Genomic DNA, 57671 nt, shown 5'->3' with positions numbered 1-57671 from the left:
AACGATATCATCTTTATGCGGTTTTCTGTCAGCACAAAAACTGCGGTTAGCCTCTTGATAACGCTTACCAGCTCGATACTTAAGTGCACGAGACTCATATCCATCATCAGCTTCTAAACGACTACCTGACGCATCAGTGTGATACATCAAAGCACCATCAACAACGCCATCTAAATAGCTTTTACATTCGTTTGATTCAACGCTTGTTTGACATACGTTAAACGAAGTAGCTTGGGCTGGCATGGTAACCACGCCCATTGCTAGAGCTAACATCAACAGTTTTATTTTCATTATTTGCACCAGCCCTATTTTGCTTTAGCTTTAGGAAGCACTTTATCAAGCCATACATAACCAATAACAGCAGCTAGCATAGATCCCATTAGAATACCTAAACGGGCAAAGTCACCTAAATGCTCAGGGGCTGATTCGAATGCAAGTGAAGAAATAAACACTGACATTGTGAAACCAATACCACACATGATAGAGACTGGAATAATTTGATTCCAAGTAATACCAGGTGGTAGTTCAGCCCACTTTAGTTTTACAGCAGTATAACTGAACAATAATACACCTACTGGCTTACCAAGCAGCAGACCTAGGATAATACCGATAGTTACAGGCTCAGCCAATGAAGTGATGCTCATTCCTGATAGCGATAATCCAGCATTAGCAAATGCGAACACAGGTAAAATGAAGAATGTGCTCCATGGGTGTAAGCTATGCTCTAAGTGTTCAGATGGTGAAGACCCATCTTTAGCACGTAAAGGAATACAGAAAGCAATAATCACACCTGCTAATGTCGCATGCACACCAGATTTAAGAACAGCAACCCATAGAATCACACCTAATAAACCGTATGGGATTAATGAACTAACGCCCTTACGATTCAATGCAACCATCAATGAAATTGAAATTGCTGCAACGATTAAGCTCGTCATTGATAAATCAGCACTGTAGAACAGAGCGATAATCACGATCACACCTAAATCATCCATAATAGCTAACGCTAATAAGAACACTTTCAGTGCAACAGGAACACGGCTGCCTAATAAAGCCATAATACCTAGAGCAAATGCAATATCAGGCGCAGCAGGAATTGCCCAACCAACTTGCGTCACAGGATCTGAATAGTTGAATGCCAGATAGAATAAAGCAGGGAATACCATGCCGCCGATAGCAGCAAAAGTAGGTAAAGATGCTTTGGCAACACTTGAAAGTGCACCTTCTAATAGTTCACGCTTTACTTCTAAACCAATAAGTAAGAAGAATAGAGCCATTAGTCCGTCGTTAATCCATAATAATAATGGCTTATCAATATCTAATGAACCCACACGCACTTGGACTTCTGTATCAAGGAAACCACTGTATAAACCCGCTAATGGCGAATTTGCCATTATCATAGCCAGTGCTACAGAGATCATTAAAATGATACCCCCTGCAGATTCTTGACTTAAGAAATTCTTAATTGCACGTTCCATATATAACTCCATAAAAAACAATTATTATCAGTCTATCGGATTTTTTCAAACAATCATAATCGTTAGTTTCGCTCTTATAGCTCGGCTTTTCCGATGTGTTAATCAACTTTTACAGCACCAAGTCACAACATGAAAGCCAATTGAGACTCAGATCTACGTTTGAGCGGAAGTTTGCACACAAAACAGAAATAAGCGCATATTTATTTAACTGAGCAATAATCGTGCGCTTGACGAAATTAAATACAATTAACTGAATTAGTAACTAATAAAATAACAATACGCTAGTTTAGTTTTTACACAAGAATATTAGACTAGTGCAATATAGCTTGTGGTTTTAGCCACATTTAATACTAACTAAAACTGATTGCATAACTATTAAAATATTTTAAGAAAACGATCATCTTTTAGCTGAGAGCTAAGGCTTGTTATTTTTCACTTAGGTTACTTTGTTGGGAAAAGCCATCTTTCACGCGATACATTTAAGCATCAAATGTAGATGACTTATTTTTTGTTGACATAGAAGCACAAGTTAAGTGCTACTTGGTCAGTATTAGCACTAATGATTTTAAATGAATGAACCCATTTAAAATGAGTTCATCAGTCTTAGATATTTAATTTTTGGCTATGGAAGCATTTCGCAAACTATACTGAGAAGGGATATTTTATCGCTTCATGGTGTTGATAGCCCACCACTTCAAAATCATCCATTGTTACCCAAGTTTCAAGATCTTTCAGGGTTTTAATCTTAGGATTAATCTTAAGTTGTGGTGACGGGAAAGGTTCACGCGTCAATTGCTCATTTTTCATTAAGTCTAATTGGTCTTCATAGATATGAGCATTGATAATTTTGTGATAAGCCATTCCAGGCTTATTGCCAGTAATCTGCGCCATCAACGCAAGGAAGGTATAAACTTGAATTTGATTAAAGTTGAGTCCAAGCGGCACATCACAAGAACGCTGGTAGCTGGTTAAATAAAGCGTGTCGCCTAATAATGAAAAGGTGTGAGTGTGCATGCATGGACGCAAACAGCCCATATCAAATTCACCAGGGTTATAGAATGTGATAATTTCACCACGGTCATCCACACCTTTAGATAAGTTATCAACGATTTTAGCTAGTTGATCAATAGTACCACCAGAGGTTTTCTGCCAGCGACGGCCTTGAACGCCATACACACGACCCATATCGTCTTCCCCTTTACGATGTGGGTTAGCTAGCCAACTCTGATTATCATTCGAATTCATGTCCCAAGTTTTGGTTCCTAAAGCACGAAAATCAGCGGCACTATCATAACCTCTGATATAGCCAATTAGCTCTGCAATTGCAGACTTCCAATAACTTTTTCGAGTTGTAATAATAGGAAATTGGTTATTCTTGACGTCATATTGCAAATCAGCATTAATCACGGTTAAACAGCGCTTTCCTGTTCGTTCGTTTTCAATCCAATGACCGTTATCGACGATGTTCTGACAAAGATCTAAATACTGACGCATTCTTCATTCCTATTATTATAAGGTTCAACCCACCAACAAATGTCAAAAGTGAAGTTCACATAGGGACTGTCGGCAAAAAACAATGATACCAATAAATCTACACCGATAAAGCCATTTTTATTCCAACAATCATCAAAAGCCCGGCAAAAACTCGCTTTAAAATTGGTGTAGGCCAAGTACTTGCAGCTTTAACACCCAATGGCGCGATTAACATTGAACTGATGATAATCCCTGCCAATGCGGGAAGATAAATAAAGCCAAATGTCCCTTCAGGCAAATCAGTAACCTTCATACCGGCGATGATATAGCCTGTTGTACCTGATATTGCAATCAAACAACCTGTCACAGATGAAAATCCAACCGCTTGCCGCATTTGCAAACCACAAAAAGTTAAAAAAGGTACCAGTAAAACACCGCCACCAATCCCCATTAATCCAGCAATAATGGCTATTAATGTGGAAACTAAAAATAGCACCACAAACTTCGGTGTTTGTTTATTCGCTTTAGGTTTAAAGGGAAATGCCATTTGTATTGCCATTAACACTACAAACACGGCAAAAGCACGTTGCAGATCATCAGAAGCAATTTGTTCAGAGATAAAACCTGAAGCTAGTGCGCCAATTAATATACCTGGCAACATAGGTTTAAACAGCGTCCAAGGCACATTGCCTCTTTTATTATGCGCAACAGCAGAAGAAAGCGAGGTTAAAATGATCGAAGCGAGTGAAGTCGCAATAGCTACATGGGTGAGTTGGCTTGATTCAACACCGACCCATGGCAAGAGATATATAAGTGCAGGGACAATAATTAAGCCGCCACCGATCCCCAGTAATCCAGCCATAAAACCTACGAAGCCGCCAAGTACTAGGCATATAGAAAAAACCAATAAAATATTGTCCACAGTAAAACCTTATCCGTGTAAAAGCAGAACTTAATGCAAGATTGATATTAAATCGTGTTCATTAAGGTATTCGTTGAGTAAGAGGCGTACCTGCTCTCCATTAGATAAAGTCAGTGCTTTATCTAATAAAAGTTCAAGAGACTGCTTATCAATTCGTCTTAGTAAGTAGTTGATCCTTGCGATACTGCCTTGGTTCATACTCAACTTTTGGTATCCCATTGCAACTAAAAGCAAAGCGCCCATAGGCTCTCCAGCTAACTCGCCACAAATACTGGCATCTAATTGATAGCGATTACAATCGGTAATCGTCCATTTTAACGCTCTTAATACCCCAGGATGAAAACTATCAAACAAAGGGCTAACACTGGGATTATTTCTATCTACTGCAAGTAAATATTGGGTTAAATCATTACTGCCCACAGACACAAAATCAACACGCTTGGCTACATCTTCTAATTGGAATAATAACGAAGGGACTTCTAACATGACGCCGATTTTAGGCTTAGGAATACTTCTATCTAATTCTTCAGTAATCTCACTAAAAGCCTGCTCTAGATACAGTAAAGTACGATCAATTTCATCTAGATTACTGACCATTGGCAGTAAGATTTGCAACTGTGCAGAATCTGCATTAGCCGTTAGCATTGCGCGTAATTGCATTAAAAACAATTCTGGGTGATCTAAAGATAATCGAATGCCGCGCCAACCCAAAAATGGATTATCTTCGTTAATCGGGAAATAAGGTAACGGTTTATCGCCGCCAACATCAAGAGTACGCATGACGACAGGTCTATCGCGAGCAGCTGACAAAACCTGTTTATAGACATGCACCTGTTCTACTTCACTTGGAAAGCGCTGATGCAACATAAAAGGGATTTCAGTACGGTACAGCCCAATGCCATCAGCCCCTTCTGCCATATCAGTACTCAAGCCACTTAATAAACCTGCATTGAGATACAAATGTATACGATGACCATCGAGTGTTTGTGCTGGTAAAGATAACTCAGCAGAGAACTGACGTTGCTGCGCCTGGTTTTCTGAAATGAGCGTGTAATACTCGTGAAGCACTGCATCTGAAGGATCAACTAACAGCTGGCCACTGTTGGCATTTAAAACGAGTTTTTTATCATCAATGTTAGCAGCTAGTACTTGATCAGCACCCACAATTGCGGGAACACCCAAAGCGCGAGCAAGAATTGCTGCATGGGCGTTCACGCCGCCAAGTTCGGTCACAATACCTGCGAGTTTTCCACGCGGAAACTCAGCCAATAACGTGGCATCGACTTCTTTAGCGACTAAAATAACGGGTTTTGCAGGGGCTAGGTCTAATTTATCAGGCTCAATAAGTTGGCGAAGTACCTTTTGACCTAATTCACGGATATCACTGGCTCTTTCCTTCAGGTAAGGATCTTCCATTGCCATGAATTGCTCAATATAACGCATTGATACACGGCTTACTGCAGACTCTGCTTGCCAGCCTTGTTCTACTTCACGTAAGTACTCGCCACCTAAACTTGCTTCATTGAGTAGTAGTTGCAAAGCAGAAAATATCGAAGCGATATCGTCTACTTTTTCGCGATCAAAACGTTGAGACAATGTGCTAATAATGTCACTACAGCGCTGCATCGCGGTCTTTAATCTTTGTAACTCTTTTTCAGTATCAGAAGATTTACGCTCATCTTGAACTAGTGAGATTTCGCCACCTAAAACAAACGCATCTGCGATTGCAATGCCCTTAGATGCGCTTGTGCCTTTAAACACAACTTGCTGCTGAACGTTACTGATAGCCGCTTTATTTTTTAAGCTGCGCACCACAACGGCGAGTTGCGCGGCAAGTGTCATTAAAAAAGCTTCTTCATTTTCACTAAATTGTCTTGGCTGTGGCTGTTGCACCACGATAACCCCGACGACTTGCTTTTGAAAAATGATCGGCACAGCAAGAAAAGCACGATACTCTTCTTCTTCAACTTCTGGGAAAAATTTAAAACGATGATGAGACTTTGCATCGGCAAGATTAACCGCTTCTTCCTTTTCAGCAGCTAAGCCAACTAATCCTTCAGATAAAGGCATTTTTACACTATTGATGGCTGCACTAGCAAGTCCGTCGGTTGCAGAAAGCACAAGATGTTGTTGCTCAAGAATATAGATTGAGCAGCATTGTGTTTGCATCGCTAACTTAGTTTGCGACACTAACACATTTAATGCTGATTCAAGGCTGCTGGCTCCTGCAACAGCTTGAGTGATATCCCTGAGCGTGTTTAACACTTTCCTTGCCCTCTTTAAACGCTAATTAGCTGCGATGTCGACCTCTTTTTCGGCTAGGCTCACGCCCTTGAAATGCCAATGTGGTGAAAGCAAACTCTTTCATTACTTTACGATAAACATCACGTTTGAAAGAAACTACTTGCCTTACAGGGTACCAATAACTCACCCAACGCCAGTCATCAAACTCAGGATGACCACATGAGTTGAGATTAATACTGTCATCGCTATCTTTGAGCTGTAATAAATACCACTTTTGTTTTTGGCCAATACACACAGGTTTGCTTTCCTGTCTGATCAATCTTTTTGGTAAACGATATCTTAACCATGAACGTGTTGACGTTAAAATTTGCACATTTTCAGGTTTGAGACCCACTTCTTCATACAACTCTCGATACATAGCTTCTTCTGGGCTTTCACCATCATCTACGCCACCTTGAGGAAATTGCCATGAATGTTGTCCAAACCGTCTGGCCCACATAACTTGACCATATTTGTTACAGATAATAATGCCCACATTTGCGCGAAAGCCGTCGCTATCAATCACATGGACTCCAATTACACTACAAATTAATGACTAGATTGTTTCACAAAGCTTGCCTACGGGCAAACAAGGATTTACACCTCGTCTTTGGATAAATCGCTCAGTTTTATTCTTTTATCAACAGATGAAGGCATGCTAACCCGACATTATCCACAAAATCTGTGGATATCTCTGTTCGAAACTCTGAAACAAGTGTAATTGAAGTAAATTAAGCGAGGAAAACAAATTAAAAAACCAAAGATAAACGCACAACTTAAACCTTTAATATCAGAAGCTTAAACAAGAAGGCATTAGTGAACTATAACTCTACAAAGCAAAGAGAACAATATTTAACCAGTTGACGTGTTTGCCATTTATAGTTTCCATAGCGTTTTAAGTTATACACAAAAAACAAGAACAATATTTTAAAAATAATAAAATAAAGCGATTTTCTGCCATTGACGAACAATTTTATATCCGCTAAGCATGCTTTTTATAAAGTTATTCATCAAATCTGTGGATAACTATGTGTGAAAGGTTAGTGCAAAACGAGAGTAACTTTAGCTTATGGTTAAAAAAACTAACCAATCTCAAAAAAAACTGTTAATTTTCATATTATTATTAAAATCGTTCTTAGTGAATAACTCTCACTAAACAGTGTGGGCGTTTTTTAACCACATACAAATGCTGCGAATAAATAGATAAACAAGTACACTTCATCATCCATTTTTTTCAATCTAAAAGACGCTTTATGATGAATAGCCAGCCCAATACCATTGAAGAGTTAATGCAAAGAGCAAACGATATGGCAGGGGTAACGTTAGGCGATGTTGCCATGGAGCATAACACCCCAGTACCCGCCAACCTTAAACGTGATAAGGGTTGGATTGGACAATTAATAGAAATGGAATTAGGCGCAACAGCGGGCTCTAAACCCCAGCAAGACTTTTTACACTTGGGTGTAGAGCTAAAAACCATTCCTATCGATCATAATGGACGCCCCATTGAAACAACTTACGTGACCGTAGCCCCACTAACGAATATCCAGGGTCTGACTTGGGAACAAAGTGTTGTTTGTCATAAGTTAAGCCAAGTATTGTGGATCCCTGTAGAAGGTGACAGAAGCATTCCTGTAGGGGAAAGAAGAATTGGTTCACCAGTATTATGGCGACCTAATGCGAATGAAGCACATGCGCTACAGCAAGACTGGGAAGAAATAATGGAATTGATTACCATGGGTAAAGTTGACAAGGTAACGGCTCGCCATGGAGAGGTATTACAATTACGCCCAAAAGCTGCCAATAGCAAAGCATTAACAGAATCAATTGCCGAAGATGGCACAGTAAAGCTCTCAAATCCTCGTGGCTTCTATTTAAAGATCAACTTCACCCACCAAATACTAACAAACGCCTTCAACTAAGATCACATAAAGCCAACATAAAAAAAGAAATCAAAACTAATTTAAATACCACTATGACAAGTATGGGAATTTTCTATAAACTAGCCTGTCTTCAAATATCAACGGATTAGATATAAACCAGTGAAAGCACGTCGACAGACGAGAAAACTACTATTTGCAATAGTTGCATGGTGTGCAGCCATGGGCGCATTTGTATTTTTTCGATATTCACAAGCTCCCGAACTGCCACAATGGGCCATAGGAAAATCAGATCTCGCGACTCTGGCTATTTTCATGGGCTTTGTTTTTGGTTGTTTACATTGGATGTCTAATCTCATTGCTGATTTCAGTGCAATCAGTCGCCTCCCCTATATTTTCTCTGTGATATTCAAAGGGTTATTTTTGTTGCTTGGTGCAATGACATTAGCTTATGTGACACAGTTTTTGAATATGTGGGCTATTGAGAACCATCTTGTCACTTTACGGCAAATGCTCACTGCGCACATTTTATACAGTCCCTCTTTTCAAGCCTTAGTCATCTACTTAGTGGCTGTTAGAGTAGGCCTAGCATTTGTTGAACAAATGGCGCTGTTAGTCGGCCCTCGCGTATTACTGAATATTGGTTTAGGTAAGTATCACCAACCCCGATACGAACATCGATTATTTCTCTTTGTCGATATGGTTTCATCTACGTCCCATGCAGAAACATTAGGCGATTATCGATTCAGTCGATTAATCCAAGATAGCTTTAGCATGTTAGCGGATACCGTAACCAATAATGATGCTGAGATATATCGCTATATGGGCGATGCAGTATTAATCCATTGGCCACTTGAAGAAGGCATTAAAGAAGATCGCTGTATGAACATTTATTATGAGTTCAGCCAGCAACTTAATTGGCACCGACCTTATTTTGAAGAGCATTACGGCTTTGTCCCTAAGTTCAAAGCTGCGGCCCATTGTGGACAAGTTGTTGCTGCCGTTGTGGGTGTACAAAAACAAGAAATTAGCTTCTTTAGTGACGTGCTTAACACACTTGCTAGACTGCAAGATCAGTGTAATCCGCTCGGTCAACGCATGTTGATTTCAGGTGAAGTTGCTCACCGACTTGCAAGGCATGATAGTCAATTTGATTTAGCCGATCTTGGTGCAATGAAACTCAAAGGCAAACAACACGAGATTGAAGTGTACGGTGTCACACCTAAAAAAGTCCCACCTCCAGCTTAATTCTATGTAAAGAGTTACTTAGCCTATGTAACTCCTCGAACTACCAACCATTTTTCATTTTCCACATAAAAAAAGCCTTGAAGCAATGCTTCAAGGCTTAATAATTTCTAGTCACAGAGATTTCAATTAATCATTCTTTTTATCACTTAACAGTGATTCTAGCATTAAGCCTAATGTTCTAAATGTACTGATGCGACTGGTTGTTTGACGCCATACCAAGCCAATATCACGGTAAGGTGCCTCACCCGGTGGGTTCATGATATTCAGTTCAGTATCATTCAAAATACCGGCATCAATCGCCATTTGCGGTAAAAATGTGGTGCCTAGTTTACTGTCGACCATCTGCACTAACGTGTGCAAGCTAGTTGCTGCAAATGGGTTGATTTTAGCACTATTACCTAACTGACAAGCCGTGATGGCATGGCCCGTAATGCAATGCTCACTTTGCAATAAGAAAATACTTTCGTCTGGCATTTTCTGGTAATCAATGGGAGTCATAATGCCATCAGAAAGCTCTTCATGTACCACCATTTTAAAGGGGTCTATCCCTACTTTCATGCTATGAAAACCAGTTGTATCAACAGGTAAAGCTAAAATAAGTAAGTCCAGCTCACCTTTACCCAATGAATCCAATAAGCTTTCAGTGGTGTCTTCTTTTAACAATAAGCTCAGTTGGGGGTAATCTTGCTGGCATTGCTTGACCACTCGACTCAGAAGAAATGGCGCAATCGTCGGAATACAACCTAGTCGGATCTCTCCCGTCATTGGCTCACCTTGATTTTTAACTAACTCAACAAGGTCATCGACATCAGTAAGTAGCTTACGTGCTCTTTCTACCACTTCCTCACCAATGGCAGTGAACATAAATGATTTATGATCCCGCTCTATCAGTTGATAACCCAATTGCTCTTCAAGATTTTGAATGCCACTTGATAAAGTCGATTGACTTACAAAACAAGACTTAGCAGCACGATTGAAGTTTTGTTCTTGATGCAAGTTAACCAGATAAAATAAGTTTTTAAGACTTGGCAGGTTTTTCATTTAATCGATTACCCTATTAAGATTTCATTTAAATAATGAATTAACTCACCTGAAATAACAATCTTCAGTACACGATCAACGACTCATAATGAACATTTACTAAAAAATGTCCAAAAAAAAGTCCCTTACGGGACTTTTAACTCAACAAAAACGATTAAGCTTTTGCTTCAAGAAATTCTTTTAATTGCTGTAGATCAGCACTTGCATGCTTAACAATCTCAGCTAACCAAGCGTTATGCTCAGTTTCCCAGCTTGATTCTTCACCGTGCTGTAAAAGTTGTGCAAATTGTTGAATACGCTTTAAACCTACTGAACCAGCAGCACCTTTAAATTTATGCGCTTCTGCGCACAAAGTATCTTTATCATTTACTTCATTGGCTTTTACTAAGCTGCCCACATACTCAGGCATTAATTGCTCAAATAATACGACGCTTTTTAATAAAGTACCTGCACCAATAGCACTACAATATTGCTCTAAAGTATTGAGATCCAAGATAGACTCTAGCTGAACTGTGGCCATTGTGGCACCTCTTTCAAATTCATAACTGTAAAATTGGAATTTATAATACTCGCAATAATTGCCTATGCAACAATTCCACGCTTTTCAAGTCTATTTTTAGATAAAAAACTACAAAAAATTAACAAATATTTAAAATCACCCCATATAAAACACTAAGAAATATGCAATACGGTTACTTTTTAAACTGTTACAGAGGGAACATAATGGCCTTGACCACCATTTTCAGCTAAATTTCTTACAATTGATACCAGGCCATCCCATCTAAATGCGCACCAATCAGGTGCCAGTAACATCGGTTTCTTAGCATAGGCGGTAACACGATGAAATATTATCTCTTTAGGGGTATTTCTTATCAGTTCACTGGCATAATGGGCGTAATCCTCTTGAGACAGTAACGCCATTCCTTTATGGCGCCACGTTTTGGCCATTACACTGCCTTCGACTATATGCAAGGGATGTAATTTGATGCCATCAACACCGGTACTGATAACCTGCTGTAAACTATTTAAATAATCTTGATAATCTTCGCTCGGTAACCCCAAAATTAAATGAGCGCATACTTTTATTCCTCTTTCTCGAGCCCGTTTCACAGTATCTTGATAAGCAGAAAAATCATGGCCACGATTTATCTTTTTCAATGTTTCATCATTAGCAGTCTGTAAACCTAACTCTAACCAAACCTCGATGCCTTTATTTTGATAACTCACGAGTAAATCAAGAATATCATCAGGTACGCAGTCAGGGCGTGTCCCAATATGAAGCCCCACGATGTCTGCATCTTTTATTGCTTCATCATATTTCTGCTTTAAAACCTGATATTCATCATAGGTACTTGTGTAAGCCTGAAAGTAAGCTATATATTTAGAGGTAGAAGCTGGGGCATTAGCAAGCACCGAACGTTGCTTACCTTGAGAAAGCTGATCTGAGATACTGGCTTCTGTTCCCTGCTCATAACTAAAAGATGAAACATTACAAAAAGTACAGCCACCTTTACCTAATGTACCATCCCGATTTGGACAGGTGAATTTAGCATCAATTGTAAGTTTTCTGATCCTGCCACCGTATTGCTTTTTGCACACAGCGCCGAATGTATTTACGTAATCATCTAAACCCACAATGTGTCCTCGAACTCAAAAAAGTGGCAGATAGTAATCGGCTTAGGAGATTAAAACTTGGTGCTATATCAATAAATGGTTAGATAAATTGATTAATTTATCCACAGGTAAAATTCTGGGTTACAAATTTAGATATCCCTGTGTCAATTTTATTATTCTCAAGTGAATTTATATTCAAATTGACCAAATAGTTAATTAACACTGTACTTGAAAATAAATTCACTATTTATAAAACTAAATCAATTAGACCTAAGTGTTAACGAAAAGTAACAAAACTTTTTAGTGATTTTTAAAATTCTTTTTATTCATAAGGTTATACGAACAAAACCACAGTTTACGTTAACGTCAACAAGCTTTTTTTTAACATTTGCAATTGCAATAACAATTCATTTTGTTGAGTAATTTAAGTTTGACCTTTATTCATTATCGGGCTAATTTGGGTGGTTCGGGTGCATATCTATGAGAACTTCTCCGCATTATCCGAGTCGTATTAAGTTAGGTTTAGGGAGTTTTTGTATGAGCTTATATCATCCCAGCTTTGAGCGGGACAATTGTGGTTTCGGTTTAATAGCCCAAATGGATGGCGATGCTAGCCATCGTATTGTCCGTACCGCTATCCACGGATTAGACAGAATGAAACACCGTGGCGGTATTGCATCGGATGGCCGCACAGGTGATGGCTGTGGACTATTAATGTCGATGCCTAAAGATTTTTTTGCAGCCGTTGCAACAGAAAACGATTGGCATTTAAGCCGCAAGTTTGCAGTGGGTATGTTGTTTCTAAGTCAAGATCCAGTAAAAGCAGAAACATCAAAAGCAATTTTAGAAAAAGAACTCCAACGTGAAACGCTGAGTGTCGCAGGCTGGCGAAAGGTCCCAGTTAATCCAGACGTACTTGGTGAAATAGGCCGTAAAAGTTTACCGCAAATTTATCAGGTACTGATTAATGCGCCAGTAGGCTGGCGAGAAAAAGATTTAGAACGCCGTCTATATATGGCGAGACGTCGTCTTGAGCAACAAATTGTTGATGACAACGATTTTTACGTTGCCAGCTTATCGGGTCAGGTCATTGTCTATAAAGGCTTAATGATGCCTGCGGACTTGCCTTCGTTTTATACTGACCTTGCTGATATTCGTTTAAAAAGTACTATTTGCTTATTCCATCAACGCTTTTCGACTAACACATCGCCTAAATGGCCTTTAGCACAACCGTTTAGATTTTTAGCTCATAACGGTGAAATTAATACCATTACAGGTAATCGTCAGTGGGCACGCGCTCGTGCATACAAGTTTAATTCACCACTTTTACCTGACTTACAACAGGCAGCCCCTTTTGTAAATGAAACAGGTTCAGATTCATCGTCATTAGATAACATGCTAGAAATGCTGTTATCTGGCGGGATGGACCTCTATCGTGCTATGCGCTTGTTGATCCCACCAGCATGGCAAAGTAATCCAGAAATGGATGACGAGTTGAAAGCATTCTACGACTTTAACTCAATGCATATGGAGCCGTGGGACGGCCCTGCCGGCATTGTAATGAGTAATGGCCGTCATGCTGCCTGTGCTGTCGACCGTAACGGTCTACGCCCTTCTCGTTACGTTATAACCAAGGACAGAATCCTAACACTGGCTTCAGAAGTCGGCATTTGGGATTACTCTGCAGATGAAGTGGTTGAGAAAGGTCGTGTTGGCCCTGGCGAGTTATTAGTTTTAGATACCATGAATGGTCGTCTATATTCGTCATTCGAAATCGATAACGATTTAAAGCGCCGTCATCCTTACAAAGAATGGATGGCTAAGAATAGCCGTACATTAGTTCCAGCCAATCAAATTGAATCTGCTCAGCAAGGTGCAAGTAATTTCTCTGCTGATGTATTACTTCAATACCAAAAACAATTTGGTTACAGCCGTGAAGAACTTGAACAAGTTATTTGGGTACTCGCTAGTAAAGGTGAAGAAGCAACAGGCTCTATGGGTGACGATACCCCAATGGCTGTATTGTCTAAAAAATCCCGTTCACTTTATGACTACTTCCGTCAAAAGTTTGCTCAGGTCACTAACCCGCCGATTGATCCGTTACGTGAAAAACACGTAATGTCATTGACCACTTGTGTTGGTCGAGAGCAAAACCTATTTTGTGAAACTACCGGTGTTGCTTATCGCGTGATGTTCGAGTCCCCAGTGCTTTTATTCAGTGACTTCAACCAATTGCTTGGCTTAGATAGCACTTATTATCGTGCTAACACGGTTGATCTTAACTATGACGCCCATGAAGACTTACAACAAGCGATTGAGCGCATCACTGATGATGCAGAACGCTTAGCAAGAAGTGGCACAACCCTACTGATTTTATCAGACCGCGCAACCGCTAAAAATGTTCAGGTTATTCCTGCTGCTATGGCTGTAGGTGCGGTGCAGCAACGTCTTGTTGATAAAAGTTTGCGTTGTGATACTAACATTATCGTTGAAACCGCTTCAGCACGTGATCCTCATCATTTTGCTGTTTTACTCGGCTTTGGCGCGACGGCTATTTATCCTTACTTAGCTTACGAGTCAATTTCGGCAATGGCGAAGAAAAACCAAGTAGAAGATGACAGCATCTTGATGCTTAACTTCCGTCAAGGCATTGAAAAAGGCCTGCGTAAGATCATGTCTAAGATGGGCATCAGCACCGTTGGTTCTTACCGTTGTAGCCAACAATTTGAAGCAGTGGGTCTATCATCAGATGTGATTGAACTTTGCTTTAAAGGTGTTATTAGCCGTATCGAAGGTGCGAGCTTTGAACATCTAGCTGCCGATCAAAAGAAACTTCATACCGCCGCATATCGTGCCCATATACCATTACCGCAAGGTGGTTTATTGAAGTATGTTGAAGGTGGTGAATATCACAGCTTCAACCCTGATGTAGTCAATACACTACAACAGAGCCTTAAAGATCAAGACTATCCAAAATACAAGAAATTTGCCGCGTTAGTCGATGACCGACCTATTGCGACATTACGTGATTTAATTGGCGTTAAAGGGACTAACCAAGCCATTGAAGAGTCACAAGTCGAAGTAGCAGAAAACCTATTCCCGCGTTTCGATAGTGCAGCAATGAGTATCGGTGCATTAAGCCCAGAAGCTCATGAAGCACTTGCTGTTGCGATGAACCGTATTGGTGGTCGTTCAAACTCTGGTGAAGGTGGTGAAGATGCCAGTCGCTTTAATAGCGAGCGCAATTCAGCCATCAAACAGATTGCATCAGGCCGCTTTGGTGTTACCGCTCATTACTTAGTTAATGCTGACGTATTGCAAATTAAAGTAGCCCAAGGTGCTAAGCCGGGTGAAGGTGGTCAATTACCAGGTCATAAAGTCAGTGTTGAAATTGCAGGTTTACGTCATGCACGTCCTGGCGTGACCTTGATTTCGCCACCGCCACACCACGATATTTATTCAATTGAAGATTTAGCTCAGCTGATTTTCGATTTGAAACAAATCAACCCTAAAGCGCTCGTGTCGGTGAAACTCGTTTCAGAGCCTGGTGTCGGGACTATTGCTACAGGTGTCGCAAAAGCCTATGCCGATATGATCACCATTTCTGGTTATGACGGTGGTACTGGCGCAAGTCCAGTCACTTCAGTTAAGTATGCTGGTTCTCCATGGGAATTAGGTCTTGCAGAAGTGCATCAATCATTGGTTGAAAATGGCTTGCGTCATAAAATTCGCTTACAGGTTGATGGCGGTTTAAAAACAGGCTTAGACATTGTTAAAGCTGCTTTGTTAGGTGCTGAAAGCTTTGGTTTTGGTACCGTGCCTATGATTGCGTTAGGGTGTAAATATTTACGTATTTGTCACTTAAACAACTGTGCAACCGGTGTAGCCACTCAAGATAAAAACTTACGTGATAAGCATTACCATGGTTTACCTGAGCGAGTGATTACTTACTTTGAGTTTGTAGCACAAGAAGTCCGTGAATGGATGGCAAGCCTTGGTGTGGCTAAATTTGAAGACTTAGTCGGTCGCACTGATTGGCTCTATGCCCTTGAAGGCCAAACAGCCAAACAACTTGGGTTAGATTTAGCGCCTATTTTATATCAGCCTAAAGTAGCGGAAGGCAGCGCAATTACCTGGAAAGAGTTGAATCCACCATCAGATAAAGGTGAACTTAACTTACAAATTGTCACTGACGCTGCTCAATCAATACTTGAAGGCAAAGCGTTCAGCAAGCAATACGCAATTAATAACACTAACCGCTCAATCGGTGCTGCGCTTTCTGGTTACATTGCTACCAATATCGGTGTCAAAGGTGCTAAAGAGCCAATTTCACTACAGTTCAACGGTAGTGCAGGTCAAAGCTTTGGTGTGTGGAACAGCCCAGGTCTTGAGATGAATCTGGTTGGCGATGCGAACGATTACGTCGGTAAAGGCATGTCTGGCGGTAAGATTGTTATCAATCCACCTGTCGGTAGTCCTTTCCAAAGTGAGCAAAGTGCCATTATGGGTAATACCTGTTTATACGGTGCAACGGGTGGACGCGTATATGCTGCAGGTCAAGCCGGTGAACGTTTTGGTGTACGTAACTCTGGTGCTATCGCTGTTGTTGAAGGTGTGGGTGATAACGGTTGTGAATACATGACCGGCGGTATTGTTGTTGTACTTGGCCAAACAGGTGTGAACTTTGGCGCAGGTATGACTGGTGGCTTTGCTTACATTTTTGACAGATTTAATCACTTTAGTCGCCGCGTAAATACGGAACTTGTTGATACGCAAAAATTAGAATCAAAAATTCAGCAACAGCATCTTAAAGAGCTGATTGAAGCACATGTTGAAGCCACAGGCAGTGAACATGCCAAGATGATCCTAAGTGATTTTGAAAACTGGTTAGACTGTTTTGTATTAGTTAAGCCTAAGAATATTGCCGTTGCCGACTTGCTTAAAATTGAGCAAAAAAGCCCGGAATTAGCTGTGAAGGCGGGGTAATTTAAATGAGTAATGATTTTCAATTTATCGAGGTGGATCGTAAAGATCCGACTAAGCACTCGGCCAAAGAGCGTTCGACACAGTTTATCGAAATTTATCAGCCTTTCTCTCAGCCACAAGTGGCAGAGCAAGCAGACCGCTGTTTAGATTGTGGTAACCCTTATTGTGAGTGGAAATGCCCACTGCACAATTATATTCCAAATTGGCTAAAGCTTGCAGAGCAGGGTCGTATTCTTGAAGCTGCTGATTTAGTTCATGAGACAAATACGCTACCAGAAATTTGTGGCCGTGTTTGTCCACAAGACCGTCTTTGTGAAGGTGCTTGTACCCTCAATGACGACTTTGGCGCAGTTACTATTGGTAATGTTGAAAAATACATTACTGATACCGCTATTAGCCAAGGATGGCGACCAGACATGAGCAAGGTAACGCCTCGTAAAGAGCGCGTTGCAATTATTGGTGCGGGTCCAGCTGGTTTAGGTTGTGCGGATATTCTTAGCCGAAATGGTGTTAAAGCCGTGGTTTATGATAAGTACCCACAGATTGGTGGTTTACTGACATACGGTATTCCTTCATTCAAGCTTGATAAAGACGTTATGCAAACCAGACGTAATGTCCTCGAAGGAATGGGAATTGAATTTAAAATGGGTGTCACTGTTGGTAAAGACATCCCATTTAAAACCCTGCTTGATGAATACGATGCCGTGTTCTTAGGTATGGGAACATACACAGCAATGAAAGCGCGTCTGCCCGGTGAAGACAGTCAAGGTGTGATTCAAGCATTACCATATTTGATTGGTAATACCCATGAATTGATGGGCACACAATGTCCAGACAACCCATATTTAAGCCTTGAAGGCAAAAATGTAGTGGTATTGGGTGGTGGTGATACTGCGATGGATTGTGTGCGTACAGCAGTTAGACAAGGCGCTAAAAGTGTCACTTGTGCATACCGTCGTGATGAAGCCAACATGCCAGGTTCTCGCCGTGAAGTGCAAAATGCACGCGAAGAAGGGGTTAACTTCTTATTTAATCGCCAACCTGTAGCGATTAAAGAACAAGATGGTGTTGTAACTGGGATTGAATGCGTTGAAACCCAAATGGGTGAAGCGGATGAGTCTGGCCGTAAAAAAGCTGAAGTGATTCCAGGAAGTGAGCAAATTCTTGAAGCTGATGCCATCATCATTGCGTTTGGTTTCCAAGCAAGCCCAGCAGCTTGGTTCAATGACTTTGGCATTGAAACCAACGAATGGGGTTTAGTAAAAGCCAGTAAGTTTGATGACAATCCATTTCAAACGACAAACCCGAAAGTGTTTGCTGGTGGTGATATGGTGCGCGGTTCAGACCTTGTTGTTACCGCTATTGCTGAAGGCCGTGATGCAGCACAAGGGATTTTAAACTCTTTTGAAGATGCCTAACTTCAGCTGAATAGGTTTAGGCTATTAAATAAGTCATAAAAGCGCATTGAAAAATGCGCTTTTTTTATCGATAAAATTTATATCGCTCCCAGTTCTACTTTCCCCATCTATGCTATATTAGCCGCCATATTTACCGCTAAGTGTCTGTTTGCCAGCTAGGCGTTATTCAAACAGCTCTACTTCGCTATATTAATGCCAATAATTAACTAATTGGCTTACAAAAATGAGAATCAGTTTATGAAAATCGCTATCATCGGTGCAATGGAACCTGAAGTTGCTCACTTAATTGAAACAATGACTAACCCTGTACATTCAACCGTTGCAGGTATTGAATTTGTTGAAGGTCAATTATCAGGTCAAGATGTTGTAGTGACACGTTCTGGCATTGGTAAAGTCGCTGCAAGTATTGCAACAACGCTAGTTATCAATAACTTCAATGTTAACGCTGTTATCAATACTGGCTCAGCTGGCGGATTTGTTGATAGCTTAAGTATCGGTGACATTGTGATTTCATCAGAAGTACGTCACCACGATGTCGACGTTACCGCTTTTGGTTACGAAATCGGTCAAATGGCTTCTCAGCCAGCTGCTTTCATCCCTGATGCAAAACTAGTTGAAGCTGCAAAAGCTGCGATTTCATCTTTAGGTGAAGCACAGGTGATTGAAGGGTTAATTGCTACTGGTGATAGCTTCATTTGCGATCCTGAGCGTACAAAAATCATGTTGAACAACTTCCCTACAATGGCGGCCTGTGAAATGGAAGCTGCTGCAATTGCGCAAGTATGTCACCAGTTTGAAGTTCCTTTTGTGGTTATCCGATCGCTTTCAGATAATGCCAACAATGACTCTGCAGTCGACTTTGATACTTACATTGTTAAAGCAGGTCACTATTCTGCACTTATGGTCATTGCGTTATTAAAACAGCTATAATCCGGTTATCGGCTGATTAAACGCATTATTTTGCTCAAAACAAAATGCACAGTGCAGTAAAAACAATGGGATGGTCACACTAAATTGATTGATAGCACCTTTTACGAAGAGTTAATTCGAATAGATGGCAACTTACTACAAAGTTGCTTGGTGCTATTTATGGCGTTATTTATTTCACGAGTTGCGCCTATTTCTAGGAAGTATCATCCGGTTGTTTTGTTTCATCAGTTGGCTAATTTACTTAGCCAAAAAGTCATTCACCCACAACGTAGCCCTAAGCAGCAAGTAACAGCAGGTCTGCTGGCAAGTATGTTGTTAGTGGTACCAATCTGGTTTACGATTTACTTTATTCTTTCCTTAGCTGCTTACCCTTGGTTTTTCGATTGTATTCTGTTGTATTTCTGCATCAGCGACGCTGGATTTAAACCCGTGGCGAAAGATGTCATTAGCGCACTTGAACATGGTCAAAAGGCCACAGCTAAAGCAGACTTAGCGCCTTGGTTTGCGCAACAAACCCGTTCGTTATCAGAAATCGGTATTGCAAAAGCCACCATAGAAAGACTACTTATTTCGCCAATCTATGGCACCGTCGCCACTATATTATTTTATGCCATTGGTGGCACACCACTAGTATTGTTACTGCACCTCATTAAACAACTTGAGCATTGCTGGCCAAACTATGTCCCCCAGTACCGATTTTTTAGCGCAGCAATATATCTTTTCAACCGAATTATTTATGCTGTGCCAACGATGTTATGGAACCTCACTTTAGTGCTTCAAGGCGGTTTTAAAAATATCTCGTCACTAATAAACCAGCCTAGTCATACTGGTGGTATATACGGTTATTCAAGTTTATATATCGGCAGTAGAATTTTAGAAGTGGAACTAGGCGGCCCGCAAAAGTTTGTCTTCAACCAACAAGAGCAGCGGGTTGATGTAAGTAAAATCAACCCTTCAAGAATGCCAGAGGTCAGTGATATCAAAAATGCCATTAGCTTAACCTCATGGGCGGTCACTTTTTGGATTTCCTTTACCATCGCCATTCCTATGTTATGGACTGGATTAAGATGGGTACAAGCAATGTGATTTTATTTATAAAAGCGTTATTATATTTAGCTAAATGATTTATCCCGTTCCATTTGAGGCAAAACGTCTTGTTAGATAACATCCAAATATCGTTAACAACCCCCGGTTTATTATTCCCTGCCATTTCATTATTGTTACTGGCCTACACCAACCGTTTTTTTTCGTTAGCGGCGTTAATTAGAAACTTAAGTGCTTCAGGAAAACCTGTCGATAACGAACAAATTAAAAATCTCAGACAACGAATTAGCATCATTAGAAGGATGCAAGAAGCGGGTGTTGTCAGCTTCGCTATCTGTGTCGTAAGCATGATATTTATCTATTTAGGCTTTTTCCATACAGGCTCGATTGTTTTCGGTCTCAGCTTACTCTTTTTACTGTATTCACTTATTTTATCGGTTATAGAAATTAGAATATCTGTCGATGCGCTCAACATTCATATCAAAGAATTAAGCTGCCAACAGCATTGTAAAAATACACTTAACGAAAGCAAGTCACATACCCAAGAGCCATCTGATGATTAATTTTGAATGGATTTACTTTTTTGACCTTTGCGGTACTGCTGTATTTGCGCTTTCGGGCGCCATCGCTGCAGGGAAACACCGCATGGACCCATTTGGCGTCATCGTGCTTGCTTCGGTTACCGCTATTGGCGGCGGCAGTATTCGTGATGCCCTTACTGGCGCGACACCGGTATTTTGGATAAGTGATCCTAATTACGTTATCGTAATTCTAGCGACCGTGTTGGCTTGTTTTATATTGGTCAGAAAACCGCACAAATTACCCCAATTAACTCTCCCCATTGCGGATGCTTTTGGTCTAGCATTATTCACAGTCATCGGAGCAGAAAAAGCGTTAATGATGGGGTTATCTGGTATGTCAGCTGTTATTATGGGACTGATTACGGGTGTTGGAGGCGGTATTATTCGTGATTTACTCTGCCGCCAAGTTCCTATGGTGTTGCGTACAGAAATTTATGCAACAGCCTCAATCGTTGGTGGTATTTGTTATACCTTAAGTATTGAAGTAGGAATGGATAAGACCAGTGCCTTATTCTTTGCTATGTTCAGTACCTTAATTATTCGCCTAAGTGCAATACGTTGGCATTTGTCGTTGCCTGCATTTGATTTAAAAAGTAAGAGGCCCTAAGTGCGAATTGTTGGTTTGTTATGTGGTATTTTTTGTGGTTTATATAGCTTAACCAGTCATGCTGTTGTGGGTGAAATGCCTAAAGAGCAACAAATGGCAGTCCGGTATATGCAAGCGCTAACCGATCATGATTATCGTGCGCTTAGAAGCTTTTACAACCGTGATAGTGTTTTTTATGATAAAACCGCCAATGTCACCTATAAAGGTGGCAGGCATATTATTGATTTTTTCGAGCGGGCCCATGAAGGTGTACTCGAATACAAGTTCAATATTGAGCACATGTTTAACACAGGTTCATTAGTGGTGATGATTGGTAACTATCATCTTCGCGGGCCTGGTGAGCAATTTGGTAAACCGGGTAAAATTATTGAAATCGCCATACCGGGTGTAACCACTCTAAAATTTGATATGAATACCGACAGAATGACTGAACAAGTCGATTTAATGGATTACCAAACCATGTCGGATCAACTGCAAACTCAATAAATAGACCTAAGACTTATCAGCACTATTCGACAAGCCTCCCAAAAGTAGCATAAGTAATAAGCAGTACCCAAACAAAAAAACGACTCAAATGAGTCGTTTTTATTTAACCGCAATCAATGTTTAATGATGCGATTTAAACCAAAGTGATTTAGACCAAAGTGATTTAAACCAAAGTGATCTTAGCAAACTTACGTTTACCCACTTGGAAAATAGCCGTTAAACCCGCTTCAAACACTTGACGCGTATCAGCTAGTTTTTCACCATCCATCTTCACAGCGCCTTGCTTAACCATACGCATGCCATCTGAAGTTGAGCCCACTAAACCTGCACTTTTAAGCAAGTTAGCAATCGCTATACCTTCTTCACCAGCTGCAATGTCCATTTCTTCAATATCATCAGGCATCGCCCCTTTCTGGAAACGATTAATGAATTCTTGATGAGCTGCTTCAGCTTGTTCTTGGTCATGGAATCTTGCGATGATTTCTTTAGCCAGGGCAATTTTCACATCACGCGGGTTTTGGCCGTTAGCAATGTCTTCTTTAAATTGGGCAATTTCAGCTAATGGACGGAATGAAAGCAACTCGAAGTAGCTCCACATTAGGTCATCTGAAATAGACATGATTTTACCGAACATTTCGTTAGCAGGCTCACTCACACCAATATAGTTATGAGCTGACTTAGACATCTTCTTAACGCCATCTAAGCCAACTAATAATGGCATCATGATCACTGTTTGCGGCTTTTGACCTTCAGCTTTTTGTAACTCACGGCCCATTAGCAAGTTGAACTTTTGATCCGTTCCACCTAACTCTACATCGGCTTTCAATGCTACAGAATCATAACCTTGTAACAGTGGGTACATGAATTCGTGAATGGCAATCGCCTGCCCTGATGCATAACGCTTTTTAAAATCATCACGCTCCATCATACGAGCAACAGTTTGCTTTGAACCTAAACGGATCATCCCAGCTGCGCCTAATGGCTCTAACCAACTTGAGTTAAATTCGATGCGCGTTTTAGCGGGGTCTAGAATTTTAAAAACCTGCTCTTTATAGGTTTCAGCGTTAGCAAGTACATCTTCGCGTGTTAACGGTGGACGAGTGCTATTTTTACCACTTGGATCGCCGACCATACCGGTGAAGTCGCCAATCAAGAAAATCACTTCGTGACCGAGCTCTTGAAACGCACGCAGCTTATTTAAAATGACCGTATGGCCTAAATGAATATCTGGAGCGGTTGGATCTGCACCTAGTTTGATTCTTAAAGGACGTCCCTCTTTAAGTTTTTCTAGCAGATCTGACTCGAGTAATATCTCGTCGGTACCACGTTTAATTTCTGCTAACACTTGGTCTAAATCAGCCATTTCGGCACCTACTCCTGCAGCTTTGATAAAAAAATAAGAGGCCTATATTACTTGTTAGCCACGCTAATTGAAAGTGTGTACACTAAGGGGATTACAACGAAAAAGAGAAACTGGTACATAGGTCGATGGCAAAGCTAATCACTTTATTCAAATTACTGCCAAAAGTGCATCAAATAGCACTGAGTTTATTAGTTATTTTCACGGTAATTATCGTGTTATTTCCCTCTGATGACGCTAAAGCATCCAAGCAAACTACCGGTGGTACTGTCGATATTTCTGACCGTCTTGGCTTACAGCAAGATAACGATGATGAAAACGCTGAAACCAGCTCAAGAAACAAGCAATCCGAGTACTCGGTGCCTTTAGCTTTTAGAACACCAACGCCCCCGAACGAAAATAGTCTTCCGTCGAGTCAATCGACGCAAAAACAACAATCTCTCGCACCGTCAAAAGATAGCAGCCCTATTGCTAACTTAGATCCATTATCGACTTCTGATAATAACTTATTATCCCATAATGACGATGTTGAAAATGCTGTGCCTTACCGCGAAGCCGACCTACTGTCACACAAGTCATTTAAAGTGTCTAAAGGTGATACTTTTGGTGGCTTAGCCAATCGTGCAGGCTTAAGCCCACGAGATGTTTATCAAATAACGCGTCTGCCAAAATCGAAAAAGAACTTACTTAAGATCATGCCAGGCGAAGAAATCATAGTCACAAAAGATGCCCAGGATGAAATAACGCAAATCAGTTATCAAATGGACAAGATTTCAACCCTGTTAATCAGTAAAAATGAAGATAAATTTGAAGAAAAAGTGAATGTAAAAACCATCACCTTAGAGAACAAATTTATCACCGCCAATATCAGTAGTAATTTTTGGAATGCTGCAGCGACAGCGGGTTTATCTGCTAACCACATTATGCAACTGGCTAATATCTTTGGCTGGGACATCGATTTTGCATTAGACATTCGCAAGGATGACCATTTCTCATTAATGTTTGAGGAAGAGTTTGTTGATGGTCAATTCATTGGCACGGGCAACATCTTAGCTGCTGAATTTTATAATCAAGGCGAGCGCTATACCGCAGTGCGCTATACCGACGGTGAATATTATTCAGAATCTGGTAATAGTATGCGTAAAGCTTTTTTACGCTCGCCAGTTGATTTTAAATATGTCAGCTCAAGCTTTAACCCTAGACGTTTACACCCTGTAACAGGACAAGTCAGAGCCCATAGAGGCGTGGATTATGTTGCCGCAATAGGTACACCCATTAAAGCGGCAGGCCGGGGTAAAGTCGTTGAAGCCAGCTACAATAAATACAATGGTAACTATGTCTTCATTAAGCATAATGACACTTACACCACTAAGTACTTACATTTAAACAAACGCAAAGTTAAACGCGGTGACACGGTTAAACAAGGCGAGATTATCGGAACGTTGGGCAAAACAGGCCGAGTCACTGGCGCTCATTTGCATTACGAGTTCATTGTGAATGGCGTACACCGTAATCCAAGAACGATTAAATTACCCAAATCTCAACCGATTGATAAAAAAGAGAAGAGCCAATTTGCGGTTTTGAGTAAACAACTTATGGCAAAAATCGAGCAAAATAAACAGCGCCATTACGCCAATACAAACAACTCATTTGAATAGCTGATTTTGGGCGCTGATTTTGGGCGCTGATTTAGGGCATTGAGTGGGAGTCACTTATATTTATTACAACTAAGACTCACCAGCGTTAGCGGCTACTGTTAACCGCAATGAGCATGTCAGTTTACCTGTTATAATTAGACAGTCCTGCCGTACAGTTCAATTTAGGTTTACGGCAGTTAAGTACACTGTAATACGGAACTAGACAAAATCAATAAAACTCAATAAAACTCAATAAAACTCAATACTGAGCTTATTAGACTCTTGAGCAAAAAAACATTTACTATCCACTTTCCCTTAATTTGAGCTATTCACTATGACAATATCCCATCATCAACCTCACTATTTCATCGGTTTAATGTCAGGGACCAGTATGGATGGTGTCGATGCTGTGTTAGTGGACTTCTCAGATAACAAAAGCCACCTTATTGCCAGTCATAGTATTGAAATACCTGAACACCTTTTAATACAACTACACCGTTTATGTACTCCTAATACTGATGAAATTAATATTATGGGGCGCATGGATAGAGCGATGGGACTTTTGTTTGCCCAGGCTGTTAATGAGCTATTAGCCAAAACAGCACTTGATAAAACAGACATTATTGCAATCGGTAGCCATGGGCAAACCATCAGGCACATGCCAAATCTTGAACATGGCTTTACCCTCCAAATTGGTGACCCTGAAACCATCGCTGTTGAAACAGGGATTAATGTGATTGCGGATTTTCGCAGAAAAGATCTCGCTTTAGGTGGACAAGGTGCCCCATTAGTCCCAGCATTTCATCAAGCTATGTTTGCTAGAAATAACTATCCAAGAGTCATCCTAAATATTGGTGGTATTGCTAATATCACTTACCTGCCTGGCGACAGTGACCAAGTTATTGGTTTTGACACAGGTCCAGGAAACACCTTGATGGATGCATTCATTCTACAAGAGCAACTACTTCCATTTGATGAATCTGGCCAATGGGCCGCATCAGGCACCACTGATAATGATTTCCTACAACATTTGTTGTCACACCCATACTTTGCTATGGCTTATCCTAAAAGCACAGGTAGAGAACTATTTAACCAAGCATGGTTAGAACAACAAAAAGCCAATTTTTCTCACTTAAGTCTTGCTGATATTCAATCGACGTTATTGGACTTAACTTGCCATAGCATTGCTAACGATATAAATCGTTTAACTGACTCAGGCAGTGTATTTGTTTGCGGTGGTGGAGCGTTAAATAAAACCTTAATGCAACGTTTAAACTTACTATTACCCAATCTTGCACTTTCAACCACATCTGCAATCGGCATGGATCCAAAGTGGGTAGAAGGTATTGCATTTGCTTGGTTAGCGATGCGCAATCACCATGGTTTAAGTGGTAACCTACCTGTAGTGACGGGTGCAAGTCGATTTGCGGTGCTAGGTAGTTTTTATCAAGCCAACTAGCTCTTCTTTAAGCACCACATTTATTTTATTAACAATGCCCATAGGAGCGAAAACTCTTTCGCTCCATATCAAAGGTTCAACCCAATATTCTCTCGATGAGCCCCCTCTTTAAATGTCTGTTAGCGCTTGATATCTCATATTCTGTTTCAAACTATATAAAATTCATATAAGCATCATTGAATTTATAGGCTTTTACTGCTTAACTTTTGCTAGATGAATCACTAGTAAAGAAAAACTGGCAGAGAAAAACTGATAAGGAAACGAATAGGCTCCTTAACAAAGGGACTTATCAGCTAACAGCATCATTTCTCGCGTCAGTTGCAATCAACACAGTTATTAATAAATGGACTTAATCATCTTCAATTTAATAAGGACAGTTAAATGACCATCCAGCAAAAAATGTTAGCAGAATTTATCGGCACTATGTGGCTTGTACTTGGCGGGTGTGGCAGCGCTGTGTTAGCCGCTGCTTTCCCTGAAGTGGGCATTGGTTTACTTGGTGTTTCACTCGCATTCGGTTTAACCGTACTCACAATGGCATTTGCCATCGGCCATATCTCAGGTTGCCACTTGAATCCTGCGGTATCGTTTGGTCTATGGGCTGGCGGACGCTTTCCAACAGCGGAATTAGCCCCTTACATTGCTGCCCAAGTTACAGGTGGTGTGGCTGGAGCCGCTGTGCTATTTCTCATAGCTAACGGCCAAGACGGATTCAGTTTAGCTGGCGGGTTTGCATCAAATGGCTTTGCAGAGCACTCTCCTGGTGGCTACAGCATGATGTCAGTGTTAATTACGGAAATCGTGATGACAATGTTCTTTTTACTGATCATTCTTGGCGCAACAGACTCACGTGCACCAGCAGGCTTTGCCCCAATTGCCATAGGTTTAGGCTTAACTTTAATTCATTTAATCAGTATTCCAGTTTCTAACACCTCAGTTAACCCCGCTAGAAGTACTGGACCTGCACTATTTGTCGGTGATTGGGCTTTATCGCAATTATGGCTATTTTGGGTTGCTCCCATTGCTGGCGCAATATTGGCAGGCATGATTTACCGTTTTTTTGACAAACCAGCTGAGAACTAATCAAAGCAGAATGATTCAATTAGCCTGCTACAAGAGCACCCAATGTGCTCTTTTCTTTTTTAAAACTAACAGTCGATGTTATCATGCCCTATTCGCGCGAATAAGCGCCAAATTAGTCCCACTTTGCAATGAGAGTCCACCATGAGCAGCAAACCAAAATCAATTGAAGATCAACTCAACATGACACCAGAAGCACGCTACGATTACCTTGTTGAACAAGTTAAGCAAGAGCAACAAATTTGGAGCCTGCAAGACCAAGATGGTTGCGTTATGCTAACCACTGAAGACGAAGATTGCATTCCAATGTGGCCTTCAGAAGAAGCTGCAAAACTATGGGCTGTTGATGAATGGCGCGATTGTGAACCACTATCTATTCCGCTTAATGAATTTCAAGAGCGTTGGGTCGGTGGTATGTCTGAGGATGATTTATTCGTTGCTGTATTCCCAGTACAAGAAGACTTAGGTGTGGTTATCCCACCATATGAACTTGATTCACGTTTGACGCCGAAAAAGCAATCTAAGCATTAATGATATCTTCAGCTGATACCAACACTGCACTTACACTCAAGCGATAAGTTAAGGCCTTATGACGGATAAAAATTTACAACAGCAAGATGCTGAAGAGATAAATATTGTCGAAGCAAACACTGACAGTAGCACCGAAAAAAAAGCCTCCGGACAAAATGCTACCGAATCAGAAGTCACTGAACTAGAAGTCACTGAACTAGAAGTCACTGAACTAGAATCCACTGAACCAGAAGCCACTAGCACAGATGTCATCAACCAAAGCGCTACTGAAAAAGCTGTTTTTCCCAAACGGCTTATCGCATTAATGGCGGTATATGTGATGACTTCTGTTAGCGGCTTAATGGCGCAGCAAGGTGTTTTACTGTGTGTATTAACCTTACTCATGGTATTAGGTGTAGCAGGCAGACAAAAAGCGGCGCTTTATATGCTTCGTGCCTACGGAATTTTACAACTTGCCTTGTACAGCGTATTACCCATTATCATGTATGATCCTGACAATCTTGTCGCTGGGCCTACAACAGTAGACTTTGGCTTTATGCAAATGGTGCTGCCAGATTGGATTATTTTTAGCGTACTAATTCTATTGGCTATACTGCAAGTCTGGATAAGCTTCAACAAAGCGGTATTCAAGTGGTTTAAGCCGAGAATGAACTTTAATATCATCAGCTGATAAAATTAAAAAACAAAAAAGCCGTCATCAGACGGCTTTTTTTATCTTCCACTATCTACATTTAATCGCGATATACGAAATCTTAAATTAGACAGAGAAGCTTGCACCACAACCACAAGTAGTCGTTGCATTTGGGTTCTTAACAAAGAAGCGAGACCCTTCAAGTCCTGAAGTATAATCAACTTCACCACCAACAAGGTATTGAAGGCTCATAGGATCAACAACCAGTTGAACCCCTTGCTTTTCAATCGTGAAATCACCTTCGTTAACTTTTTCATCGAAAGTAAAACCATACTGGAAACCTGAACAACCACCACCTGTGACATACACACGCAGTTTTAATTCTGGGTTCTGCTCTTCTTCTAACAGTCCCTTCACTTTAGTTGCCGCAGCATCGGTAAATTGAATTGGCATTGCTGCATCTGTTTGTTCAGTCATTACTACCTCTTACTTCAGTTTCAGGTCGGAATTATCTATTACCTGACTAATTTGTTCAAGTATTACTCTTAGTTCTTTTTTAGCTTTCTAGTAACTCTGCGATCTCGAATGTTTGTTCAATGCTTCCACCTTTCACACCACGATTGGCCTGCACCTGAACTACAGCTTTAATTCTTTGCAAATCAAAATCTTGTGGCAAACTTATTTCCGCGTCAAACATTTGAAAATATCGAAAGCCAAATTTAAATGTCTCAATATCTAAATCACTTAACGAGATTTCAACTTGCTTTTCGCCTTGCACGCCCACCAAAACAATGTCGGCAACGCCTTTAACGCTATTCTTACGCTTTTGTAATTGAGTTAAAATTAAGCGCATTTGATAACTGTTTGGCAATAAGCCTTTAGAAAGTTCAAGCCCATGTATTGCCACACCATCAACTTCTTTCTCTGGTGAGACTAGGCTGCGATAAAAAGCTAATTCTTGTTCAAGTGTTTTTTGTTGCTGTATTTGCTTAGAAAACATTTGTTTCATATTCGCATTAGCTTCCTTTTCAATCGAAAGGGCAATATCAAGACGAGAAACGACATGAGACTGCTGCCTAAGCTCGGTTTTTAGCGCTGTAATTTCTACTGCTTCATGCTGCGGCTCAACAACTTCAGATATAAAAATAGTATGACTAAGAACGCCAACAATAAAACTGATAATGATTAACGCAGATAAATATAAACCTGATGAACGAAATTTGCGTTCTTGAACTTGCAAGCGGTCAAGCAAGCGATGATAATTTAGCATTAGGTAACAAGCCTTTAATAAAATACAATGACAACAAATCGCCCATAAAGGATCTTAGGCAATACAGTGCAAATCAAAAGAAATAAAGCCGCTATTATTCACGCCAAAGCTGCAACACGCAAATATCTTCGTAATGAATTGAGAGATAAGCTTTCTCAGTCGAAGATAAGTGTGCAACTTTGTGGATTAGCCCTACTATTTGCCATTATTGCCTCTAGTGTCATCATCTTATTTCGTTTGTTGCTCAGTTGGGCGCAAGTCTACACAGTGCCTGAAGCCACCGACTTTTCTAGCACCGTTACCGATTGGCGTACATATTTACCTATTGTAGGTGCATTGCTTATTTGGCTGGTGGCAGGTCTCGGCTCTAAGCGATATCGCCGTATGGGTATCGCCTACGTCATGCACCGTTTCAAACTCCATTACGGAAAAATCCCACTGCAATCAGCCCCTGGACAGTTTTTTCAGGCGCTGATCGCGTTAATCGCAAATTTCTCAGTTGGTAAAGAAGGACCGGCCATTCACTTAGGAGCGGTTAGCGCGAGCTATTTCGCTGAAAAATTTAAGTTACCTGATAATAGTGTGCGTATTATGTGTGCGAGCGGTATCGCTGCTGGTATTGCAGCGGTCTTTAATGCGCCACTTGCCGCTGTACTGTTTGTATTTGAAGTGATTGTTCGTGAGTACAAAATTCATTACTTTTTCCCGATAATGCTATCGGCCATTTGCGGTGCACTCTCTAGCCAATTAGTGTTCGGCAATATCCATGAATATGACTTAATTACTGTCACCCGAATTCCATTGGATCATTATCCCATTCTGGCCATTGGTGGCATTGTCTTAGGTTGTGCAGCTGCTGGTTTCAATCATTCATTATTAAAAATGACCGCTATTGGCCAGCATTGGCCTTTGATTTATCGACTCATGATAGCGGCAAGCGTTACCACCTTAATCGGTTTATTTTTACCTCAAGCGTTAGGTGCCGGTGATTTAGCGATTCAAGCAACCATCATAGACAACCCAAGCTTAATGTTTCTTTTCGCGCTATTAATTGCAAAAATCATCGCCACTATTGCAGCCATTGGTTTTGGTATTCCTGGTGGGCTAATCGGTCCACTTTATGGCATTGGTGCATTGATTGGCGCAATTTTAGCCCTTGTCAGTGCGATGTTTTTCCCCTCTATCGCGCCATATGTGGGTTTATATACTGTCATCGGTATGACTGCGATGATGGGTGTGTGCCTAAGTGCGCCTTTAGCCGCATTGGTTGCGCTTCTTGAACTCACCAATGACGCCGCTATTATCTTACCTGCTATGTTTGTCACCATTCCTGCATTTCTCATCGCCTACCAAGGTTTTAATACCAGTTCGGTATTTTTAAAACAGTTAGACATTATGGGTTTAGGCTACAAAGTACCGCCTGTAAATCAAGGTCTACAAAAGAAAGGTGTACGAGCAATCATGGATAAACGCTTTGTTATCGTAAATGATAACGATGCTTTACTCCTTGAAGTAATGAAGCGTGCAGAAGGTAGGCCCGTGCTCGTTCGTAATGCTGAGGCACAAATAGAAATGCTCAGTATCGAAATGCAATCATTTGAAGATTCTACGACACTTTCCCGACATAAAATGGAAGGCTTTTCTGACACTGCCACTTTAAATGAAGTCTACGAACTATTAGCCATCAAACGGCGTGGTGAAGTGTATATTTATCGCGGAAATACCAATAATATTGTCGGTGTTATTAGCTGGGCTAATTTATGGCAAGAGATCCGTTCAGGACAAGTGTAATTTAAACAAAGAACACCCACTGAATTCCACCAGTTTCAGAGAGTGAACTATTGTTCTTATTTCGCTAATCAGTGTTATGTCTAAAAAGTGATAAATAATCATTAGCGAGATTTAATATTCGTTCACTCTCTGTTAAAATCTCGCCTCAGCCACCCTACATAACCACAGGGTAAATAGCCCTTATTTACTCTCCTAATAATTGGAAATCAGGCTGATGACACAGTTTAGCGGTTCTCACATCCTTTCAGTTAATCAACTGGATCTTGATGCTATTAACACCATTTTTAATGTTGCCGAAGATATGACGCCTTATGCGCTGCGCGAAAAACGCACCAAGGTGCTTGACGGTGCCATTTTAGGTAATCTCTTTTTTGAACCCAGTACTCGTACTCGAGTCAGCTTCGGTTGTGCTTTTAACCTACTCGGCGGCAATGTCAGAGAAACAGTCGGCATGGGTTCATCATCACTATCAAAGGGCGAGTCTTTATACGACACCGCTCGCGTGTTATCGACATACTCGGATGTTATTGCCATGCGCCACCCAGAGGCTTATTCGGTAAAAGAGTTTGCTGAAGGCAGCCGCGTCCCAGTCATTAATGGTGGTGATGGTTCTAACGAGCACCCGACACAAGCTTTATTGGATTTATTTACTATTCAAAAAGAGTTAAGTCACCACGGACAAGACATTAGCGGCATGCATATCGCGATGGTAGGCGACTTAAAACATGGGCGCACTGTCCATTCGTTGTCACGTTTATTGTGTATGTATAAAGGTATTCAATTTACACTAATTTCACCATCTGACTTAGCAATGCCTGACTATGTGATCAATGACATTGAAAATGCTGGTCATAAGATCACAATAACAGATCAGTTAGAAGGTAATTTACATCAAGCTGATATACTCTATCTGACTCGCATTCAGGAAGAACGATTCGCATCACAAGATGAAGCGGACAAATATCGTGGCAAGTTTAGGTTAAACCACAGTATTTATACCAAACACTGTAAATCTAATACTGTGATTATGCATCCATTGCCACGAGATTCACGTGCGGCAGCAAATGAATTAGATAATGATTTAAATAGTCATCCTAGCCTTGCGATTTTCAGACAGGCAGATAATGGCTTACTTATTCGAATGGCTCTTTTTGCGTTAACGCTTGGTGTTGAAAACCAGCTACAACAGCATGAGTGCCCTGTTAATTGGTATTCACGAAAGGCTGATAGATAGTCAGCTAACGATTTTTAGAAGGATTTCACATGACCCGCTCAGAAGCGCTTTTTGAACAAGCAAAACAAACCATCCCTGGTGGCGTTAACTCACCAGTTCGTGCCTTTAACGGTGTTGGTGGTTCACCACTATTCATCGAAAAAGCCGATGGTGCTTATATTTACGATGCTGATGGCAAAAAATATATCGATTATGTTGGTTCTTGGGGCCCGATGATTTTAGGTCACAACAATCCGCAAATTCGTCAAGCAGTATTAGAAGCGGTTGAGAACGGTTTATCATTTGGTGCGCCAACTGAACTTGAAGTGACAATGGCTGAAAAAGTCATCGAAATGGTGCCATCAATCGAACAAGTTCGTATGGTGAGTTCAGGTACTGAAGCGACAATGAGCGCAATCCGTTTGGCTCGTGGTTTCACTAACCGTGACAAAATCTTAAAGTTTGAAGGTTGTTACCACGGCCATGCTGACTGTTTATTGGTTAAAGCAGGTTCAGGTGCATTAACACTGGGTCAACCTAGCTCTCCTGGTATCCCTGAAGATTTCGCAAAACACACCCTGACTGCGGTTTATAACGACCTTGATTCAGTACGTGCTATCTTCGCAGAGCATCCAGAAGCTATCTCTTGTATCATTCTTGAGCCTGTTGCAGGCAACATGAACTGTATCCCACCAGTTGAAGGTTTCCTTGAAGGCCTGCGTACTATCTGTGATGAGTTCGGTGCGTTAATGATCATTGATGAAGTGATGACAGGTTTCCGTGTATCTAAAAGCGGTGCGCAAGGTCATTACAACGTTAAGCCAGACCTAACAACCTTAGGTAAAGTGATCGGTGGCGGCATGCCAGTGGGCGCTTTCGGTGGTCGTAAAGACGTGATGCAATTCATCGCACCAACAGGTCCAGTTTACCAAGCAGGTACTTTATCGGGTAACCCAATTGCAATGACTGCAGGTTTAGCGCAAATGGACGCATTATGCCAACCAGGCCTTTACGAAGAGCTAAATGCTAAAACTAAGCGCATTGCTGAAGGTTTCAAGGCTGCAGCTGATAAGCACGGTATCCCATTGAGCATTAACCAAGTGGGCGGCATGTTCGGTTTCTTCTTCACTGAAGACACTAACCCAATCACCAGTTTTGACCAAGTAACACAGTGCAACATGGATCACTTCCGTCACTTCTACCACTTAATGCTAGATGAAGGTGTTTACTTAGCGCCAAGCGCTTATGAAGCAGGCTTCTTATCAATGGCTCACGGTGAAGAAGAACTTGAGTTAACCCTTGTTGCTGCAGATAAAGCATTTGCTGCTTTAAAAGCACTTTAAGTACTTACAAGTTAGCTATCTAAGATAGCACTTTAGAGACTTGATAAAGGACTGGCTCAGGCCAGTCCTTTTTTATTGAACGTTTGATTGCTGCTAATACTAAATCAACTGGTTCAATCTTTAGGTTAAACACAGTTATTAATCAAATGACTAAAACACTTAACAGCGCGTAATTTGCATATAAAAAAAAGGCGCTATCGGCGCCTTTTATATTGCTAAATAGTCATCAAAAACTAAGTGATTTATATCGCGGGTACTTTAAATTTTTCGCCATCAATTTCTAGCACCACATCTCGAGGCCTTATTTCTATGATATTGAGACTACCCTGAATGCTATCCCCTTCTTGCAGTTCTTCACCATCAACATTCAACCAACGGTTTTCAGCAGCTGATGAGTACACATGTGCCTGAATATTAAATTCAGGGACCCGCAATTGCACACTTGCAGGCAGTTGACCATAAGATGGGATTTCATCTTTGCTAGTGGTAGGAATAGGATCAAGCTTTTCTTCTGTCACAGGTGCATTGGCAGAGCTTTCATACTCTACTTCTTTTAACGCAGCTTCAAAGGCAGCCATTAAGTTATTCGCATTACTCGCATCATCTGCAGCTGTGTTACTTGCATCAATGCTTGAAGTCGTTTGGCTTTGCTGTTCATAATTGACATCACTTGCCGCCGCACTCACTTTCATCCGCAGTGCATCAAGATCTGACGTTTTTTTATAGTTAGAGTTAGCGCCTAATATAATCGCATCATCGCCATATAAAGCCTGTAACTCAGCAGCTGTTAGCTGATTAGCACCACTTGCTTCAGCGTCAACATTTCGGCTAACGGATTGATTTTTCGCAGGTGCTGCTTGTCTATTGTCTGCTTGAGACTGCTGTTTAGGTTCTGTTTGATATTGCTGACTAGATTGCCCACTTGACTGACTCGGTGTCATTTCACCACCTTGATTGCTCAGTCGATAATCATAGGTTGTTTCATTCGTCGCCGGCTGACTGCTGCGGGATACATATTGTGTTGTCCCATTCACTTGCGATAAGGATTTAGCGATAGGCAGTGCAACTTTATTGGCGATACGAACTTCACTTTGCGTCTCTGAAGAACGACGAGCAGGAGTCATTGATTGGCTTTGACTAGTTTGAGTCTGCTCGTTGCCTGTATTATTTTGCGTCTCTTTCGCTTGACCTATATTGCTCGTAGGCACAATAAGTTTAGACAAGCCCCAAGCTGAAGCGATACCTAGCGCAATAACCACAGCTAACAGCACATACTTAAGCCAAGGGCGATGACCATTCACTTGCTGATAGTTCGCTCTAGGTGTTAACACAGCATCAGGAAGCTCACCCATTTGCTGTTGTTTTTCTTTTGTCACCGCATCTAGCAATATAGACATTAGCTACGACCTGCTTGACGACTTAATCTAGGGCCTTGTTGATTAAGGTATAAATTAATTTGTACTAAGGTTTGATTACCGGCAATGCCATCTGATTTAAGACCATGTTGACGCTGAAAGGCCATTAGTTCCTGCTCTAAATTATTATCAAAAGAATTAACCAGTCTAGGTGCTCGTTGACTAATAATAGCTAAGCTTGTTTCTAACCATTGAATTTGAGACAAGTTAGAAGTACGGCTAATCTCTCTTGGAATATCACCAGATGCTTTCCAAAGTAATTCAAACGTGCCGCTAAAGTGGCGATTAAACCAATCTTTATTCACCCATAATTGCTGCTCACTCAACTGGAGTAAGATTTGTTCACCTTCTCGAGCAACAACCACACCGTAAAACTGATTGGCTTGCTGATCTTCTAAGTAAACAACCGCAGGGTAGTTTAAACGTGCAATGCTATTCCAATTACCTTGCTGTTGATGGCACTGTAAACCTTGCTGTTTCGCCGCCTGACACGCTGTTAAACCAATAATAGGTTGCTTATCCCAAAGTGCAAACAGGCCTGCAAAGGCATTATCAATACTGCGACTTTGTGCCATCGCTGAGCGAACAATACTTTGACTACCATTTGATGGAGTCTGCGTTTTTTTCTGTTCTTGTTTCACTGCTGAGTTTGTTGTTGCACTTGGTTTAGTTTGGGACTCAGTTTGGGATTCAGGCAGGAATAAATAAAATGACACACCGAAAGCCACAACTAACGAAGCCGCTATCGCCATTGGCCATTTATTGCTGCTTTCAACAGGAATATCACCTAAGACTTCTGCTGCTGCTTGCTTAATCATGTGGTGATCAATCGGCACTTTAGATTGGCCATAACCCGCCATTAATGCTCGTTCACATAAAAGGTTGGTCAATCTTGGAATACCACCACTGAATTTATGTAGCGCTTTACAGGCCTTTTTAGTGAATAACGGCTCGAATCGGCCAGCAACTTGTAGGCGGTGCTGAACATACAATTGAATTTCTTCAACTGTTAGCGGCAACAAATGGTAACGAGCTGTAATACGTTGTGCTAGCTGCCTTAATTCTTGACGTTTGAGCAACTGCTGCAATTCAGGTTGACCAATTAAAATCACTTGGAGCAATTTTTTAGTATCAGTTTCTAAGTTGGTCAATAATCGAAGTTGCTCTAACACCTCAGGACGAAGATGTTGGGCTTCATCAATAATAAGCACGGTATTACGGTCATTTTGATGATTATTCAACAAGTACTGGCTAATTAAATCAGTTAGCTGCTTAATCGATGGGTCTTCACCATATTGAATCTTTAGCTCATCACAAAGCGTTGCTAATAACTCTTGTTCAGTTAAAGAAGGATTGAGAATAAAAGCAGTGTCAGTATTATCTGGTAATTGTTTTAATAAACAACGTGATACTGTAGTTTTACCTGTGCCGACTTCACCAGTTAATAATACAAAGCCACCCGTTTCTCCTAAACCATAAGTTAAGTGAGCTAATGCTTCTCGGTGACGATCACTGAGAAATAAATAATGCGGGTTGGGCGCGATTGAAAATGGATTATCATTCAATCCATAAAATGCTTTATACATCTGGCCAAAAATCCTTATTTAAAACTGACGGCTCAAGTTATAGCTTGCTGTAGTGCTTGTCAAAATTTAGCAGCAGAAATGTTAGTCGTGCTAAGATTTACATTAATAATGCACAATTTAAACTGTGTTTACACAAGGCATTCTAGATTAATGCCGAATGATAAACTGTGATGAGTTAATTTAATCAGGGTAAAGACGTTTATGGAAATCTATTTAGTGGGCGGCGCAGTTCGAGATCAGCTTTTATCCTTGCCCATAAAAGATAAAGATTATGTTGTGGTGGGTGGCTCTGTAGAAGAGATGTTTGATTTAGGCTTCAGCCAAGTTGGTAGGGATTTTCCGGTATTTTTACACCCTAAGACACAACAAGAGTATGCCCTTGCGCGTACAGAAAGAAAAAGCGGTCAAGGCTATGGCGGGTTTAGCTGTGAAGCAAATAAAGATGTGACATTAGAGCAAGACCTACTTAGACGGGACTTAACTATCAATGCAATGGCTAAAGATGATAACGGCCAAATCTTCGACCCGTACCAAGGCCAACAAGACCTTGAGAATCGTATCCTGCGTCATGTGTCTGATGCCTTTATTGAAGATCCTTTAAGAGTATTGCGAGTCGCTCGTTTTGCGGCTAGATTTGCCCATCTCGGATTTGAAATAGCAGATGAAACCATTGAACTGATGAGACACATAAGTGAGTCAGGTGAGCTAGATTACCTGACGCCAGAAAGAGTCTGGCAAGAGCTTGATAAAGCCCTAAGTACAGAGCACCCAGAGGTGTTTTTCCTACAGTTACGTAAATGTGGCGCTTTAAAAGTGCTGTTTCCTGAAATTGATGCGCTATTTGGTGTGCCACAACCTGAAAAGTGGCACCCTGAAATCGATACCGGCGTCCACACTATGATGGTACTGCAGTCTGCGGCACAATTAACAGGTAAAACAACCATCCGCTTTGCTGCTTTGGTGCACGACTTAGGTAAAGCTATCACGCCAAAAGAGCAGTGGCCAAAACATCATGGTCATGGTCAAAAAGGTTTACCCGTGATTAAAAAGCTATGTCAGCGGATAAAAGTACCAAACGAGTACAAAGAGTTGTCTTTATTGTGTAGCGACCAACATCAAAACATTCATAATGCCCAAGAATTAAGAGCTGAAACGATTATAAAGATTTTCGATAAAGCAGATGTATGGCGAAAACCTCAACGTTTAGATGACTTGCTTATTTGCTGTCACGCTGACATTCGTGGCAGAACAGGATTTGAAGCAGCTGAATATCCACAAAGTGAATATTTAACCCACTGCTATCAACTTGCCAAAGATATAGATGTGCAACAAATAATATCTGAAGGGTTTAGAGGTGCAGAAATAAAACTGCAGTTATCAAACCGCAGAGTTGAAGCAATAAACCAATATAAGCAATCATTGAAACAATTATAATCCATTAATACTTGAGTACTAAAAATCAACCTTGTCATTATTTGTACAAACTAATACCTTATGATTAGGAAACTGAAAAAATATCAGGCTAATAAATAAACACCTCTTTGATGAAATATTGGTGAAATAATCGAAGAATATGCTCCAATCTATTAGATTTACGTTGATTTTTGTCATATTTATTAGTTTTTGGTATAGCAAATTCTAAAAGCTGTGACATAATTAAAGCGCTGCTGGGCAATATGCTTCAGCAATTTATTACAACCTATAATGAAGGGATTTTCCATGAACAAGAAAGTACTAATGATTGCTGGTGTTGCTATGACTGCTCTTTTAGGTGGCTGTGCAAACACTACTGCTCTAGAAGAAAGTGTTGCTAACCTAGGTAACAAAGTAGATCAACTATCTGCTGAAGTTAGTTCACTAAAATCAGATCAAAGCAAACTTGCTGCTGATGTTAAAGATACTAAAGCTGCAGCTATGGACGCTCAAGCTGAAGCATCTCGTGCTAACGACCGTATCGACAACATGGCTTCTTCTTACAAAAAGTAAGAATACATGAAAATTAGCTTATTTATATAGGTTGATTATTAGGGCTTGATAATAGTAATAAGACGTTTCGTCAATTACCATTTCAAGCCTTAATTGTTTCTGGCGTTTAATAAATTAATCCCTACCCTTTCGCACTCACCATAAAGTCTTTTCGACCTATCGATTATGCTCACTTAATTTCATTGCCTGAGAACAAAAGTTTATCTAATGCTTTGCTAATAGTCTGACTATGTAAAAATCATCACACTTTTACCTTCACTCTAGAATGCATCATTCTAAACAAGTGAAATAGCGTTATCCCTATGTTCCACATTAAATGTCATGACTTTAAAAGCCGTCAGGTTAATCGCTACCAAATGAATAACCTTGAAATAACCCTGATTATAATACCCCTGATAAAATACCCCTGAAAAATACCCTGATAAAAACAGCCTAGGAATAAATAACCTCGGACTAATATTCATAGGCACGTAATACAAAGTGCGGGTATTAAACGGTGAAATAGTTCAGCCCTAACCAGACAGTTATTTTACTTTTGCAGTCAGCAATAAATAATCAAATTCCAACGCTTCAATGGCTTTCTGCTTTATATCATGCTTTAGCTCATCATTAATTCGCCAGCTAAGGTTATTCATGTCTAATAATGTTATCGCTTGTTCGCCAGTTACATCAGCAGCAAACGTGATTGGCATCGATGAAACTAACTCGACATCTTTAGGTAGGTTTAGCTGTTGCGGCTTTTCAGATAAATTTTCATACACTTTTTGCTTTAGCTGCCATAAATGCCTTGGAGCTGGTACTAATAACAATAACACCCCATCTTTTTTAAGTGTTCTTAAGCACTCTTTGCCTTTTAGTTGTGCATCAAACAGGGTGATCACATCCAGTGACTCATTTGCAAATGGCAACTTCTTGAAAGGGCTAAGCAATAAGTTAGCAGGTGTACTGTCTTTACTGGCAGCAAACAGTGCATTTTCAGCTTCAGATACGCCCCAATGGTTTACAGATGAGTTATCTGCCCCTTGAATAAGGGCGCGTAAGTAAAAGCCATCAGCACATTGGTAATTGAGATGGTTAACATGGGTTTTGTCTTTTACAGCTAAGTTAAATGCCGCTGACAATTGCTCGACTAAAGGCGAAAAAATACCTGATGTCATTAAAAAGCGTTTTGAGCGTAACTGCTGGCGTGTATCGCTTGAGCCTTTAAATTTAGTTGAAGTCACAAACGACCAATAACCTTGCGAGTTCTTATCAATATGATGTTTGTTATCACAATAATAACCCGATGATGACTCGTGGAAATTCAACTTAGCAGCGCATGTTGGACATATCAAAATTGAGTTCATAACGGGCAAGCTTCCTTTGAGATAAAAAATGGGTCAATTTGCTGAAATTAAGAGAATAAAAAACGGGTAACAATACCCGTTTTCTTATTTAGACGAACTGGATTATTTTACAGGAAAATAAACCCACATAATACAGCGCCTAACATTAAGCGATACAATACAAATGGTGTCATACCGATTTTACTAATGATTTTCAAAAAGAAGAAAATACAGGTATAAGCCGCAACAAATGACACAGCGACGCCTAATAACAACTCAGTGTAGTCCATGACTAAGTCACCTGCGATAGCATCTTTGCTCATTAATATTGCTGCGCCTAGGATCACAGGAATCGACATTAAAAATGAAAAACGTGCTGCAGCTTCTCGGTTTAGCCCAAGCATTAATGCGGCTGTTATAGTAATACCAGAACGAGACGTACCCGGAATGATTGCCATCGCCTGTGCAAAACCAATCAACAATGCTTTACGCCAGCCGGTTTGATACTCAGTTAATTCATTGCGAGCCATTTTATCACCTACCCACAACATTAAGCCGAAGATAACGGTTGTAATAGCAATAACACCAGGACCACGTAAATAGGTTTCAATTAAGTCTTTCGCCATAAAGCCAAAGAATACCGCAGGTAAGGTTGCTAAAATAATCCACCAAGCTAATTTACTATCTTGGGTATGAACGCCTTTAAAAATACTCGCAATCCAAGCCGTTAACATCGCCCATATTTCGGTTCTAAAGTAGATCACCACAGCAAGCAATGAACCAATGTGCACGGCAACATCAAAAAATAAACCTTGATCTTCCCAACCTAAAATTTGCGAAGGTAAAATTAAATGCGCAGAGCTTGAAATGGGTAAAAACTCTGTTAGCCCTTGAATAAGCGCTAAAAAGATAATCTGAAGCGTTTCCATGATGTTCCTTTAAAATAAAATTTTGATAAAACTGACTAATTGATGAATTGCGAATGCATCACTCACTAACACTAAAAACACCCAAGCTTAACGAGAAACAAGCACGGGAAATTCAAACTCAATCGGCCAAATATGCTGGCTCGATTTATCATAGTGTTCCCAAAGGTATTGATACGACTGTTGAGTGATAGGATGCGTCAGCATAGGAGCTATCTCAGCTAAGGGCCATAATACAAACGCATTATAAAGGATCTCACCACGAGGCAACTCAATCGGCTGATGACAGACTTCATCATCGTAAAGCAGTAAATCTATATCCAAACTTCGAGGGCTAAACTTTTTTTCGCCTCTAATACGTCCATTTTGTTTCTCAATTCCCTTAAATGTGGCAACAACATCAGCAATACTCATATCAGTATCTGCTGCTGCAACCATATTTAAGAAATTTGTACCTTGAAAACCAACCGCTTCACTTTCAAACATTCTCGATAAGGTTAAATCACCAAAATGTTCATGTAAATCCACTAACCCCGACTGCATATGCTCTACAGGATCAATGTTAGTTCCCAAACTGATATAAATACGTGCCATTAACTCATCCGGTAATATACAGAGCAATTATGAAAAATTAATTAATTTCAGCATGAAAGCTGTCAATAAAATGTGATTTAGATATGACCGCGTTCAATAACAACGCCAACTGATTTAGCCGTTGGTACTGCACCGGGTTTCATAACTGCGACTTTAACCCATAAAACATTAAATTCAGACATCAAACATTGGGCTGTCATTTCAGCTACGGTCTCAATGAGTTCTATCGGCTTTTCTGTAATCAATGCAGTCAATCGATTCGAAACGGTTTCATAACAAAGCGCATATTGGTAATCATCAGACGCTGCAGCAAGCTTATTATCCCATGCCATATCTAAGTCGATGAGCAAGGTTTGATGAATTTGCTTTTCCCATTCATAAATACCAATTACCGTTTCGACTTTTAGCTCGCGAATTAAAACTTTGTCCATGTGAACTCCATGCTGTACACGTCTTACCCAAAATATTTCAACTTAAAAGGCTGAAAATGACATCAAATAGCGGTTATTATAGTTTTAGCCTTTTTCCTGAGCAATTTAAGCAGTAGGATAGCGGCTGCACTAAGGAACATCTCACGATTCAAAAGTGCTTATTAACCCTGTAATTACAATTAATCTCAAGTGAAATTAATTAATGGGCGATAATACCCTAAGACGAGTAAGGAAACCAATTTGAGCGCTGTTACAATCACTATTTTGATGATTATAACCGCCTACTTAGCCGGTTCAATTTCAAGCGCTATTCTTGTATGCAAATTACGAGGGTTGCCAGATCCGCGTACAGAAGGCTCAGGAAATCCAGGTGCAACCAATGTGCTGAGAATTGGAGGCGCCAGTTCAGCTGCATTAGTGTTATTTTTTGACATGCTAAAAGGCGCTGCGCCGAGTTATTTCAGTTATTTATTAGGGCAAGATGCTGTATCGCTGGGCTTAATTGCTATCGCAGCTTGTCTTGGGCATATCTTCCCTATCTTCTTTAATTTCCAGGGTGGTAAAGGCGTTGCAACGGCATTTGGTGCAATGGCCCCTATTGGTGGTGATTTAGCATTATCACTCATCGCAACTTGGATTGTGTTTGTATTACTGACACGTTATTCATCCCTTGCTGCGATTCTCACCGCAATGCTCGCACCTGTGTATACATGGTGGCTAGATGATCGATTTATCATCCCTGTTGCGATGCTGTCACTGTTAATTGTCATCAGACACAAAGACAACATTAAGCGCTTAAGAATTGGCGAAGAAAGTAAGTTGTCGCGAAAAAAGAAAGCGAACAACGAACAAAGCTAATCAAGCTTTCACTTAAAACAAGTGCTAACTTGAAAATGTTAAGTTTTAAAACTAAAAAACCTAAGCCATGGCTTAGGTTTTTTATTATTAGAATGCTTATTCTTTTACACGGCTTCTAACGTATCGAGTGGCCAGCGCGGCTGCCCTTTAACTTCTAAATCTTCTGTCTGGCCAGCTTTTAAACGCTGTAAGCCAGCATACGCAATCATCGCACCATTGTCTGTACAGAACTCACCACGTGGATAGAACACCTCACCATTGAGCTGTTGCATCATTTCAGCAAGGTTTTCTCTTAAGCGGCTATTAGCGCTCACTCCACCTGCAACGACAAGACGGTTATAACCCGTCAGCTTTAATGCACGTTTACACTTAATCGCGAGCGTATCAACCACAGCTTCTTCAAAAGCGCGAGCAATGTTAGCCCGAGTTTGTTCATCATCAGGTTCAGCTGCAATAGTATTGGCAGTAAATGTTTTTAAACCAGAAAAGCTAAAGTTCAGCCCAGGTTTATCTGTCATGGGTCTTGGGAATTTGTAACCTGCTTCCACACCTTTCGAAGCAAGCTTGGCAAGTCTTGGACCACCAGGGTAATCTAGGCCCATCAATTTGGCTGTTTTATCAAACGCTTCTCCGGCTGCATCATCAACCGACTCACCTAACACTTCGTATTGTCCGATACCATCAACTTTAACTAACATTGAGTGACCGCCAGAAACCAATAAAGCCAAAAATGGAAATTCTGGTGCATCATCTTCAAGCATAGGCGCGAGTAGATGGCCTTCCATATGATGAACCCCAATTGCAGGTTTATCCCATGAATAAGCTAAAGAACGACCAACACATGCACCAACCAGTAAAGCACCGATTAAGCCTGGGCCTTTTGTGAAAGCAATGCCATCAATGTCATCCACTGAAGAATTAGCTTCTTTTAACGCTTGTTTAATCAGTGGCACAATTTTGCGAACATGATCACGTGAGGCTAGTTCTGGTACTACGCCGCCATAATCAGCATGTAACTTTACTTGACTATATAAAGCATGTGACAACAATCCTTGCTCATCATCAAAGACAGCAATACCTGTTTCATCACAAGACGTTTCAATACCTAAAACCCGCATAGCAGCTCATATTCCTAAAATTGTAAGGGCGGCAATTCTACCTGTTGATGCAGCGTTATTCCAGTAAAGCTCAACTATCTGCAAAAATATGACAAGCGAATTACGCAAACTCAGTAACAAAGGGGGTTTACAAAAGCACATATCTCGGTGTAGAATTCCGCACCATTTTATTAAATAGCCTTGGTTAATCTACCTTTACTGGTAGTGCCAAATTAACTACACCTAAGGGGTGATGGCGTATGCCAATAATTAAAGTACGTGAAAACGAACCATTCGACGTAGCTCTTCGTCGTTTCAAGCGCTCTTGTGAAAAAGCAGGTATCTTAGCTGATGTTCGCGCTCGTGAATTCTACGAGAAGCCAACTTCTGCACGTAAGCGCGCAAAAGCTGCCGCTGTTAAGCGTCTAGCTAAGAAGCTTTCTCGCGAAAACGCACGTCGCGTACGTTTATACTAATCTCATTATGAGCCTAGTTGAACAGCTAAAAGACCAGATGAAAGAAGCCATGCGTGCCAAAGATAAGGCACGTTTGGGGACTATTCGTATGGCATTGTCTGCCGTTAAACAGATTGAAGTGGATACCCGCGAAACTCTGACTGATGAACAGACAATAGCCGTTTTAACCAAAATGGTGAAACAACGTCGCGATTCTATTACTCAATATGAGTCAGCAGGTCGCCCGGAGTTAGCAGCAACTGAAGCAGCAGAGATTCAAGTTATTGAAACTTTCTTGCCTTCTCCTTTAACAGAAGAAGAAGTTGCCGCAATCATTGATGAAGCTATCTCACAGGTAGGCGCATCAACCATGGCGGATATGGGCAAAGTAATGGGAGCATTAAAATCTAAGGTTCAAGGACGTGCAGATATGGGTGCCATTGGCGGCCAAATTCGTGCTAAATTAAACTAATAACATTTTAGTGTTGAATAAGCCGTGCATCTTGCGCGGCTTGTTTGTTTTATCTACTTGGTAATGCGAGACCTATAGCATAAATGGCGATACCTCGTGACTTTATCAATGAGCTTATAGCTCGCACCGACATTGTTGATCTAATTGATCATCGTGTACCTTTGAAAAAAGCAGGGAAAAATCACTCTGCATGTTGTCCTTTTCATAGCGAAAAATCACCTTCTTTTACTGTCAGTCGAGATAAACAGTTTTATCACTGCTTTGGTTGTGGTGCTCATGGCAACGCCATCGATTTCATTATGGAATACGATAGGCTGGAATTTGTGGATGCCATCGAAGAACTCGCAGGTAAATTAGGATTAGATGTACCCAGAGAACAAGGTACTGGTCCTAAAAAAGATCAAGGTTTGAGCCGCGACTTATACCAATTGATGGAAGAAGCGAATCTCTTTTATCAAAGTCAGTTACGTCAGCACTCAGACAAACAAAAAGTATTAGATTATTTAGATTTCAGAGGGCTTTCATCCACTGTGGTTGAGCACTTTGGGATTGGTTTTGCGCCTGACGGTTGGGATGGACTATTAAGTCGCTATCGCCAAAATCAGTCAGCACAAGACAAATTACTGACTGCAGGCATGTTGATTGCCAACGATAACGGAAAACGTTACGACCGCTTTCGCGATCGATTAATGTTTCCCATTCGTGACCGTCGAGGTCGTGTAGTTGGCTTTGGTGGTCGAGTTTTAGGCGATGGCACACCGAAGTACTTGAATTCGCCAGAAACGCCCATATTTCATAAGGGTAATGAGCTTTACGGCTTATATGAACTCAAGCAAAGACATAGAGACCCGCAGCAAGTATTGATTGTTGAAGGTTATATGGATGTCGTTGCATTAGCCCAATTTGACGTTGATTATGCCGTTGCATCACTTGGCACAGCAACAACAGCTGAACAATTTCAGTTGTTAGTGCGTAGTGCAAAAGAAGTGATTTGTTGTTATGACGGCGATAAAGCGGGTAAGAAAGCCGCTTGGCGCGCTTTAGAAACCGCTCTGCCATTACTTAAGCCTGGTGATGTCGTTAGATTTATGTTTTTACCACAAGGTGAAGATCCAGATACGATGGTTCGCCAAGTCGGTAAAGAAGGCTTTGAAAAGTTAATGCTCGATGCGCTTGATTTACCCGCATTCTTATTTGAGACATTAACCAGCCAATACGGCACAGATAAAAGTGCACTGGCTAAAGAAGCTATGGCACTGATTGAACGAGTACAAGATACCGTTTTACAGAATTTATTATTAGAGAATCTTGCGCATAAAATTGGTATGAACAGCGCAGACGATCTAAAGAAAAAATTAGGTTTTGCCGTAAAACAGCAACAGCCTATGAATAAAAAGGGCTTACAAGGGCGCGGTACACCATTGCGATTAGCCATTGCTTTGTTAGTGCAACGACCTGATTTAGGTTACGGCTTAGCTGCCCAACCTGCTTTAGCCCACTTACAAATTGCTGGCATTGACTTGCTAATTGATTTGTTAAATTTAACTCGCGAACAACAGTTTAACAGCGCACAACTACTTGAGATATATCGAGAGCACGAGCAAAAGAGTGCCTTGATTAAATTGGCCCAATGGGACCACCAAGTGGCGGATGAGAACTTAGTTCAAGAGTTTAAACAAACCCTGATTTGGTTGAACAATCAATATATTGAACAGCGTTATCAGGAATTGAGTCTTAAACAAACTCTAACGAAAGCTGAAAAAATTCAGCTAACGAAGCTTATTTCGATAATGAAAGGCATCGCATAATTGCATTTTTTATTTTAAAAATGTTCAGTTAAGCAATGTCATGGACTAGCGTACTTTAGTTCATACAGCTATAATTGACGATTTGCTTGACACTTATGCTTCGGCAGGTGTCCAGTCGTTATTTCAGTTTCCCCAACTTGGATGATATCTATGGAGCATACTCCGCAGTCGCAACTTAAATTGTTGCTTGCTAAAGGTAAAGAGCAAGGTTACTTAACCTACGCTGAAGTCAATGACCACTTGCCAGCTGACATGGTCGATTCAGATCAGATTGAAGATATTGTCCAGATGATCAATGACATGGGCATCCGCGTTTACGAACAAGCGCCAGATGCCGATGACATTATGATGTCTGAGGACAACACCGATGAAGATGCAGCAGAAGAAGCAGCAGCTGCACTTGCTACGGTAGAGAGTGAATTAGGTCGTACTACAGACCCAGTACGTATGTACATGCGTGAAATGGGTACTGTTGAGCTATTGACCCGCGAAGGCGAAATCGTCATCGCAAAACGTATTGAAGAAGGCATTAATACGGTTCAAAGTTCTGTTTCAGAATACCCGCAAGCCATTGCGATGATTCTTGAACAGTTTGATAAGTATGAAGCGGATGAACTTCGCTTAACTGACATCATTGCAGGTTTCGTTAACCCAGATGACGATGACGTAGCGCCTACTGCTACTCACGTAGGTTCTGAGTTATCAGAAGAAGAACTTGAAGACGAAGATGATGACGGTGACGACGAAGAAGAAGAGGAAGGCCCAAAAGGTCCATGTCCTGAAGAAGCCAAAGAAAAGTTCACTCAATTACGTGAGTCTTATGAAAAAGGCTTAGCGGTAATTGAAAAGAAAGGTCGTGACCACCCTGAAGCCATTGGTGCTTTATTTGTCATCGGCGAACTCTTTAAAGAATTCCGTTTAATTCCTAAACAGTTTGATCGCTTAGTAAAAAGCATGCGCACCATGATGGATCGCGTACGTGTTCAAGAGCGTTTAATTCTAAAGTTATGTGTTGATCAAGCTAAAATGCCGAAGAAAAACTTTGTTAAGTTCTTCACTGGCAACGAAACTGATTTAGCTTGGTTCCATGCAGAAAAAGACAGTAACAAGCCTTACGCTGAAGGTTTGAGAATGGTTGAAGAAGACGTGATTCGTTGTAGCACTAAATTGGCTGCAATCGAAAAAGAAACAGGTCTAATCATTCGTGCAATTAAAGACATCAACCGTCGTATGTCAATCGGTGAAGCAAGAGCTCGTCGTGCGAAGAAAGAAATGGTTGAAGCAAACTTACGTCTAGTAATTTCGATTGCTAAAAAGTACACCAACCGTGGTCTACAATTCTTGGATTTGATTCAAGAAGGTAACATCGGTTTGATGAAAGCTGTAGATAAGTTTGAATACCGTCGTGGTTATAAGTTCTCGACTTATGCAACATGGTGGATCCGTCAGGCAATTACACGTTCTATTGCTGACCAAGCGCGTACAATTCGTATTCCAGTACATATGATTGAAACGATTAACAAACTAAATCGTATTTCACGTCAAATGTTACAAGAAATGGGTCGCGAACCAACACCTGAAGAATTATCAGAACGCATGTTAATGCCTGAAGATAAGATTCTTAAAGTGCTGAAAATCGCTAAAGAGCCTATCTCAATGGAAACGCCAATTGGTGACGATGAAGATTCACACTTAGGTGACTTCATTGAAGATAATACCTTAGAGCTTCCTTTAGACTCAGCAACTAGCGAAAGTTTAAAGAATGCCACTCACGAAGTATTAGCAGGTCTAACTGCTCGTGAAGCTAAAGTATTGCGCATGCGTTTCGGTATCGATATGAACACTGACCATACACTTGAAGAAGTCGGTAAGCAGTTTGACGTAACACGTGAACGTATTCGTCAGATTGAAGCAAAAGCGTTACGTAAATTACGTCACCCTTCTCGCTCTGAAATCTTAAAGTCTTTCTTAGACGAATAAGTCTAAAGATTGATAAAAAGCCCGCAACTAGCGGGCTTTTTTATTGTTATAAATCAGGGGTATTAACCTGAACCTGCCTGCAAATTGCTTAACAGATAACCAAACGATACGTAGAAGTGAATTTCTAGCGAATTGAGTGGTGACAAGTACCGATAAACTTCGTATACTTCCCTCCGCTTTTGATAGTGACGACTGTCTTAAGTCGGCCCCTTAGCTCAGTTGGTTAGAGCATACGACTCATAATCGTCAGGTCCCCAGTTCGAGTCTGGGAGGGGCCACCAATTTTTCTTTTAAGCCTTTGTTTACAAAGGCCTAAAAGATACCTTACTCTATTCTGTTCCACTTCTATTCCACATTTTCATACTTTCTCTCTCTATTTAATTCTAGTTTCCTGCATATTTATAATCAACATCTATGTATTTTCTCTACCGTCATCTTCAGTTCAACATTGTGTCCAAAGCAAAAAACACCGCTATCCTTGCCAAATCGTTGAGTTCATCTGAAATAACCACATTTTGATGCACGCTCTCAGTATATAAAGCCGCTTTCCCTAAGGCATACAATCGAACGTTTTTGTCTCTGCCAATCACGTCAACTTGTATTGCTAACACATCGCAATGACTGCTCTCTTCCCCGAGATTATTGTCTATCTACAGCTTCGGCTTTCTTTGGCTTCCAGCTTCAGCTGCAATTTGACTTTGAGCAGGCAACGCCTTTCTGTAGTTCTTGATATTATGAGTGGATAAGTGCCCAAGCTGTGAAGCTAATACTTCATCATTAAATTCACTAATCCGTGCAAGTAACGTTTCTCTAAAATCATGAAACCTGTATTTATTAATTCTTTCACCAGTTTTATCTATTGTGACCCAGCCAAATTCATCACAAAGCTTATTCCAGTCACAATAAAAATTAGATCGATGTCCAGAGTTGGACTTTGTTGAAGGAAACAAGTAATTCGCCCTCCCGTAATCTCCAGTGAGATATTTCTGCCTGGTATTTATCAATTCAAGTGTTTCTTCATCCAATTGAATATCGACTAATTTACCTTTTTTGGGCTTAACTCGAACCTTCATATGCTGAAAATCAACCTGTTCAAATTTCATAGACATAAGCTGTTGGGTTCTGAAATGTCCGGTATTTTGTAATTTAACAAAGAAAACGAAATCTTTTTGTTCAATTGAATTAAGCTTTCCAAGGATAGACTTAAAGTCATCATCAGGTATAACGACATGGCGATCTATATTTATTCGAGTTGCCCTTATAAATGGTTGTGCATCTTCGTAAGCGATAAGCCTCTCATCAAGAGCAAAATTAAAAGCCGCCTTTACTCTAGAAACAATCTTATCGTGAACGCCATTAGTACTTTTAAATGCGTCTAGGTAACGGTTAAATCTCGCTATAGTAAAACTTTTAATATCTTCATTAATCAATATCACAGTTTCTTTATGCTTTGGTAATTGGATTTCTTTTGGCTTAGACAGATGATTATTGATAAGAGCGGTAATGACTTTCCATTCAGCAGAACCTTCGCCATAACGTTCAACAATGTCATCTAAGTAAATTGCAATGACATCTCCGACCTTTTGAAAGACTTTAGAGTGCACTCTAAACTCACCACTACTTGGCGGTCTAGCCAGTTTCTCTTTTATCGCCAGGTAATCAGCTACAGCCTTTAATAGCTGCTGTTGACTAGGAGGCTCATGACGTTTCCATCTCAGAAGGACACACCGATGACCTTTACCATTATATTTACACTTAACCATGAAAGTGAGGTTAAGTTTGGTTAGCTCTATATTTAGGCCTTTTTCACTAATCCCAGCAACTTTAATTTTCCTTTTGCCTTGCGCCATTAAAGAATCAATGAGTTCACTGTCATATATCTGATCCAAAGTGATTTGTTTACATTCTTGCGTCACCTTTTGTTGAAGCTGCGCCGAATAACTACTTATCAGTGGTTGCTCAACCGGTCCACCTGATAACAGATCATCTTCTACATCTTGCAACGGACAAAGTGAATCGCCGCTGACACCCAATACATTGCATTCGTTAAGCTCAGGATTTAATGGCACAGGGCTTTCAGTCGAGGGGAAATCAGCCTCAGCGGATAATGCATCCGTTGAGTTAACACTGCTATCAGCTCCATTTAGGTCATCATGGACAGAACCCTCTGCTGCGTCTGCAACATTAGCCATTAATACGGATACTGATTCAGGTGCAATTTCGTCTATTTGCATAGAAACCGTCGGCTCGACCGTACCAAGCTGTTCGAGATGAGGAGCTGGAGCTGACTGTGATTGTTGCTTTTCATACTGACAAACTAAATGAAATAGCTCAGTGGCTTCTAATAACGTCACTTCAGATGCCAAAGCTATTTTTACTAATGCATTAATTCTTTTATCACTAAAGTAAGAGCTGGCATTGATTTTCGGTTCTAGAGCCTTTATCTCACTGTACTGGATAATAAATTCTGTAATAGCCTTTTTTGAGAGCCCTTGTATTTTAACAAATTCAAATATTGCCTCCATAACCTTAGACCGAGAATCCACAAACACACCCCCACTACCGCTGGGTAATGTGCTGTATTGATGAGATTCAAAGTTTAAGTGCATTAATAAATCACGCTATAGTTTGTGTTAATGCAATCAGGATAAAGGATATAAAAAAATTAAAAAAAAAAAGATTATGCCGGAATTTCATTTTTTTTAGCTAAAAATGAAAATAATGCTAGCTGTAACGCCAGCTAATTAACAAGCAAAGTTAATCATATAAGCAATTTTTTAAATCACATGCCAAGACTTGATAATACAACAAGCCCCTCCCCCCTCAGATACCACCTATCACTACTTTCATAATCTCCTGGCTAAGTAAATCACCGTTCTAAAGCTACCTACCCCGAAAACTGGAATGAGTACACACAGAACCAGTTAATGCCGCTAGCAGTAGTCCAGAGAGCATCCAGCATTGAGAATGAACAAATGCCATGGACAAAAAACAATAACCTCTAATTAGCTAATCAATGCTTTCGTTAAATAGTGCATAAAGTGAATTGAATTATCATAAAAATCAGATACACCAGTATATTCCGCTCTATCTGTTTCTAGTTAATAACGACCATTAATCTATTAACGAGAAACAATCATGAACCAACATAAGCAATTTGCTCAAAAGACAAATAAGTTAGTTCTCCTACTGGAAAAACTGACTGCTGTAGTGAGCTCAGAAGCTCTCTTCCTGGAAAAACTGACTGCAGTAGTGGGCTCAGAAGTAATCTATCAGGATATAACTATTTATGAGGATGACGTCGAACTTGAAATACTTAACTTTCAAATTAAGCAGCACTTGAGTCGTCAAGGTGTACAAGCGTCAGACATTAAACTGGCAACTGATTTTGTTAACCAATACATAAACGAATAATTCCCTAGTGGAGTTCTTAGTTAGTCACGAGGACATCAACCACTAGGAATTACGATGAATAAGTCAGAAACACAGCTTATCAAGGTCTATAAACGTCAATCTAAGTCGCCATGGGATGACCACAGCACAGTATTGCTGCTGGCAGACCATCAGCTTGAGAATGATGAGGTTCAAGTAAGCTTTAATAAATACATTTATTTACATCGAAATACACAAGGACAAATGTTAGGTATCAGTATCAGCAAATCGCTGCTTGAAGAGCATGCTGAGCTTGAGAGTCAATATTTGACAGATATTGATGCATACATGATGTTATTAATATACATAGAAGATATTGCCGCTTTTTGTGGATTATTCAGCAACGAATTTATTAGTATTTTTGGGATTCATCCGAATTATTACTATGAGGCTGCTGAGCAATATTGGTCTGATTTGATTATTGCTGCTGACGCACAGTAATCGCCATCTAGCGAACCCTATTGGGTTCGCTTTCTTATGGCTTAAGCTAACCCCTTAACATGCCCTAACAAGCTTTTGGACAGGAATCATTTAGAGTACTCTGTCTAAGTCGACTAATATTGATTAGAAAAAATATCCCAAATTATCAAAGATCTATAATTAGTTTTGCCCTCTTTATCTACAAAACGAGCGGTGAGCGGTAGCCGTAGAGTACAGGGCAAGATCACCAAGCTTTACCTTGAGCTAAGTTTTTTATCTTATACTTCTTTTTGATAACAAACCAAGTCAACCATGTCTGAGCTCAATTTATTCAAGTACTTTGTAGCCATTGAAGATACACGCCAATCAGGATGAGTTGTAAATAAACTCTTTGATATTCTGTTCCTTACCACTAGCGTTGTGATTGCAGGAAGTCAAGGTTGGGAAGAAATTGAAAAGTTCGGGCGTGACAAACTGGATTGGTTGCGTAAGTTTTAGTTTTCTTTGCATTTTGACCTAATTACTCTTTATTAAAAACGACGTATACTCCCTCAAAAGTAGCAACCAACTCATCCGCACAAAATAGATTGCAGGCTATTTGAACACGCCCTTTTCCCTTGCGTTGAAACGCACGATGAAACCGAGACCACGCCGTAAGGTTGTCATATTTACATACTGCTGTTACATCTTTGTTGGCGGGCTTCAGGTATCGAATGCTATTTTCTTGAATAACAATTTGATGTTTTTTACCCTCTAACTGGGCATAAACTAAAGACCAACCTGCCAAAATACCAACAACAGATAAGCTGCCGCCAAACACCGTATTCATGTGGTTTGTATTCACTCTCAATGGTGCAGTAATCTCGATATTTTTGCTGCTACAAGTATTCACACCGATACCGAGAGACTTTGATACTGGTATATGATGATGAAGGTAGACTTCAAGCTCTCTATGTTTCATATAGACCGCTGCCTTTTTCAGACCGCCAAAATATTGCAAAAGTCCGTTTTAGAGGGATGCAGGAATTACACTTTAGCTAATTCAGTTAATACTTGCTTATAAGTATCCACTGATTGGGCTCCAGAAATAGCGCTCTCGCGATTGAATACAACTGTTGGAACACCTGATATACCCGCTTGTTTCCATTGCTGTTCCAGCGACTGGACATGACTTCGCATATTATCGTCATCTAGGCATTGCATTGCTTCGTCAACATTAATACCAAGACTTTGCAACTCTTGCTCGAGGGTACTCTTGCTGGATATATCTTTTTGCTCGCTATAAAACGAAGCAAATAACCGGTTTTTAAGCTCGGTTTGCTTGCCTACACTTTTTGCATGCTCCAGAAGAATATGAGCATCAAGGGTATTTACAGCTTTTAGCCCGTCAAAGTAGTCGAATTTAAACCCAACGTCTTCTCCAAGCTCTGTCATCTCTTTTCTGAAACGAATGCTATCTTCTAGTGTAGTACCGTACTTCCTTTTAAGGTGGGCACGTAGGTCTTCACCTTCAAGCGGCATATCTGGATTTAACTGAAAAGGTTGCCACTCAATCTCAATGCGATCTTCTATACCAAGCTCTTTTATCGCGGTATTTAAACGCTTATAACCGATAATACACCAAGGACAAATCACATCTGACACTATATCCAATTTGATGTTCTTATTCATATTTAACTCTTTTTATCAATCGTTTAGCTTCAATTTTATTTCATTAAATAACACTAAGCAGAATCCAAATTGTTTATTATTCGGTATCCTGCTCATTTTCACCGTAGAGAGTTGCGGTTCTATATTTTTTGCTCACAAAGCTGAATTGTTGGAACGGTATTAGTGAAGTTCGGTACATCAGCTTTTATCTTCTCTGCATTTGGGCCAAATGCCGTTTGAAATGACTCTATAGATTCAAATGAAATTGTACTAATCGCCACATATGCCGCTGCTTCACCAGGAACAACACTTGTTAGCCCTGCATCTACTGTCGCCCCTTTTAGTGCGTCTCCCAGAAGCTCTCCTATCATAGGAACATGTTTGTTGCAGTAGTAATCAAAATCAAAAATCACATCATCGTTATTTGGGTATATTACGTATACTTTAATCATTGCTTTTTCCCTTTTTCTTTCACTAAAGTTTTAAACTGTTGGGGGTTACATTTTGTTCTTGGGCATTGCTTTTCCAATCATTGATTCACCCATTATTGCCTGCTTTTGGTGGGAGATGATCCCAGAAAGAATAGCGGTCATTCGATTACGTTTACCTGGAACCACAACTGCTTTTCTACCCAAACCATTGATAGCTATTTCTGCTACTTCTGCTGGATCTTTTGCAACCATTGGTAGTTTTGACCAGTCAACGCCATTATCAGCAGTCATCGGTGTAGTTGTTAACCCAGGAGAAAGAACCGTTACATCAATACCCTTGGGTTTAAGTTCGCCATGAAGAGATGCACCTAGCTGAAGAACATAGGCTTTGGTACCTGCATAATTTGAAAAATATGGAGAAACCATATGACCAGAAAGACTTGATACCATTAAAATACCGCCTCTTTTTCTTTCGATCATCGCTGGTGTAAAGTGGTGAGTCAGTTGCAATACAGAGGTAACGTTAAGCTGTATCATCTTCAACTCTTGCTCTAGAGATGATTTAGCAAACGAACCATTAACTTCAATACCAGCGGCTAGTACAAGTAGCCCAATACTTTTGTCAATTTGCTTAACTTTTTCGACGCCTTCTGACGTACTTAAGTCAGCAGAAACGGTCGTTGCTTTAATTCCGTAGCGTTCCGTAAGCAACGTAGCTTGCTCTTCAAGCTCTTTTTCTCGACGAGCGACCAAAACAACGTTCAATCCTTTTGCCGCAATCTGGCTTGCCATTTCTGCGCCAATGCCTGATGTTGCCCCTGTGATAAGTGCCCAATCACCATATTTTTCTTTAAAGCTGATACCCATAATTCGTTACCTTTCTCTGTGTTTAGTTGATGGGGTAACTATATGGAATTGGGAGGTACAGGGCTCTCCATAAAAGTTCAAAAATTGCTCACATTAGTTCAAACGAGCCAACCTGAATGGAAAGGTTAAAATGCGTTGGTGTCAGGTTAAACGAAATTGAGAAGGGGATAGGCCTGTTTGTCCTTTAAAGGCACGGTTAAACGTGGAAATCGACTCGAAACCCGTTTCAAAAACGATGTCGGAGATACGTAAGCTATTATCTTTCAGTAACACTTTAGCTTTGTTGATTTTTAATTTGGTAATGTATTTTATTGGGGGCTCTGAATACACCTCTTTAAACTTACGTTTAAAAGTAGAAACACTCATATGACACAATGCTGCTAACTCATCCACACTCAGATCCGCATACAGATTACTTTGGATAATATCTTCAAATTTGGCAAAGTTAGGTTTAAACATAGAAGCAAGAAAATCGAGTTCAGAAGGTGCGCTGGTTCTTTTTGCCATAAGAATGACAAATTCACGTAGTTTGCTCTCGATAAGCAAATCATCCGCCAACTCTGGAGAATCCAGCAATATACTGATGCTATCACGATAGTGCTCTAGCAATTTGTCCACTTCAACCTGTAAAATATTATAATCGACCCTGTATTTTGACTGGCTAATATCAAAGTTAAACAGTGACTGAAATATTTCAGGATAGAGAAGGATACCAATCGCTTCACCTGCACCTTCATCATTATGATAGCTAGTGTTTTCATAAAAGTAGTTGGTGCATTTTGCCAGTATTCCGCAGTTTTTGTTCAATGAAGCAGATTCTGTCTGTTCCCTGATGTTAAAATCGCCATTTGTGACAAACGCAAAACATGCTTCACTGTCTACAAATACGCGCGGCATACGTTTGAAACTGGGTATATCTTGTTTTTGAAAAACAATACGTCCATTATATTTTATTGTTTTCATTTAAAGGCACCATTCAATAGTATTGCGATAAGGATAAAGCAGTCTACCTGCTCGATTAACTAATTGGCTCAACTAGAATCGTGTTGCTACGGTGCTGCACTCATAATCATTAGACATCTAAAACTCGACAACAAAGCTAAAGCTCGAGAATAGTCTACGCATAATCTATTTTTCAAATGTACTCAATACAAGCATGAATGCATGTATAGATCGAGCGAGAGATTCATGTGGTCTTTGCCCTCTTGATTGAACTTTTAGTCCTTGACGAAACGTAAGGAAATAGTCGGTCAAATGCTCTGCATCTATACCATCAATAAGTCGTTCTGTTTTCTCATATTGAGTAAAAAATGCCAGTGTTGCAATACGACCTTGTTCAAACTTCTTAATAACATACTCATAGAGGGCTGGTTCGTTTGATTTTAATTCAACAATACTGTTTGTAATTAAGCAGCCGTAAGTGAGTAGATCATTCTCTGGATTTAAGAACTCACTATCAAATAAATATTGAAGATTCTCTGATATTGATTTATTTGAGTCGAGTTTCTTGAGTACCACAGACATGTGATGCTCAACATAGAAATCTACTATACATTTAAACACGGTTTCTTTGTTGCCAAACGCGTTGTAAATACTGGTTTTCGTTAATCCTGTAACGGTCGATAATTGATC

51 protein-coding genes, 1 tRNA gene and 2 pseudogenes (2 of these 54 only partly in view) are annotated in these 57671 nt (G+C 40.4%); 28 read left to right on the top strand and 26 right to left on the bottom strand.

The window, feature by feature from the left end; genetic code table 11:
• The 6 genes from L2737_RS01550 to rppH all read right to left on the bottom strand — a co-directional run.
• A protein-coding gene (locus L2737_RS01550) for a hypothetical protein (RefSeq protein ID WP_371997779.1) crosses the window boundary here: on the bottom strand, positions 1-243 show its 5' portion. The gene continues 99 nt to the left of window position 1, outside the view; only the first 243 of its 342 coding nucleotides appear in the window; it begins with the start codon at positions 241-243; its stop codon lies beyond the left edge, outside the window.
• A gap of 62 nt (positions 244-305) precedes the next feature.
• Entirely contained in the window at positions 306-1478 is a 1173-nt protein-coding gene (gene nhaA / locus L2737_RS01545) for a Na+/H+ antiporter NhaA (RefSeq protein ID WP_248954523.1), read from the bottom strand.
• 642 nt (positions 1479-2120) lie between these two features.
• On the bottom strand, positions 2121-2972 hold the full coding sequence (locus tag L2737_RS01540) for a thymidylate synthase (protein WP_248954522.1): 852 nt from the start codon (positions 2970-2972) through the stop codon (positions 2121-2123).
• Positions 2973-3069: 97 nt separating this feature from the next.
• Entirely contained in the window at positions 3070-3873 is an 804-nt protein-coding gene (locus L2737_RS01535; protein WP_102529706.1) for a sulfite exporter TauE/SafE family protein, read from the bottom strand.
• A 30-nt stretch (positions 3874-3903) separates the two neighbouring features.
• On the bottom strand, positions 3904-6138 hold the full coding sequence (gene ptsP / locus L2737_RS01530; RefSeq protein WP_248954521.1) for a phosphoenolpyruvate--protein phosphotransferase: 2235 nt from the start codon (positions 6136-6138) through the stop codon (positions 3904-3906).
• Between the two features lie 25 nt (positions 6139-6163).
• Complete coding sequence (gene rppH, locus L2737_RS01525) at positions 6164-6682, bottom strand: RNA pyrophosphohydrolase (protein ID WP_102529708.1); 519 nt, start codon at positions 6680-6682, stop codon at positions 6164-6166.
• A gap of 727 nt (positions 6683-7409) precedes the next feature.
• Here rppH and mutH point away from each other — a divergent pair.
• A complete protein-coding gene (mutH, locus tag L2737_RS01520; RefSeq protein ID WP_248954520.1) occupies positions 7410-8078 on the top strand; it encodes a DNA mismatch repair endonuclease MutH in 669 nt (222 codons plus the stop codon).
• A gap of 120 nt (positions 8079-8198) precedes the next feature.
• Complete coding sequence (locus L2737_RS01515) at positions 8199-9284, top strand: adenylate/guanylate cyclase domain-containing protein (RefSeq protein WP_102529710.1); 1086 nt, start codon at positions 8199-8201, stop codon at positions 9282-9284.
• A 126-nt stretch (positions 9285-9410) separates the two neighbouring features.
• Here L2737_RS01515 and oxyR read toward each other — a convergent pair whose 3' ends face one another.
• The 3 genes from oxyR to mnmL all read right to left on the bottom strand — a co-directional run bounded on the left by oxyR (position 9411) and on the right by mnmL (position 11960).
• A complete protein-coding gene (oxyR, locus tag L2737_RS01510; RefSeq protein WP_102529711.1) occupies positions 9411-10325 on the bottom strand; it encodes a hydrogen peroxide-inducible genes transcriptional activator OxyR in 915 nt (304 codons plus the stop codon).
• 154 nt (positions 10326-10479) lie between these two features.
• Entirely contained in the window at positions 10480-10845 is a 366-nt protein-coding gene (locus tag L2737_RS01505; RefSeq protein WP_102529712.1) for an Hpt domain-containing protein, read from the bottom strand.
• 179 nt (positions 10846-11024) lie between these two features.
• Complete coding sequence (gene mnmL / locus L2737_RS01500; RefSeq protein WP_248954519.1) at positions 11025-11960, bottom strand: tRNA modification radical SAM protein MnmL/YtqA; 936 nt, start codon at positions 11958-11960, stop codon at positions 11025-11027.
• 516 nt (positions 11961-12476) lie between these two features.
• Between mnmL and gltB the strand changes: the two genes are divergently transcribed.
• From gltB to L2737_RS01465, 7 genes and pseudogenes are all read left to right on the top strand, one after another.
• Positions 12477-16925 (top strand): glutamate synthase large subunit, encoded by a 4449-nt coding sequence (gene gltB, locus L2737_RS01495; RefSeq protein WP_248954813.1) that lies wholly within the window; start codon positions 12477-12479, stop codon positions 16923-16925.
• A gap of 5 nt (positions 16926-16930) precedes the next feature.
• Positions 16931-18343: an FAD-dependent oxidoreductase gene (locus tag L2737_RS01490; protein ID WP_248954518.1), complete on the top strand. Its 1413-nt coding sequence runs from the start codon at positions 16931-16933 to the stop codon at positions 18341-18343.
• Between the two features lie 237 nt (positions 18344-18580).
• Entirely contained in the window at positions 18581-19273 is a 693-nt protein-coding gene (locus L2737_RS01485) for a 5'-methylthioadenosine/adenosylhomocysteine nucleosidase (protein ID WP_102529716.1), read from the top strand.
• An 84-nt stretch (positions 19274-19357) separates the two neighbouring features.
• Positions 19358-20359: a cobalamin biosynthesis protein CobD/CbiB gene (locus L2737_RS01480; RefSeq protein WP_248954517.1), complete on the top strand. Its 1002-nt coding sequence runs from the start codon at positions 19358-19360 to the stop codon at positions 20357-20359.
• An 80-nt stretch (positions 20360-20439) separates the two neighbouring features.
• Positions 20440-20811, top strand: a pseudogene (locus L2737_RS01475) (DUF2721 domain-containing protein); the annotation flags it as partial.
• Between the two features lie 61 nt (positions 20812-20872).
• The gene (locus L2737_RS01470) at positions 20873-21505 is read left to right on the top strand and encodes a trimeric intracellular cation channel family protein (RefSeq protein ID WP_198589622.1); all 633 of its coding nucleotides are present in this window, start codon (positions 20873-20875) and stop codon (positions 21503-21505) included.
• A 75-nt stretch (positions 21506-21580) separates the two neighbouring features.
• Positions 21581-21991 (top strand): nuclear transport factor 2 family protein, encoded by a 411-nt coding sequence (locus L2737_RS01465; protein ID WP_102529791.1) that lies wholly within the window; start codon positions 21581-21583, stop codon positions 21989-21991.
• Between the two features lie 184 nt (positions 21992-22175).
• Here L2737_RS01465 and tyrS read toward each other — a convergent pair.
• A pseudogene (tyrS, locus tag L2737_RS01460) lies at positions 22176-23354 on the bottom strand (tyrosine--tRNA ligase); the annotation flags it as partial.
• A 125-nt stretch (positions 23355-23479) separates the two neighbouring features.
• Between tyrS and L2737_RS01455 the strand changes: the two are divergent.
• The 5 genes from L2737_RS01455 (at position 23480) to L2737_RS01435 (ending at position 28728) form a co-directional block, all read left to right on the top strand.
• Positions 23480-25009 (top strand): peptidoglycan DD-metalloendopeptidase family protein, encoded by a 1530-nt coding sequence (locus L2737_RS01455; RefSeq protein ID WP_248954516.1) that lies wholly within the window; start codon positions 23480-23482, stop codon positions 25007-25009.
• A gap of 313 nt (positions 25010-25322) precedes the next feature.
• The gene (locus L2737_RS01450) at positions 25323-26447 is read left to right on the top strand and encodes an anhydro-N-acetylmuramic acid kinase (RefSeq protein WP_248954515.1); all 1125 of its coding nucleotides are present in this window, start codon (positions 25323-25325) and stop codon (positions 26445-26447) included.
• A 381-nt stretch (positions 26448-26828) separates the two neighbouring features.
• A complete protein-coding gene (aqpZ, locus tag L2737_RS01445) occupies positions 26829-27530 on the top strand; it encodes an aquaporin Z (protein ID WP_102529721.1) in 702 nt (233 codons plus the stop codon).
• Between the two features lie 141 nt (positions 27531-27671).
• Complete coding sequence (locus L2737_RS01440) at positions 27672-28058, top strand: DUF2750 domain-containing protein (protein WP_102529722.1); 387 nt, start codon at positions 27672-27674, stop codon at positions 28056-28058.
• A 250-nt stretch (positions 28059-28308) separates the two neighbouring features.
• Positions 28309-28728, top strand: a complete 420-nt coding sequence (locus L2737_RS01435; RefSeq protein WP_102529792.1) for a hypothetical protein — start codon at positions 28309-28311, stop codon at positions 28726-28728.
• Positions 28729-28815: 87 nt separating this feature from the next.
• Here the strand turns inward: L2737_RS01435 and erpA are convergent, their stop codons facing one another.
• The gene (erpA, locus tag L2737_RS01430) at positions 28816-29166 is read right to left on the bottom strand and encodes an iron-sulfur cluster insertion protein ErpA (RefSeq protein WP_055024237.1); all 351 of its coding nucleotides are present in this window, start codon (positions 29164-29166) and stop codon (positions 28816-28818) included.
• 79 nt (positions 29167-29245) lie between these two features.
• Complete coding sequence (locus L2737_RS01425; protein WP_102529723.1) at positions 29246-29959, bottom strand: DUF6776 family protein; 714 nt, start codon at positions 29957-29959, stop codon at positions 29246-29248.
• Between the two features lie 66 nt (positions 29960-30025).
• On the opposite strand from L2737_RS01425, the gene L2737_RS01420 reads away from it, so the two are divergent.
• The 3 genes from L2737_RS01420 to hemL all read left to right on the top strand — a co-directional run bounded on the left by L2737_RS01420 (position 30026) and on the right by hemL (position 34306).
• On the top strand, positions 30026-31750 hold the full coding sequence (locus tag L2737_RS01420; protein WP_229367800.1) for a chloride channel protein: 1725 nt from the start codon (positions 30026-30028) through the stop codon (positions 31748-31750).
• A gap of 214 nt (positions 31751-31964) precedes the next feature.
• On the top strand, positions 31965-32984 hold the full coding sequence (locus L2737_RS01415; RefSeq protein WP_248954514.1) for an aspartate carbamoyltransferase: 1020 nt from the start codon (positions 31965-31967) through the stop codon (positions 32982-32984).
• A gap of 29 nt (positions 32985-33013) precedes the next feature.
• Positions 33014-34306, top strand: coding sequence for a glutamate-1-semialdehyde 2,1-aminomutase (hemL, locus tag L2737_RS01410; RefSeq protein WP_248954513.1), 1293 nt, complete (start codon positions 33014-33016; stop codon positions 34304-34306).
• A 242-nt stretch (positions 34307-34548) separates the two neighbouring features.
• Here the strand turns inward: hemL and L2737_RS01405 are convergent, their stop codons facing one another.
• Together L2737_RS01405 and L2737_RS01400 are read right to left on the bottom strand one after the other, a co-directional pair.
• Positions 34549-35703, bottom strand: coding sequence for a general secretion pathway protein GspB (locus L2737_RS01405; protein ID WP_248954512.1), 1155 nt, complete (start codon positions 35701-35703; stop codon positions 34549-34551).
• Entirely contained in the window at positions 35703-37307 is a 1605-nt protein-coding gene (locus tag L2737_RS01400) for an ExeA family protein (RefSeq protein ID WP_248954511.1), read from the bottom strand. The genes L2737_RS01405 and L2737_RS01400 overlap by 1 nt, the downstream gene beginning before the upstream one ends.
• Positions 37308-37508: 201 nt before the next feature.
• Here L2737_RS01400 and L2737_RS01395 point away from each other — a divergent pair, with 201 nt between their 5' ends.
• Complete coding sequence (locus L2737_RS01395) at positions 37509-38741, top strand: multifunctional CCA addition/repair protein (RefSeq protein WP_248954510.1); 1233 nt, start codon at positions 37509-37511, stop codon at positions 38739-38741.
• A 285-nt stretch (positions 38742-39026) separates the two neighbouring features.
• The gene (locus L2737_RS01390; protein ID WP_102529730.1) at positions 39027-39293 is read left to right on the top strand and encodes an Lpp/OprI family alanine-zipper lipoprotein; all 267 of its coding nucleotides are present in this window, start codon (positions 39027-39029) and stop codon (positions 39291-39293) included.
• A gap of 524 nt (positions 39294-39817) precedes the next feature.
• Here the strand turns inward: L2737_RS01390 and L2737_RS01385 are convergent.
• From L2737_RS01385 to folB, 4 genes are all read right to left on the bottom strand, one after another.
• The gene (locus L2737_RS01385) at positions 39818-40639 is read right to left on the bottom strand and encodes a class I SAM-dependent methyltransferase (RefSeq protein ID WP_248954509.1); all 822 of its coding nucleotides are present in this window, start codon (positions 40637-40639) and stop codon (positions 39818-39820) included.
• Positions 40640-40746: 107 nt separating this feature from the next.
• The gene (locus tag L2737_RS01380; protein WP_102529732.1) at positions 40747-41547 is read right to left on the bottom strand and encodes an undecaprenyl-diphosphate phosphatase; all 801 of its coding nucleotides are present in this window, start codon (positions 41545-41547) and stop codon (positions 40747-40749) included.
• An 87-nt stretch (positions 41548-41634) separates the two neighbouring features.
• Positions 41635-42138: a 2-amino-4-hydroxy-6-hydroxymethyldihydropteridine diphosphokinase gene (gene folK, locus L2737_RS01375; protein ID WP_102529733.1), complete on the bottom strand. Its 504-nt coding sequence runs from the start codon at positions 42136-42138 to the stop codon at positions 41635-41637.
• A gap of 77 nt (positions 42139-42215) precedes the next feature.
• Entirely contained in the window at positions 42216-42569 is a 354-nt protein-coding gene (folB, locus tag L2737_RS01370; protein WP_102529734.1) for a dihydroneopterin aldolase, read from the bottom strand.
• A gap of 240 nt (positions 42570-42809) precedes the next feature.
• On the opposite strand from folB, the gene plsY reads away from it, so the two are divergent.
• Positions 42810-43427: a glycerol-3-phosphate 1-O-acyltransferase PlsY gene (gene plsY, locus L2737_RS01365; protein ID WP_102529735.1), complete on the top strand. Its 618-nt coding sequence runs from the start codon at positions 42810-42812 to the stop codon at positions 43425-43427.
• Positions 43428-43531: 104 nt separating this feature from the next.
• Here the strand turns inward: plsY and tsaD are convergent, their stop codons facing one another.
• Positions 43532-44545: a tRNA (adenosine(37)-N6)-threonylcarbamoyltransferase complex transferase subunit TsaD gene (gene tsaD, locus L2737_RS01360; protein ID WP_102529736.1), complete on the bottom strand. Its 1014-nt coding sequence runs from the start codon at positions 44543-44545 to the stop codon at positions 43532-43534.
• A gap of 239 nt (positions 44546-44784) precedes the next feature.
• On the opposite strand from tsaD, the gene rpsU reads away from it, so the two are divergent.
• From rpsU to L2737_RS01335, 5 genes are all read left to right on the top strand, one after another.
• Entirely contained in the window at positions 44785-45000 is a 216-nt protein-coding gene (rpsU, locus tag L2737_RS01355) for a 30S ribosomal protein S21 (protein WP_055024252.1), read from the top strand.
• A 7-nt stretch (positions 45001-45007) separates the two neighbouring features.
• Positions 45008-45451: a GatB/YqeY domain-containing protein gene (locus tag L2737_RS01350; protein ID WP_102529737.1), complete on the top strand. Its 444-nt coding sequence runs from the start codon at positions 45008-45010 to the stop codon at positions 45449-45451.
• Between the two features lie 83 nt (positions 45452-45534).
• Complete coding sequence (gene dnaG, locus L2737_RS01345) at positions 45535-47259, top strand: DNA primase (RefSeq protein ID WP_102529738.1); 1725 nt, start codon at positions 45535-45537, stop codon at positions 47257-47259.
• Between the two features lie 150 nt (positions 47260-47409).
• Positions 47410-49239: an RNA polymerase sigma factor RpoD gene (gene rpoD / locus L2737_RS01340; protein WP_229367825.1), complete on the top strand. Its 1830-nt coding sequence runs from the start codon at positions 47410-47412 to the stop codon at positions 49237-49239.
• A 204-nt stretch (positions 49240-49443) separates the two neighbouring features.
• Positions 49444-49520, top strand: a tRNA-Ile gene (locus tag L2737_RS01335).
• Positions 49521-49889: 369 nt separating this feature from the next.
• Here the strand turns inward: L2737_RS01335 and L2737_RS22420 are convergent.
• Positions 49890-51785, bottom strand: a complete 1896-nt coding sequence (locus L2737_RS22420; RefSeq protein WP_248954507.1) for a tyrosine-type recombinase/integrase — start codon at positions 51783-51785, stop codon at positions 49890-49892.
• Between the two features lie 592 nt (positions 51786-52377).
• Here L2737_RS22420 and L2737_RS01325 point away from each other — a divergent pair.
• The 3 genes from L2737_RS01325 (at position 52378) to L2737_RS22485 (ending at position 53589) form a co-directional block, all read left to right on the top strand.
• Positions 52378-52653, top strand: coding sequence for a hypothetical protein (locus L2737_RS01325; RefSeq protein WP_248954506.1), 276 nt, complete (start codon positions 52378-52380; stop codon positions 52651-52653).
• Positions 52654-52707: 54 nt separating this feature from the next.
• Positions 52708-53112 (top strand): hypothetical protein, encoded by a 405-nt coding sequence (locus tag L2737_RS01320; RefSeq protein ID WP_248954505.1) that lies wholly within the window; start codon positions 52708-52710, stop codon positions 53110-53112.
• 375 nt (positions 53113-53487) lie between these two features.
• Positions 53488-53589 carry a transposase family protein gene (locus tag L2737_RS22485; protein WP_102430419.1) on the top strand — a complete coding sequence of 34 codons (102 nt, stop codon included), beginning with the start codon at positions 53488-53490 and terminating at the stop codon, positions 53587-53589.
• Positions 53590-53611: 22 nt separating this feature from the next.
• Here L2737_RS22485 and L2737_RS01315 read toward each other — a convergent pair whose 3' ends face one another.
• From L2737_RS01315 to L2737_RS01290, 6 genes are all read right to left on the bottom strand, one after another.
• Positions 53612-54052, bottom strand: coding sequence for a YiiD C-terminal domain-containing protein (locus L2737_RS01315; protein ID WP_248954504.1), 441 nt, complete (start codon positions 54050-54052; stop codon positions 53612-53614).
• Positions 54053-54117: 65 nt separating this feature from the next.
• Entirely contained in the window at positions 54118-54762 is a 645-nt protein-coding gene (locus L2737_RS01310) for a DsbA family oxidoreductase (protein ID WP_248954503.1), read from the bottom strand.
• A gap of 119 nt (positions 54763-54881) precedes the next feature.
• A complete protein-coding gene (locus L2737_RS01305) occupies positions 54882-55193 on the bottom strand; it encodes an EthD family reductase (protein WP_055024798.1) in 312 nt (103 codons plus the stop codon).
• Between the two features lie 45 nt (positions 55194-55238).
• Positions 55239-56039, bottom strand: a complete 801-nt coding sequence (locus tag L2737_RS01300) for an SDR family NAD(P)-dependent oxidoreductase (protein WP_102329305.1) — start codon at positions 56037-56039, stop codon at positions 55239-55241.
• 141 nt (positions 56040-56180) lie between these two features.
• Positions 56181-57002, bottom strand: coding sequence for a helix-turn-helix domain-containing protein (locus L2737_RS01295; RefSeq protein ID WP_248954502.1), 822 nt, complete (start codon positions 57000-57002; stop codon positions 56181-56183).
• A 165-nt stretch (positions 57003-57167) separates the two neighbouring features.
• Positions 57168-57671, bottom strand: partial view of a TetR/AcrR family transcriptional regulator gene (locus L2737_RS01290; RefSeq protein WP_102366904.1) — the 3' portion only. It continues 90 nt past the right edge of the window; the window shows 504 of its 594 coding nt (coding positions 91-594); its start codon lies beyond the right edge, outside the window — the gene reads right to left on this strand; the stop codon is at positions 57168-57170.

Source organism: Shewanella electrodiphila, assembly GCF_023283985.1.
Lineage (GTDB): Bacteria > Pseudomonadota > Gammaproteobacteria > Enterobacterales > Shewanellaceae > Shewanella > Shewanella electrodiphila.
This window is presented reverse-complemented; position numbering and strand designations above follow the sequence as displayed.

Coding starts and splice junctions, on each gene's coding strand:
- nhaA (WP_248954523.1), bottom strand. CDS start 1,478: ATGGAACGTGCAATTAAGAATTTCTTAAGTCAAGAATCTGCAGGGGGT.
- L2737_RS01540 (WP_248954522.1), bottom strand. CDS start 2,972: ATGCGTCAGTATTTAGATCTTTGTCAGAACATCGTCGATAACGGTCAT.
- mutH (WP_248954520.1), top strand. CDS start 7,410: ATGATGAATAGCCAGCCCAATACCATTGAAGAGTTAATGCAAAGAGCA.
- oxyR (WP_102529711.1), bottom strand. CDS start 10,325: ATGAAAAACCTGCCAAGTCTTAAAAACTTATTTTATCTGGTTAACTTG.
- L2737_RS01505 (WP_102529712.1), bottom strand. CDS start 10,845: ATGGCCACAGTTCAGCTAGAGTCTATCTTGGATCTCAATACTTTAGAG.
- gltB (WP_248954813.1), top strand. CDS start 12,477: ATGAGCTTATATCATCCCAGCTTTGAGCGGGACAATTGTGGTTTCGGT.
- L2737_RS01490 (WP_248954518.1), top strand. CDS start 16,931: ATGAGTAATGATTTTCAATTTATCGAGGTGGATCGTAAAGATCCGACT.
- L2737_RS01485 (WP_102529716.1), top strand. CDS start 18,581: ATGAAAATCGCTATCATCGGTGCAATGGAACCTGAAGTTGCTCACTTA.
- L2737_RS01470 (WP_198589622.1), top strand. CDS start 20,873: ATGATTAATTTTGAATGGATTTACTTTTTTGACCTTTGCGGTACTGCT.
- L2737_RS01465 (WP_102529791.1), top strand. CDS start 21,581: ATGCCTAAAGAGCAACAAATGGCAGTCCGGTATATGCAAGCGCTAACC.
- L2737_RS01455 (WP_248954516.1), top strand. CDS start 23,480: ATGGCAAAGCTAATCACTTTATTCAAATTACTGCCAAAAGTGCATCAA.
- L2737_RS01450 (WP_248954515.1), top strand. CDS start 25,323: ATGACAATATCCCATCATCAACCTCACTATTTCATCGGTTTAATGTCA.
- aqpZ (WP_102529721.1), top strand. CDS start 26,829: ATGACCATCCAGCAAAAAATGTTAGCAGAATTTATCGGCACTATGTGG.
- L2737_RS01440 (WP_102529722.1), top strand. CDS start 27,672: ATGAGCAGCAAACCAAAATCAATTGAAGATCAACTCAACATGACACCA.
- erpA (WP_055024237.1), bottom strand. CDS start 29,166: ATGACTGAACAAACAGATGCAGCAATGCCAATTCAATTTACCGATGCT.
- L2737_RS01425 (WP_102529723.1), bottom strand. CDS start 29,959: ATGCTAAATTATCATCGCTTGCTTGACCGCTTGCAAGTTCAAGAACGC.
- L2737_RS01415 (WP_248954514.1), top strand. CDS start 31,965: ATGACACAGTTTAGCGGTTCTCACATCCTTTCAGTTAATCAACTGGAT.
- hemL (WP_248954513.1), top strand. CDS start 33,014: ATGACCCGCTCAGAAGCGCTTTTTGAACAAGCAAAACAAACCATCCCT.
- L2737_RS01405 (WP_248954512.1), bottom strand. CDS start 35,703: ATGTCTATATTGCTAGATGCGGTGACAAAAGAAAAACAACAGCAAATG.
- L2737_RS01400 (WP_248954511.1), bottom strand. CDS start 37,307: ATGTATAAAGCATTTTATGGATTGAATGATAATCCATTTTCAATCGCG.
- L2737_RS01395 (WP_248954510.1), top strand. CDS start 37,509: ATGGAAATCTATTTAGTGGGCGGCGCAGTTCGAGATCAGCTTTTATCC.
- L2737_RS01390 (WP_102529730.1), top strand. CDS start 39,027: ATGAACAAGAAAGTACTAATGATTGCTGGTGTTGCTATGACTGCTCTT.
- L2737_RS01385 (WP_248954509.1), bottom strand. CDS start 40,639: ATGAACTCAATTTTGATATGTCCAACATGCGCTGCTAAGTTGAATTTC.
- L2737_RS01380 (WP_102529732.1), bottom strand. CDS start 41,547: ATGGAAACGCTTCAGATTATCTTTTTAGCGCTTATTCAAGGGCTAACA.
- folK (WP_102529733.1), bottom strand. CDS start 42,138: ATGGCACGTATTTATATCAGTTTGGGAACTAACATTGATCCTGTAGAG.
- folB (WP_102529734.1), bottom strand. CDS start 42,569: ATGGACAAAGTTTTAATTCGCGAGCTAAAAGTCGAAACGGTAATTGGT.
- tsaD (WP_102529736.1), bottom strand. CDS start 44,545: ATGCGGGTTTTAGGTATTGAAACGTCTTGTGATGAAACAGGTATTGCT.
- rpsU (WP_055024252.1), top strand. CDS start 44,785: ATGCCAATAATTAAAGTACGTGAAAACGAACCATTCGACGTAGCTCTT.
- L2737_RS01350 (WP_102529737.1), top strand. CDS start 45,008: ATGAGCCTAGTTGAACAGCTAAAAGACCAGATGAAAGAAGCCATGCGT.
- dnaG (WP_102529738.1), top strand. CDS start 45,535: ATGGCGATACCTCGTGACTTTATCAATGAGCTTATAGCTCGCACCGAC.
- rpoD (WP_229367825.1), top strand. CDS start 47,410: ATGGAGCATACTCCGCAGTCGCAACTTAAATTGTTGCTTGCTAAAGGT.
- L2737_RS01325 (WP_248954506.1), top strand. CDS start 52,378: ATGAACCAACATAAGCAATTTGCTCAAAAGACAAATAAGTTAGTTCTC.
- L2737_RS01320 (WP_248954505.1), top strand. CDS start 52,708: ATGAATAAGTCAGAAACACAGCTTATCAAGGTCTATAAACGTCAATCT.
- L2737_RS01315 (WP_248954504.1), bottom strand. CDS start 54,052: ATGAAACATAGAGAGCTTGAAGTCTACCTTCATCATCATATACCAGTA.
- L2737_RS01310 (WP_248954503.1), bottom strand. CDS start 54,762: ATGAATAAGAACATCAAATTGGATATAGTGTCAGATGTGATTTGTCCT.
- L2737_RS01305 (WP_055024798.1), bottom strand. CDS start 55,193: ATGATTAAAGTATACGTAATATACCCAAATAACGATGATGTGATTTTT.
- L2737_RS01300 (WP_102329305.1), bottom strand. CDS start 56,039: ATGGGTATCAGCTTTAAAGAAAAATATGGTGATTGGGCACTTATCACA.
- L2737_RS01295 (WP_248954502.1), bottom strand. CDS start 57,002: ATGAAAACAATAAAATATAATGGACGTATTGTTTTTCAAAAACAAGAT.